51 protein-coding genes and 1 pseudogene (1 of these 52 running past the window's edge) are annotated in these 55,842 nt (G+C 71.9%); 17 read left to right on the top strand and 35 right to left on the bottom strand.

Features of this window, described 5'->3' with window-relative positions:
• Nucleotides 1–32 precede the first annotated feature (32 nt).
• Complete coding sequence (locus ACQPY0_RS04720; RefSeq protein ID WP_432985184.1) at nt 33–1,034, top strand: GNAT family N-acetyltransferase; 1,002 nt, start codon at nt 33–35, stop codon at nt 1,032–1,034.
• 106 nt (nt 1,035–1,140) lie between these two features.
• Here the strand turns inward: ACQPY0_RS04720 and ACQPY0_RS04715 are convergent, their stop codons facing one another.
• The 3 genes from ACQPY0_RS04715 to ACQPY0_RS04705 all read right to left on the bottom strand — a co-directional run bounded on the left by ACQPY0_RS04715 (nt 1,141) and on the right by ACQPY0_RS04705 (nt 7,063).
• Complete coding sequence (locus ACQPY0_RS04715; protein ID WP_432985181.1) at nt 1,141–2,055, bottom strand: DUF3152 domain-containing protein; 915 nt, start codon at nt 2,053–2,055, stop codon at nt 1,141–1,143.
• A gap of 122 nt (nt 2,056–2,177) precedes the next feature.
• Nucleotides 2,178–4,259 (bottom strand): ThuA domain-containing protein, encoded by a 2,082-nt coding sequence (locus ACQPY0_RS04710; protein ID WP_432985178.1) that lies wholly within the window; start codon nt 4,257–4,259, stop codon nt 2,178–2,180.
• Complete coding sequence (locus ACQPY0_RS04705; protein WP_432985175.1) at nt 4,256–7,063, bottom strand: PQQ-dependent sugar dehydrogenase; 2,808 nt, start codon at nt 7,061–7,063, stop codon at nt 4,256–4,258. The genes ACQPY0_RS04710 and ACQPY0_RS04705 overlap by 4 nt, the downstream gene beginning before the upstream one ends.
• A 318-nt stretch (nt 7,064–7,381) precedes the next feature.
• Here ACQPY0_RS04705 and ACQPY0_RS04700 point away from each other — a divergent pair, with 318 nt between their 5' ends.
• Entirely contained in the window at nt 7,382–8,041 is a 660-nt protein-coding gene (locus tag ACQPY0_RS04700; protein ID WP_432985172.1) for a TetR/AcrR family transcriptional regulator, read from the top strand.
• Here the strand turns inward: ACQPY0_RS04700 and ACQPY0_RS04695 are convergent.
• The 11 genes from ACQPY0_RS04695 to ACQPY0_RS04645 form a co-directional block, all read right to left on the bottom strand.
• Nucleotides 8,038–8,952, bottom strand: coding sequence for an endo alpha-1,4 polygalactosaminidase (locus ACQPY0_RS04695; RefSeq protein WP_432985169.1), 915 nt, complete (start codon nt 8,950–8,952; stop codon nt 8,038–8,040). The genes ACQPY0_RS04700 and ACQPY0_RS04695 overlap by 4 nt on opposite strands.
• Entirely contained in the window at nt 8,949–9,575 is a 627-nt protein-coding gene (locus ACQPY0_RS04690; RefSeq protein WP_432985166.1) for a spherulation-specific family 4 protein, read from the bottom strand. Before ACQPY0_RS04690 ends, ACQPY0_RS04695 begins: the two co-directional genes overlap by 4 nt.
• Entirely contained in the window at nt 9,572–11,014 is a 1,443-nt protein-coding gene (locus ACQPY0_RS04685; RefSeq protein WP_432985163.1) for a hypothetical protein, read from the bottom strand. The genes ACQPY0_RS04690 and ACQPY0_RS04685 overlap by 4 nt, the downstream gene beginning before the upstream one ends.
• On the bottom strand, nt 11,011–12,441 hold the full coding sequence (pelF, locus tag ACQPY0_RS04680) for a GT4 family glycosyltransferase PelF (RefSeq protein ID WP_432985160.1): 1,431 nt from the start codon (nt 12,439–12,441) through the stop codon (nt 11,011–11,013). The genes ACQPY0_RS04685 and pelF overlap by 4 nt, the downstream gene beginning before the upstream one ends.
• Before the next feature lie 11 nt (nt 12,442–12,452).
• Nucleotides 12,453–14,480: a hypothetical protein gene (locus tag ACQPY0_RS04675; RefSeq protein ID WP_432985157.1), complete on the bottom strand. Its 2,028-nt coding sequence runs from the start codon at nt 14,478–14,480 to the stop codon at nt 12,453–12,455.
• Between the two features lie 38 nt (nt 14,481–14,518).
• A complete protein-coding gene (galE, locus tag ACQPY0_RS04670; RefSeq protein ID WP_432985154.1) occupies nt 14,519–15,481 on the bottom strand; it encodes a UDP-glucose 4-epimerase GalE in 963 nt (320 codons plus the stop codon).
• 377 nt (nt 15,482–15,858) lie between these two features.
• Nucleotides 15,859–16,839, bottom strand: a complete 981-nt coding sequence (hemB, locus tag ACQPY0_RS04665) for a porphobilinogen synthase (RefSeq protein ID WP_432985151.1) — start codon at nt 16,837–16,839, stop codon at nt 15,859–15,861.
• A gap of 16 nt (nt 16,840–16,855) precedes the next feature.
• Entirely contained in the window at nt 16,856–18,436 is a 1,581-nt protein-coding gene (locus ACQPY0_RS04660; RefSeq protein WP_432985148.1) for a uroporphyrinogen-III synthase, read from the bottom strand.
• Nucleotides 18,420–19,310 carry a hydroxymethylbilane synthase gene (gene hemC, locus ACQPY0_RS04655; RefSeq protein ID WP_432995009.1) on the bottom strand — a complete coding sequence of 297 codons (891 nt, stop codon included), beginning with the start codon at nt 19,308–19,310 and terminating at the stop codon, nt 18,420–18,422. Before hemC ends, ACQPY0_RS04660 begins: the two co-directional genes overlap by 17 nt.
• 35 nt (nt 19,311–19,345) lie before the next feature.
• A complete protein-coding gene (locus ACQPY0_RS04650) occupies nt 19,346–20,644 on the bottom strand; it encodes a glutamyl-tRNA reductase (protein WP_432985145.1) in 1,299 nt (432 codons plus the stop codon).
• Nucleotides 20,645–20,729: 85 nt separating this feature from the next.
• Nucleotides 20,730–21,485 carry a redox-sensing transcriptional repressor Rex gene (locus tag ACQPY0_RS04645; protein ID WP_432985142.1) on the bottom strand — a complete coding sequence of 252 codons (756 nt, stop codon included), beginning with the start codon at nt 21,483–21,485 and terminating at the stop codon, nt 20,730–20,732.
• Between the two features lie 465 nt (nt 21,486–21,950).
• Between ACQPY0_RS04645 and ACQPY0_RS04640 the strand changes: the two genes are divergently transcribed.
• Nucleotides 21,951–23,255, top strand: a complete 1,305-nt coding sequence (locus tag ACQPY0_RS04640; RefSeq protein ID WP_432985139.1) for a sensor histidine kinase — start codon at nt 21,951–21,953, stop codon at nt 23,253–23,255.
• A 67-nt stretch (nt 23,256–23,322) separates the two neighbouring features.
• Entirely contained in the window at nt 23,323–23,967 is a 645-nt protein-coding gene (locus ACQPY0_RS04635) for a response regulator (protein WP_432985136.1), read from the top strand.
• Here ACQPY0_RS04635 and ACQPY0_RS04630 read toward each other — a convergent pair.
• The 3 genes from ACQPY0_RS04630 to ACQPY0_RS04620 are packed head-to-tail and all read right to left on the bottom strand — an operon-like array spanning nt 23,956 to nt 26,347.
• Complete coding sequence (locus ACQPY0_RS04630; protein ID WP_432985133.1) at nt 23,956–24,585, bottom strand: HAD family hydrolase; 630 nt, start codon at nt 24,583–24,585, stop codon at nt 23,956–23,958. The genes ACQPY0_RS04635 and ACQPY0_RS04630 overlap by 12 nt on opposite strands.
• Nucleotides 24,582–24,827: a glutaredoxin family protein gene (locus ACQPY0_RS04625; RefSeq protein ID WP_432985130.1), complete on the bottom strand. Its 246-nt coding sequence runs from the start codon at nt 24,825–24,827 to the stop codon at nt 24,582–24,584. The genes ACQPY0_RS04630 and ACQPY0_RS04625 overlap by 4 nt, the downstream gene beginning before the upstream one ends.
• Nucleotides 24,824–26,347, bottom strand: a complete 1,524-nt coding sequence (locus tag ACQPY0_RS04620; RefSeq protein ID WP_432985127.1) for an AMP-binding protein — start codon at nt 26,345–26,347, stop codon at nt 24,824–24,826. The genes ACQPY0_RS04625 and ACQPY0_RS04620 overlap by 4 nt, the downstream gene beginning before the upstream one ends.
• Nucleotides 26,348–26,927: 580 nt before the next feature.
• Between ACQPY0_RS04620 and ACQPY0_RS04615 the strand changes: the two genes are divergently transcribed.
• From ACQPY0_RS04615 to ACQPY0_RS04605, 3 genes and pseudogenes are all read left to right on the top strand, one after another.
• Nucleotides 26,928–27,788: a sigma-70 family RNA polymerase sigma factor gene (locus ACQPY0_RS04615; protein ID WP_432995007.1), complete on the top strand. Its 861-nt coding sequence runs from the start codon at nt 26,928–26,930 to the stop codon at nt 27,786–27,788.
• Between the two features lie 160 nt (nt 27,789–27,948).
• Nucleotides 27,949–28,824: pseudogene (locus ACQPY0_RS04610) on the top strand (DUF5667 domain-containing protein); the annotation flags it as partial.
• A 580-nt stretch (nt 28,825–29,404) separates the two neighbouring features.
• Nucleotides 29,405–30,187, top strand: a complete 783-nt coding sequence (locus ACQPY0_RS04605; protein ID WP_432995005.1) for an HAD family hydrolase — start codon at nt 29,405–29,407, stop codon at nt 30,185–30,187.
• Nucleotides 30,188–30,844: 657 nt separating this feature from the next.
• On the opposite strand, the gene ACQPY0_RS04600 is transcribed toward ACQPY0_RS04605, so the two are convergent.
• The 6 genes from ACQPY0_RS04600 to ACQPY0_RS04575 form a co-directional block, all read right to left on the bottom strand.
• Nucleotides 30,845–31,705 (bottom strand): lysophospholipid acyltransferase family protein, encoded by an 861-nt coding sequence (locus ACQPY0_RS04600; protein WP_432985124.1) that lies wholly within the window; start codon nt 31,703–31,705, stop codon nt 30,845–30,847.
• Nucleotides 31,698–32,771, bottom strand: a complete 1,074-nt coding sequence (locus tag ACQPY0_RS04595; RefSeq protein ID WP_432985121.1) for an NAD-dependent epimerase/dehydratase family protein — start codon at nt 32,769–32,771, stop codon at nt 31,698–31,700. Before ACQPY0_RS04595 ends, ACQPY0_RS04600 begins: the two co-directional genes overlap by 8 nt.
• Nucleotides 32,772–32,861: 90 nt before the next feature.
• Entirely contained in the window at nt 32,862–32,963 is a 102-nt protein-coding gene (locus ACQPY0_RS04590) for a 30S ribosomal protein bS22 (protein ID WP_007465623.1), read from the bottom strand.
• Nucleotides 32,964–33,092: 129 nt separating this feature from the next.
• Nucleotides 33,093–33,308 (bottom strand): helix-turn-helix domain-containing protein, encoded by a 216-nt coding sequence (locus ACQPY0_RS04585; RefSeq protein ID WP_033363444.1) that lies wholly within the window; start codon nt 33,306–33,308, stop codon nt 33,093–33,095.
• Nucleotides 33,309–33,508: 200 nt separating this feature from the next.
• Nucleotides 33,509–34,930 carry a basic secretory protein-like protein gene (locus ACQPY0_RS04580; protein WP_432995003.1) on the bottom strand — a complete coding sequence of 474 codons (1,422 nt, stop codon included), beginning with the start codon at nt 34,928–34,930 and terminating at the stop codon, nt 33,509–33,511.
• A 99-nt stretch (nt 34,931–35,029) separates the two neighbouring features.
• Nucleotides 35,030–35,950 (bottom strand): proline dehydrogenase family protein, encoded by a 921-nt coding sequence (locus ACQPY0_RS04575; RefSeq protein ID WP_432985118.1) that lies wholly within the window; start codon nt 35,948–35,950, stop codon nt 35,030–35,032.
• A 78-nt stretch (nt 35,951–36,028) separates the two neighbouring features.
• On the opposite strand from ACQPY0_RS04575, the gene ACQPY0_RS04570 reads away from it, so the two are divergent.
• Nucleotides 36,029–36,610, top strand: a complete 582-nt coding sequence (locus ACQPY0_RS04570; protein WP_432985115.1) for a CGNR zinc finger domain-containing protein — start codon at nt 36,029–36,031, stop codon at nt 36,608–36,610.
• Nucleotides 36,611–36,799: 189 nt separating this feature from the next.
• On the top strand, nt 36,800–37,000 hold the full coding sequence (locus ACQPY0_RS04565; protein WP_432985112.1) for a cold-shock protein: 201 nt from the start codon (nt 36,800–36,802) through the stop codon (nt 36,998–37,000).
• Between the two features lie 1,674 nt (nt 37,001–38,674).
• On the opposite strand, the gene ACQPY0_RS04560 is transcribed toward ACQPY0_RS04565, so the two are convergent.
• Together ACQPY0_RS04560 and ACQPY0_RS04555 are read right to left on the bottom strand one after the other, a co-directional pair.
• Nucleotides 38,675–39,478, bottom strand: coding sequence for a sugar phosphate isomerase/epimerase family protein (locus tag ACQPY0_RS04560; protein WP_432985109.1), 804 nt, complete (start codon nt 39,476–39,478; stop codon nt 38,675–38,677).
• Nucleotides 39,479–39,518: 40 nt separating this feature from the next.
• Nucleotides 39,519–40,448 carry a Ppx/GppA phosphatase family protein gene (locus ACQPY0_RS04555; RefSeq protein ID WP_432985106.1) on the bottom strand — a complete coding sequence of 310 codons (930 nt, stop codon included), beginning with the start codon at nt 40,446–40,448 and terminating at the stop codon, nt 39,519–39,521.
• 61 nt (nt 40,449–40,509) lie between these two features.
• On the opposite strand from ACQPY0_RS04555, the gene ACQPY0_RS04550 reads away from it, so the two are divergent.
• Nucleotides 40,510–41,349: a hypothetical protein gene (locus tag ACQPY0_RS04550; protein ID WP_432985103.1), complete on the top strand. Its 840-nt coding sequence runs from the start codon at nt 40,510–40,512 to the stop codon at nt 41,347–41,349.
• On the opposite strand, the gene ACQPY0_RS04545 is transcribed toward ACQPY0_RS04550, so the two are convergent.
• On the bottom strand, nt 41,320–41,547 hold the full coding sequence (locus ACQPY0_RS04545) for a hypothetical protein (protein WP_432985100.1): 228 nt from the start codon (nt 41,545–41,547) through the stop codon (nt 41,320–41,322). The two genes, ACQPY0_RS04550 and ACQPY0_RS04545, sit on opposite strands and share 30 nt — an antisense overlap.
• Before the next feature lie 79 nt (nt 41,548–41,626).
• Here ACQPY0_RS04545 and ACQPY0_RS04540 point away from each other — a divergent pair, with 79 nt between their 5' ends.
• Nucleotides 41,627–42,259 (top strand): PilZ domain-containing protein, encoded by a 633-nt coding sequence (locus ACQPY0_RS04540; RefSeq protein ID WP_432985097.1) that lies wholly within the window; start codon nt 41,627–41,629, stop codon nt 42,257–42,259.
• Nucleotides 42,260–42,264: 5 nt separating this feature from the next.
• On the opposite strand, the gene ACQPY0_RS04535 is transcribed toward ACQPY0_RS04540, so the two are convergent.
• Nucleotides 42,265–42,948, bottom strand: a complete 684-nt coding sequence (locus ACQPY0_RS04535) for a response regulator transcription factor (protein ID WP_345123903.1) — start codon at nt 42,946–42,948, stop codon at nt 42,265–42,267.
• A 77-nt stretch (nt 42,949–43,025) separates the two neighbouring features.
• Complete coding sequence (locus tag ACQPY0_RS04530; protein ID WP_432995001.1) at nt 43,026–44,084, bottom strand: ATP-binding protein; 1,059 nt, start codon at nt 44,082–44,084, stop codon at nt 43,026–43,028.
• A 194-nt stretch (nt 44,085–44,278) separates the two neighbouring features.
• Between ACQPY0_RS04530 and phoU the strand changes: the two genes are divergently transcribed.
• Nucleotides 44,279–44,935 (top strand): phosphate signaling complex protein PhoU, encoded by a 657-nt coding sequence (gene phoU / locus ACQPY0_RS04525; RefSeq protein WP_432985093.1) that lies wholly within the window; start codon nt 44,279–44,281, stop codon nt 44,933–44,935.
• 52 nt (nt 44,936–44,987) lie between these two features.
• Here phoU and ACQPY0_RS04520 read toward each other — a convergent pair whose 3' ends face one another.
• The gene (locus ACQPY0_RS04520) at nt 44,988–45,740 is read right to left on the bottom strand and encodes a phosphoglyceromutase (protein ID WP_432985090.1); all 753 of its coding nucleotides are present in this window, start codon (nt 45,738–45,740) and stop codon (nt 44,988–44,990) included.
• A 294-nt stretch (nt 45,741–46,034) separates the two neighbouring features.
• Here ACQPY0_RS04520 and ACQPY0_RS04515 point away from each other — a divergent pair, with 294 nt between their 5' ends.
• Both ACQPY0_RS04515 and ACQPY0_RS04510 read left to right on the top strand, forming a co-directional pair.
• Nucleotides 46,035–47,264, top strand: a complete 1,230-nt coding sequence (locus ACQPY0_RS04515) for an MFS transporter (protein ID WP_432985088.1) — start codon at nt 46,035–46,037, stop codon at nt 47,262–47,264.
• Between the two features lie 33 nt (nt 47,265–47,297).
• Complete coding sequence (locus tag ACQPY0_RS04510; RefSeq protein ID WP_432985085.1) at nt 47,298–47,627, top strand: STAS domain-containing protein; 330 nt, start codon at nt 47,298–47,300, stop codon at nt 47,625–47,627.
• A gap of 18 nt (nt 47,628–47,645) precedes the next feature.
• Here the strand turns inward: ACQPY0_RS04510 and ACQPY0_RS04505 are convergent, their stop codons facing one another.
• The 4 genes from ACQPY0_RS04505 to mshA form a co-directional block, all read right to left on the bottom strand.
• Nucleotides 47,646–48,653, bottom strand: a complete 1,008-nt coding sequence (locus ACQPY0_RS04505) for an alpha/beta hydrolase family protein (RefSeq protein ID WP_432985082.1) — start codon at nt 48,651–48,653, stop codon at nt 47,646–47,648.
• Nucleotides 48,654–48,988: 335 nt separating this feature from the next.
• On the bottom strand, nt 48,989–50,464 hold the full coding sequence (locus ACQPY0_RS04500; RefSeq protein WP_432985080.1) for an ArnT family glycosyltransferase: 1,476 nt from the start codon (nt 50,462–50,464) through the stop codon (nt 48,989–48,991).
• A 15-nt stretch (nt 50,465–50,479) separates the two neighbouring features.
• On the bottom strand, nt 50,480–50,977 hold the full coding sequence (locus ACQPY0_RS04495; RefSeq protein WP_432985077.1) for a YbjN domain-containing protein: 498 nt from the start codon (nt 50,975–50,977) through the stop codon (nt 50,480–50,482).
• Complete coding sequence (gene mshA / locus ACQPY0_RS04490) at nt 50,974–52,275, bottom strand: D-inositol-3-phosphate glycosyltransferase (protein ID WP_432985074.1); 1,302 nt, start codon at nt 52,273–52,275, stop codon at nt 50,974–50,976. Before mshA ends, ACQPY0_RS04495 begins: the two co-directional genes overlap by 4 nt.
• A 125-nt stretch (nt 52,276–52,400) precedes the next feature.
• Between mshA and ACQPY0_RS04485 the strand changes: the two genes are divergently transcribed.
• Entirely contained in the window at nt 52,401–53,168 is a 768-nt protein-coding gene (locus ACQPY0_RS04485; RefSeq protein ID WP_432985071.1) for an SDR family oxidoreductase, read from the top strand.
• Complete coding sequence (locus ACQPY0_RS04480) at nt 53,165–53,911, top strand: class I SAM-dependent methyltransferase (protein ID WP_432985068.1); 747 nt, start codon at nt 53,165–53,167, stop codon at nt 53,909–53,911. Before ACQPY0_RS04485 ends, ACQPY0_RS04480 begins: the two co-directional genes overlap by 4 nt.
• On the opposite strand, the gene ACQPY0_RS04475 is transcribed toward ACQPY0_RS04480, so the two are convergent.
• Nucleotides 53,908–54,942: a UDP-N-acetylmuramate dehydrogenase gene (locus tag ACQPY0_RS04475; RefSeq protein ID WP_432985065.1), complete on the bottom strand. Its 1,035-nt coding sequence runs from the start codon at nt 54,940–54,942 to the stop codon at nt 53,908–53,910. The two genes, ACQPY0_RS04480 and ACQPY0_RS04475, sit on opposite strands and share 4 nt — an antisense overlap.
• A gap of 36 nt (nt 54,943–54,978) precedes the next feature.
• On the opposite strand from ACQPY0_RS04475, the gene ACQPY0_RS04470 reads away from it, so the two are divergent.
• Nucleotides 54,979–55,734: a maleylpyruvate isomerase family mycothiol-dependent enzyme gene (locus ACQPY0_RS04470; RefSeq protein ID WP_432985062.1), complete on the top strand. Its 756-nt coding sequence runs from the start codon at nt 54,979–54,981 to the stop codon at nt 55,732–55,734.
• On the opposite strand, the gene ACQPY0_RS04465 is transcribed toward ACQPY0_RS04470, so the two are convergent.
• A protein-coding gene (locus ACQPY0_RS04465) for an EI24 domain-containing protein (RefSeq protein ID WP_432985059.1) crosses the window boundary here: on the bottom strand, nt 55,731–55,842 show its final stretch. 683 nt of this gene lie beyond the right edge of the window; only the last 112 of its 795 coding nucleotides appear in the window; its start codon lies beyond the right edge, outside the window — the gene reads right to left on this strand; it ends in the stop codon at nt 55,731–55,733. The genes ACQPY0_RS04470 and ACQPY0_RS04465 overlap by 4 nt on opposite strands.

The raw sequence follows: 55,842 nt of genomic DNA, 5'->3' as shown, positions 1-55,842 counted from the left end.
CGCTCAGCCACAAACAGGGGCAGGCTTAGGGCGTGAAGGTGCGCGAGTGGGACCCGGGGACCGCGCCCGCGGCCGAGATCGAGACGGTGCTGCGGGCACTCAACGACATCGTGACGTTCGATGTGCCCGAGGACCCGCCGTGGCGCGAAACGATGTTCCGGGAGTATCTCGCCGTCACCATGCCCGGCGAGCGGCGCACGTCGTGGCTGGCCACCAGCGACGGCGGGGAGATCCTCGGGCACGCCAGCCTGCTCGCGCTGGAGGACATCGGGGTGCTGGAGCTGTCGGTGGTGCCTGGCGCCCGCCGCGGCAAGGTCGGCACCGCCCTGCTGGCCGCCGTCGCGCGCCGCGCCGCCGAGGAGGGCTTCGAGTCCGTCGGCGTCGAGGTCATCGGCGGCACCCCGGCCGTACAATTCTTCGAGGCCCAGGGCTTCGAGTGCGCCTTCATCGAGATGCGCAACCTGCTGGACCTGACCGGCGTCGACTGGCTGCGGCTGGGCGAGATGGCGGCCGGGATCGGGGCCGGCTACCGCATCGAGTACTACCCCGGCGGCCCACCCCCCGAGCTCTACGCCAGCTACGCGGCGGCCAAGGAGGCGGCCCGGGCGGCCGTGGTCGATGACCTGGAGCTGCGCCCGAGCTCGTACGATGCCGAACGCCTCGCCGCCAGCCTGCGCACCCTGCACGCGCGCGGCCTGAAGCCGTACATCGTCCTGGCCGTCCACGAGCCGTCCGAGACGATCGCGGGCCTGACCGAGGTGGTCGTGCCGGCCCAGCGCCCGACCCGCGCGGACCAGTACGACACGATCGAGGTCCCAACCCACCGCGGCTACGGCATCAGCCGCGCGATCAAGGCCCGGATGCTGTTCGAACTGCGCGCGGCCGAGCCGCACCTGATCGACGTGCAGACGTGGAACGCGCTGGAGAACGAGCCGCTGCTGCAGGTCAACGCCGAACTCGGCTTCAAGCCGGACCGCGAGTGGCGCGAATACGAGGCCGACGTGATCGACCTGCTCCGCCGCCTCAAGGGCTGAGGCGCCCCGCCGGGCCCCCCGCGTCTCAGGGCCAGGGGCCTGCCTGCCCGCAGGTCCCGGCCCGCAGGCCCTCGTAAGATTGGTTACGGGCCGGAGTTTTGGCTGGTCAGCTTGGTAGCTTGGGGCCCTGGACGAAGGTGCCGTCCTCGGTGAAGGGGAAGGCGTTGGGCTTGCAGCCGTTCAGGGCGATCGTCTGGGTCTGCATCAACGGGGCGACCTGGCCCGAACCGGGGCACTTCATGTGGTCGAAGCCCAGGAAGTGGCCCATCTCGTGCAGGACCGTCATCGCGTGGAAGTCGGTGCTCGCCGGGAAGCCGTCGATGCCCTTGAGCCAGCGGCGCAGGTTGAGCAGGATCACCTTGCCGTAGCGGCACGAGTAGATGCCCTGAGTGGAGACCCCTTGGGCCTTGCAGAGCTTGTCGACCGTGCCCGGCGTGGCCAGGCGGAGGGTCACGTTGTAGTCGGAGCCCTTCACGCGCTGGAACTTCCAGCTCGCGCCGCTGATCCCGTTGGGGGCGTAGGTCACCGGGTGCGCGGCGGACATCGTCCAGCCCAGCGGGGCGGCGATCACGCGGTCCACCTCGGTGGCCAGGGATTCGGTGGTCCAGACCGGGTTGTTACCCCACAGGATGCCGTTCTCCAGCTCCACGCGATATCTCACCAGCGTCCCGGCGTCCGGCGACCCCACGACGCCGGTTTCGCCGTCGGCCGCCGAGAACGTGCCGCTGGCAAGGGCGGGCACGCCGTCGTTGGTGTTCACCGGCTTGGCACCGCCGGTGTCGCCGCCCGGGTTGACCTTCTTGACCGTGGCGGACGGCTTGGCGCTCGGCTTCTTCGACGCCGACGGGGCCGGGGCGAGCTCGCCCTCGCCCTCCAGTTGGCCGACCGGGAACGGGTCACCGCTCGACGGTGCGTCGAGCGCCGCGTCCGGCGGCGGCGACGACTCCGCGTTGGTCCCGCAGCCGGCCAGACCGGCCAGCAGCGCAACCGTCAGCAGCCGGACCATCCGTGTCCTCAGCACCCGGCCGAGCCTAGGGGAAGTTCGCAAGCGGCGCTGCCCCTGGTCGAATCCGTCACTGTAAGCAACGCGTCGGTGGGGACCGTACGTCTCCTTCCAGTCCCCACCGCGCAGCGATTCGAGCGTTACGCCGGAAGCGTCCACTTCTGGGCGCTGGTGCCGTTGCAGGTGTACAGCTGCACGACCGTCCCGTCGGCCGAGGCTCCGCCGGCGACGTCGAGGCACTTGCCCGACTGCGGGTTGCGCAGCGAGCCGTCGGCCTGGGCCGCCCAGTTCTGGGCGCCCGAGCCGTTGCACGTCCACAGCTGGATCTTGGTGCCGTCGGCGGTGCCGCCGCCGGCGACGTCCAGGCATTTGCCCAGCGCCCGCAGCGTCTGGCCCGCGACCGTCCAGCTCTGGGCGCCGGTGCCGTTGCAGGTGTACAGCTGGATCTGCGTCCCGTCCGCCGTGCCGGCCGAGCGCACGTCGAGGCACTTGCCGGCCAGGCCGCGCACGGGGCCGGCGACCGTCGCCGGCGGCGTCTTCGCGAACGTGAAGTCGTCGACGTCGAACAGGCCGGTGCCGGTCCCGGTGAAGGTCAGGTAGACGTTCGCGGTGCCGGCCGGCACGCCGGTCAGCGCGGTGCTGACGTCGGCGTAGGTGTCCCAGCTGCCGGTGTTCGGGACGTTGACCGTGCCCAGGATCGGGCCGGTCGTCGAGCCGGTGCGGACCTGGATCTGCCCGCCGGGGCCGCCGGAGACGACCCGCGCGCGGAACTGGGTCGCCCCGCCGATGTTCAGCCCGCTGTACGCCGCCCAGTCCCCCGGCTCGATGTAGCCGAGCGTCTGGCCGTTGTGGGCGCCGGCCTTGGTGTACGGCTGCACGCCCGAAGCCGACGAGAACGTCTCGGCCTGCTGGACCAGATCACCCGAGGCGTCCCGGATCCGGATGCTGCGGAAGGACACCTGGTCGCCGGTGCCGTGGTTCTGGATGCCGACGTACCCGTCGAGGTTGCGGGCCGGGTCGGTGTTGGTGAAGTCGTTGATCAGCGAGCCGTTGAGGTACACCCGGATCCGCTGGCCCTCGACCAGGATTTCGTAGGTGTTCCACGCGCCGGGCGGGTTGAGCGCGGCGTCCCGCGCGGCGATGTCGGCGGACTGGAAGTTGTAGATCGCGCCGGTGGTGTGCTCGGGCGTGTCGGTGGCGTCGATCTGGATCTCGTACCCCTGGTTGATGGCGATGCTGGGGTCGTTGCCCGGGTTCGGGAAGCCGACGTACACGCCCGAGTTGCTGTCGCCGGTGATGCGGAAGTCGGCCTTGAGCGAGTATGACGTGCCGAACTGCTTCGCGCTGTACCAGAACAGCCCGAGACCGCCGGTGGAGCTCAGGGTGGCGTCGGCGTTGGTGAAGCCGCCCGGGCCGGCCTGGGACCAGCCGGTGGTCGAGCCGTTGTACAGCGGGGTGTAGCCGGTCTCGGGCCGGCAGTCGGCCTGGGCGCGCCTGGCCGCGTACCGGATGCCGCCGAGCAGCTCGCCCCGGAAGTTGCCGTCGGCGTACGACTCCTGGGTGTGCCCGAAGCCGGTGTAGAAGGAGCGTCCGGCGTCGATCGTCTTGCACCAGGTGATCGGGTGGTCGGCGCCCATCGTGCCGCCGGAGTAGGACGACTCGTCGAGCGTGGCCAGCACGTGTGCGCTCGCCCGTGGATTGGTTTGATAGTTGTACAGCTCGTCGGTGCGAGTCCACACCTGTGGCAGATGTGACGTGGCCGGGTTCGCGCGATCCTCGGTGCGCGAGTTGACCGGCTGGATCGCCGGGTGGCCGGCGAACCAGGCCCCGACCAGCTGGCCGTAGAAGGGCCAGGTGTACTCGGTGTCGGCGGCCGCGTGGACGCCGACGTATCCGCCGCCGCCGCGGATGTAGGACTCGAACGCGGCCTGCTGCGTGTCGTCGAGGACGTCGCCGGTGGTGCTCATGAACACGACGGCCTCGTACTGCGCCAGGTTCGCGGTCGTGAACGCGGTCGCGTCCTCGGTGGCGGTCACGGTGAAGTTGTTCGCCGCGCCCAGGTCCCGGACGGCCTGGATGCCGGCCGGGATCGAGTCGTGGCGGAAGCCCGCGGTCTTGGAGAAGACCAGGACGTCGTACGGCGCGTCCGCGGCCGATGCCGGGGCCGCGACCAGGGTGCCCGCCGCCACCAGCAGCGCGGCGGCCAAAAGCGTCCTTCTCATGGCATGGTCCACTTCTGCGCGTTGGTGCCGTTGCAGGTGTACAGCTGCAGCGGCGTGCTGTCGGCGGAGTTGGCGCCGGTCACGTCCAGGCACTTGCCGGACTGCGGGTTCTTCAGCGACCCGTCGGCCTGCGCGACCCAGTTCTGCGCGCCGGTGCCGTTGCACGTCCACAGCTGCACCTTGGTGCCGTCCGCGGTCGCGCCGCCGGAGATGTCCACGCACTTGCCAAAGACCTTGAGCTGCTGGCCGGCGACGACGACCACCTGGGCGCCGGTGCCGTTGCAGGTGTACAGCTGCGTCTGGGTGCCGTCGGCGCTCGCCGCCCCGCGCGCGTCGAGGCACTTGCCGGCGAGGCCCTTGACCGGGCCGACGCCGTTGCCGCCGACGCCGGTGGTGAACGTGAAGCTGTCCACGTCGAACAGCGCCGCCGTGGTGTTGCCGGAGAAGGTCAGGTACAGACTCGTCGTCCCGGCGGGCGCGTTGGTGATCGGGCCGCCGACGGTCGTGAACGTCTCCCACGAGCCGGTCGCGGGGACCGTCGCCGAGCCGATGACCGTGCCGGTCGGCGAGCCGGCGCGCAGTTGCAGTGTGCCGCCCGCGCCGCCGGAGGAGACCCGCGCGACGAACGACGTGGCATTGTCGATCTTGTACGGCTCGAAGCCGATCCAGTCACCGTTGTTGATGTTGCCGACGGTCTTGCCGCCCTCGGCCACCGTCTTCACGATCTGGTCGACGCCGGAGGACGTCTTGTAGAACTCGGCCTGGCGGTAGCGAGGCGCCATGATGCTCTGCGCGTGGACGGTCAGGCCGCCCTTGTCGGTGTACTGCGCGTCGAAGATCGGGAAGATGTTCGACGCCGAGTCGTGCTCACCGTCGACGGGGATGTTGATCGTGCCGGCGCAGCCGGTCTGTGACGTGATCGCGTGCGCGTGCTGGTCGTGGCCGAGCACGTAGGTCATCGTCACCTTGCCGCAGTCGATCGCCCCGTCCTCGGGGTCGGTGACCGTCACGCTCCACGGCACGGAGTCGCCGAACGAGACGAGCCGGCCCGGGGCCGGGCCGGCGATGGTCACCGTCGGCGCGGTGTTGCCGACGCTGACGGTGACGTTCGCGGTGCCGATCGCACCCTGCGGGTCCTTGACCGTGAGCGTCGCGGAGTAGGTGCCGTTGGCGGAGTACGTGTGTGCCGGGTTCGCCGCGGTGGAGGCGGTGCCGTCGCCGAACGTCCAGTTGTAGGTCAGCGTGCCGCCCTCGGGGTCGCTGGAGCCGGCCGAGGAGAACGTCACGGTCAGCGGGGCCGCGCCCGAGGTGGGGTTGGCCGCGGCCACGGCGGTCGGGGCGCGGTTGCCGCCGGCGCCGACGTAGTCGTAGCGGTACAGCGCCGAGTTGATGTCCCCGTTGAAGTAGCCGGTGCCGTAGTCCAGGACGTAGAGCGAGCCGTCGGGGCCGAACTGCATGTCCATGACCTGCTTGCCGTTCCACGGGAAGTTGTCGATCGCCCCCGGCGACCCGTCCGCGTTGATGTTGATCGGCTTGATCCAGCCGCGGCCGAACTCGCCGGCGAAGAACATGCCGTCGAGGGACTGGGGGAACTTCGTGGTGGACGGGTTGTTCGCGTCGTAGTGGTACACCGGGCCGCCCATCGGCGACTCGGATCCGCGGCCGAACTCGGGCGGGCTGCCGGCATCGCCGCCGTATCGGATCCAGGCCGGCTTGGCGGGCGGCAACGTTGACTGGCCGGTGTTGCGGAACGAGTTGTTGGCCGGCCCGCCGGCGCAGTTGTACTTGGGGCCGGTCGAGTTGCTGGCGAAGTTCCACTCGTTGTACGTCTCGGTGCTGGTGTTGGCGCCCGTGCAGTACGGCCAGCCGTAGTTGCCAGGACCCGTGATCCGGTTGAACTCGACCTGCCCGGACGGGCCGCGGTTAGGGTCCGTGCTGCCTGCGTCGGGGCCGTAGTCACCGACGTAGACGGTGCCGGTGGCCTTGTCGACGGTCATGCGGTACGGGTTGCGGAAGCCCATCGCGTAGATCTCGGGGCGCGTGTTCGCCGTGCCGGGGGCGAAGAGGTTGCCGGCCGGGATCGAGTACGTGCCGTTGGCGTTGACCTTGATGCGCAGAATCTTGCCGCGCAGGTCGTTGGTGTTGCCGGCCGAGCGCTGCGCGTCGTAGGCCGGGTTGCGGTCGGTCCGCTCGTCGAGCGGCGAGTAGCCGGCCGAGTCGAACGGGTTGGAGTCGTCGCCCGTCGACAGATACAGGTTGCCTTGCGCGTCGAAGTCGATGTCGCCGCCGACATGGCAACACATGCCACGGTTGGCCGGCACGTCGAGTATGTCAACCTTGCTGGACACGTTGACTGAGTAATCAACGTTGAGCGTGAAGCGTGACAACCGGTTGACTCCGGTCCACGTTGCCCACGTCGCGTCGTTGCCCGTTGCGGGAGCGTCGCCAGATGGCGTGCTCAGCGGCGGGGCGTAATACAGGTAGATGTACCGGTTGCTGGCGAAGTCCGGGTCCGCCGCTACGCCGTGCAGGCCCTCCTCGTCGTGCGTGTAGACCGGAATGTTCGCGATGACCGTCGTCGTGCCGCTCGCGTCGGTGCGCCGCAGGGTGCCGTTGCGCGCGGTGTGCAGCACGGACCGGTCGGGCAGCACGGAGATCGTCAGCGGCTCGCCGACCTCGGGCTCGCCCTTCGCGAGGGTCACCTGCTGGAAGTCGGCGGCGTTGATGGCCGCGGCCGCGGGGGTGGCGGCCCCGACGGCGACGGTGGTGAGGCTCGCGGAGGCGAGCACGAGGGCGGCACTCATCGTCCGCCATCGATGATATGAGGGTCGGAGGTTCACGGTGTCCCTTCCTGACGTTGGATGTGCCAGGCAGGGCGCGCGCCGCCGCGCCGGATGCCGTACGCGCCGAGGGGGCCCTCACCGCACCCGGAGCCGACCCGGATACATTGATGAAACCCCCTGGTGTCGTGGAGGACACACTAGGGGCTTTAGTTACGGCTGTCCATACTTTCAGTCTTCGATGCCACAACTTTTGCTCAACCGGCCAAAAGGCCGGGGCGGTGACGGACCCCGCCGAACGAGACCGCAAGCTTGAGCAAGCGACGCGAATATGCTGTCGCCATGGGGGCTCAGGGGACGTTGCGGAGGGACGCCGAGCGCAACCGTCGGCAGTTGGTGGAGACCGCGAAGATCGTGTTCGCCGAGCGCGGCCTGGAGGCCCCGCTGGACGAGATCGCCCGCCGCGCCAAGGTCGGCAACGCCACGCTGTACCGCCGCTTCCCGAGCCGGGGCCGCCTGGTCGCCGCGGTGTTCGAGGGCACGCTGCGGGAGGTCCTGGCCGCCACCGAGCGGGCGCTGGCGGTCGAGGACCCGTGGACCGCGTTCGCCGAGCACCTGACGTTCCTGTGCGAGGTCCAGGCCGGCAACCGCGCCTTCGCCGACCTGCTGATCGCGAGCGTCTCGGGCGTGCCGGAGCTGGAGGACCTCCGCGGCCGCGCGTTCCGGGGCCTGACCGCCCTGATCGACCGCGCCCGCGCGGCCGGCGTGCTGCGCCCCGACTTCCAGCACGAGGACGTGGTCCCGGTCCTGATGGCCAACGCGGGCCTGGTCGAGCGCACGGTGGCCAGCGCCCCGACGGCCTGGCGCCGCCAGCTGGGCTACACCCTGGCCGGCCTGCGCGCCCCGGCCCCGGCCCCGGCCGAGCCGGCCCCGGACCGCGTGGGCATCCTGCGCGCCATGCACGCCCTCGCCGAGCGCAACGGCCTCACCGAGCCGGATTAGCAGCTCTCACGCCACGCGTCGAGGTCCAGTTTCTTCTTCATCGACGAGAAGCGCAGGGCCTTCGTCTTGGCGCAGAACGAGCCCGCCGAGCCGTCGTACTCGACGTGGAAGACCGGCTTGCCCGCGTTCGTGAACACCTTGAGCGTGTCGCACTCGTCGTAGCGGGCGCACTCCTCGTTGACCGCGAAGTCGAACGCCGGGGCCAGCGCCGCCGCCTGCTCGACGTCGTTCTTCAGGCCCACGCCCAGCCCGGTGCGGTGCGCGAGATCGGCCACGCGGCGGTTGAAGGTCAGCTGGTCATCGGCGGTGAGGGGGAAGCCGCTGCCGTTGCGGTAACCGTCCACATTGTCCGGTTCGACGGCGTCGAAGCCCTTGTCCTTGCAGGTCTTGAAGCGGGCGGCCAGCAGCGGCTCCAGGACGTCCCAGCGGCGGATGTCCAGCCACTTCTCCCCCGGCCAGCCGTCCAGCCCCTTGCCCCGCACCGACTCCGGAAAATTCTTGGCGTCGGCGCGGAAGTCCTCGTGCGCGCCCACGTTGACGTAGCAGATGACGTGCCGGCCGGCCGACTTCAACGCCGCCACGTCGGCGGCCGAGGTGTTGGCACCGTCCACGTCGTACACCTCGGCAGTGACCGATTTGTCCAACGTACCCGTCAGCTGCCACTGCCACGTCATGCCCACCGCCGGCTTCCACCAACCCGGCGCGGCACTGGATGAGGCGGACGGAGACGCGGACGCCGAGCCGAGACCGTCCGCATAGGACGGTCCCGCGCCGCCGGTGGACGGGCCGTGCGAGCCGGCGCCGCCGACGTCCCGGCCACGCCGGTCGCCGCCGCCGGTGCAGGCCGCCGAGTACAGGACGGTCAGCGCGACCAGGGACAGCAGCAGGGCGCGCAGCCGGCGGGAGGTCACCGGGCGGCCGCCCGCGCCCGCAGGGAGCTGGGAACGCCGCGATACGGCAGCGGCGCCGCCAGGTCCGTCACCAGGCCGTGGCCGGCGCGGGAGAGCAGCAGCGCGCTCGCCTCGCCCAGCCGCGCCGCGGGCACGCCGTAGACGAGGTGCGCGGCGTTGGGCCAGTCCCGGCCGGTGAACGGCAGCGCGGCGTAGGACTCCCAGGGCCCCTCGAACGTGCACACCACGTCGGCCAGGGCCGCGTACCCGGGCAGGCAGCGGGTGCCGGGGTTGAGCACGACCGAGCCGCGCACGGCCCGCACGACCTGGGTGACGTAGGCGAGCCCGGCGGCGTCGGCGGGGACCTGGTCGAAGAAGATCCCGCCGACCGGGTAACGCGACCAGCCCACGATGTCGCACCACACCTCGCCGTTGGCGCGCCGGCCGTAGCCGAGGTCGACGTACCCGAGCATCCGCACGCCGGCCTCGTGCAGGCGCGCGGTCGCGGCGGCGTAGGTCTCGTCGCGGCCCGCGCCGGGTCCGTTGTGGACGTTGACGATCGTCCAGCAGGCGCCCCCGCGGGGCAGGGCGTCCCACGCCTCGGGGTCGGTCAGCGGGTGGACGTACAGCGGAAGCAGCATCATTCTCGGTAACTCTCCGGATCGCGCAGGATGAGCGCCGCGACGGCGAGGCCGGGCAGTCCGGCACCGAGCAGGGTCGCGACGGCGAGGGTTTCGGCGAAGGTGGGCGCCACGTGCACCAGGGCGGGCGCCCAGTGCCCGACGCCCGCGACAAGCAGGGTCGGCCACCACACGACGATCGCGGCGGTGCCGGCGCGGCCGTGCGAGGCGAGCACCAGGCACAGCGCGTAGACGCCCATGAGCAGCACCGCCGCGGCGAAGGACTGCCCGGTGCGCAGCAGCCCGAACCAGACCGCCCCCGCGATCGCGGCGCCGGCGAGCACGGGCACGGCGAGCACCGCGACCGTACCGGCGCTGATCCGCCCGAGCCGGCGGTCGAACGCGAAGCGGTCGGCGAGGTCCGCCCGGGCGGCGGCGATCCGGCGCTGGTGCCACACGAGGGTCAGCTCCATCAGCGGTACCCCGAGCAGCAGCGGCACCGCCTCGACGGGCACCCGGTGCGGGGCGATGCCGTCGAGCGCGACGCTGCGCAGCAGGGCGGCCTGGCCCGCGCCGACGAGGCCGTACAGCGCCGCACAGCCCATGTCGTGCCGCCACGACCGCCACCGCCGCCGGGTCGGCCGGCGCGCCTGGCGTTCGCCCAGCACCGGCCGATACGCCACCGCGACGAGCACGGCGACGCAGCCCAGGAGCACAACGACGCTGAGGCCGTACCGTAGCCCTGCCGTCGCCAGCCAGCACGGTGCGACGGCCCCGATGACGGCCCGCTCCCGGTTGGTCACGAGGGTGACCGCGGCGACGGCGAACAGCGCGAGCTGGACGGCGGCCACGACGTAGGCCCGCTCCCCCGTGCCGATCAGCGCCAGGCTCCACAGCGCCGCGAGCGCCAGGAAGCCGGTGCCGAGCAGCCGGGCGGCGGCGGTGCGGCCGCGCTCGGACAGGGCCCGGTAGCCCAGGTACGACAGCGCCTGGCCGCCGCCCCAGCCCAGCAGGAGCGTGCCCGTGGTGGCGATGCGCGGCACACCGTCCACCTCGGACGCCGCGCCGACGCCGATCGCCAGCGGCGTCAGGTAGATGAGCGCGCGCATCAAGGTGTCGGCGACGACCTTGGCCGTGCCCGGGCCCTCCGGCGGGACCGGCCTGATCTGCTGGGTGTCGGCGCGGTCGAGGGTACGGGCGACGACCCGGCCGGCGAGGGCGAAGACCGACGGGGCGCCGTACTCGCGGTCGGCGACCCGGTCGTTGATGCCGTTCGCCTCGAGGATGGCCGCGATCTCGTCGATGTCGACGGCGCCGAGGCAGTCCTCGCGCATCCTGTCGGCGAGCGCGGCGACGGGGTCGGTGGCCACGCGGCCGACGTAGCGCAGCGGCTCCGGCCGGTCCAGCTCGCTCGGCCGCGCCCGCCGCTGGGCGGGAACGACGACGAGCGAATCACCGCTCATGCCGGCACCAGGGTCGCCGGGGAGCCGGCGAGGGAGCGGTAGCGGGCTCGGTACGCGGACACGCAACGGTCCAATGTGTACTCCGCCAGCGCCCGCCGCCGTCCGCTGTGGCCGATCGTCGCCCGGAACTGGGCGGAGGAGAGGAAGGCCACGCACGCGGCGGCGAACGCGGCCGGGTCGCGCGGCGGCACCACCAGGCCCGCGTTGCCGACGGCCTCGGCGACGCCGCCGACGTCGGTGCTCACCGTCGGCCGGCCGCACATCATGGCCTCCAGGACGGTGTACGGCATGCCCTCCGAGATGCTCGACAGGGCCGCGACCTGCCCGACGGCGAACGCCTCCCGGCTGGAGGCGCACGGCCCGGCCCACGTGACGGCGTCGGTCAGGCCGAGCGTGGCGGCCACGGCGCGGCAGTCGGCGGCGTAGGACTCGTTGCCCTCGGGGACCGGCCCGGCCAGGTGCAGGCGGGCGTCGGGGATCGACTCGCGCATGATGGCCAGGGCGCGGATCAGCGTCTCGAGGTCCTTGAGCGGGTCGATGCGCCCGACCCACGAGATGACGGGCTCGCCGGGCTCCTCGGTCAGCGGCGGGAAGCGCTCGGGGTCCACGCCGTTGCCGATGACGATCAGCTTGGCCGGGTCGGCGCCGTGGCGCACCGCCCAGCGGGCGTTGAAGCCGCTGACCGGGGTGACCAGGTCCGCCTCCCAGTAGGACAGGCGGGCCAGGGCGCGGTGGAAGCGCAGCAGGGCCGTCTTGACGCCCGGGGACTGGACGCCGGCGGCGAGGTAGCGCTCGCGCAGGTACACCCCGTGCTCCGTCATGAGGAACGGCACGCCCAGGCGCCACTTCGCGGCCAGGGCGACCATCGAGGAGAGGCCGTTGGCGTTGGCGTGCACCAGGTCGGCGTCCTGCGGCAGCGGGGCGGTGAGCGGGCGAAGGGCGTGCTCCAGCAGTACCGCCGCCTCGTCAGCATCCCGCAGGGTGAGCCGCGGCAGGCGGATCCCGTCGCCTGCGGCCCGCGCCCAGGCGTCCAGCAGGATGTCGGCCAGGCCGGCGCCCGCCAGCGGGTGCCGGCCGGCACGCCGGCCGAAGCGGGTCCGGCCGACCGCGATGTCGGCGAGGGCCCGCAGACCCTCGCCGAAGAGGACCAGGTCCGCCGGCGAGTCGCCGAGCATGCCGCGGCACAGCAGGCCCGCCGCGCGCTCGGCACGGGCGCGGGCCGGGCGGGCCGGGCCCCAGACCGGCACCGCGCGCAGCGACCGGACGTTGCCGGGCAGCGGGATCGCGGGCCGGTCGGGCTCGGTGCCGACGATGGCGACCAGGTCCCACTCCACTTCGGACAGTCCGCGCACCAGCTGGTCGCACCAGGTGCTCACGCCGCCGGTGGCGTAGGGGTAGGTGCCTTCGTTGACGAGGACGACGCGCACGGCGGGCCTGCTCAGCCCGCGACGCGCAGCTGCTGCTGGCCGCCCTTGGCGACGGAGCGCCACGCGGAGCGCTCGCCGCCGTAGGCCTCGCCGAACGCGCCGCCGCCGACCTCGAGGCCGAGCAGGGACGCGGTGACGAGCTTGGTGCCGTTGGGCATCGTCAGCGGTACGTCCACGGCGGCGCCCTTGTTGGTGACGGTGACCTTCCCGCCGAGCAGGTACGCCTCCACCGAGCGGCTCTTCGACGCCGCGCTCCAGGCCGCCTGGCGCTTGTTCTGCAGCGCGGTCTCGGCGAACCTCGGGTTCAGCACGGGCGTGGCGGTCGTGAAGGTGTTGCGGTAGCGCTCGAGCACGCCGTCCAGGACCGGGTACAGGATGCGGTCCTCGGCGAGGTTGGACTGGTGCGCGTAGTGCGGGGCGGGGTTCGCCGAGACGACGTGGTCGTAGGCGATGCGGGTCTCCATCGGCACGATGTACTTGGCGAACCCGTTGGAGCCCAGGGGCGCGATGCAGGCGGAGAGCGGGTTGTTCTCGCAGATGCCGCTGCCGCCGTTCGCCCGGCTGGTGTATAGCCAGTTATACTCGTCGATCTCCTCGGCGACGGTGGCGACGTTGTAGTAGATGTTCATCGGGAACCGGGGCACCGTGGTGGCGTTGCCGGCGGCCCGCGCGGTCTGCTCGCGCGAGGCGTCCGAGGCGACGTACTTGATCCCGTTGGCGTTCAGCGCCGGCGCCAGGTTCGGGTTGTCGGCCGGCATCTGCGGCAGCGCCTTGAGGCCCGAGTGCTCGCCGGTGACCAGCTCGCTCGCGTCGATGGTGATGCCCTTCGACCTCGCCCAGTCGACGTTGTTCTTGATCTGCGCGGAGATGTCGGCCTGCGAGACCCACTGCGTCTGGCCCGAGGCGTTCGGGGCGCACTTCCACGGGATGACCGTGAAGTCCTGGACGCAGCCGAGGTACGGGTGCTCGTACGTGTGGTTGATGAAGCGGAACTGCCCCTTGTTCGCCACGACCGCCGCGGTCAGCGGGTCGCCCGCGCCGGCCTCGGCACTGCCGCCGCCGTTGAAGACGACGTCGAGCTTGACCCCGCGCGCCTTCTGCCACGCGACGAGCGCGTGCACGTCGTCCTTCGTCATCCGGATCGGCGTGTTGTACGGCTGGATCGTCGGGTCCCGCCGCGGGTTGCAGTCGTCGCCGACGGTGCAGTTGTGCACGGTGTCCCAGCGGTCGTCGGGCAGCAGGACGTCGTCGATGTGGACGCTGAAGGAGTTGCGCGTGTAGCCCAGGTGCACGCCGCGGGTGAGCCAGGTGATCAGGCCGTGCCCGAGCTCCATGGCGTGGGTCTGGTACCGGTTCGCCGCGAGCGTCACCACCAGTTCCTCGCGGCCGTCGTGGGCGTAGACGCCCATCAGCGAGCCGGTCGTGCCGCCGCCGGGCCGGGCGCCGGTCACCAGCGGGGTGAAGGTGGCCCCGGCCGGGGCGGCGGCGGTGCCGAGATAGCCGTAGGACTCCGACGTGGCCGGGTCACGGTCGTCGATCGGCACGGCGCCCTTGAGGTAGCCGAACCCGTTCGCCTTACCGGCGGCGGTCACCTGCATCGTGGTGCCGTCCAGGACGCCGCTCCAGGCGTTGGTGAGCCCGACGCCGGCGCCGGCGAACGTGTACGCGTCGATCTGGCGGATCTTGAACTCCCGCTCGAAGCCGGCCAGCGCCGCGGCCTCGGCGCCGGTGACCGAGCCCTCGTTGGGCACGATGACGCCCTGGTACTTGGCCCGGCGCACGCCGCCCACGGTGTCGGCGAGGTAGGCCGGGGTGATCGCCGGGCGGCCGGCGGCGGCCAGGCCGAGGGTGTCGTAGGGCACGCCCTCGCGGTCGAGCTGGGCGCGGAGCGTGTCGATGCCGGTGCTGCCGTCGTCGAGTACGAGCACCCGCAGGTCGATGCGCTGCTCGGTGCCGGTCGCGGCGAGCGCGGGCTGGGCGAGGGCGATGCCGGCCAGGCCCAGCAGGGCCAGGGCGCCGGCGACGATCCGGGACTTCAAAGTGCTGTGCTCCTTCAAGGGGGTCGGGCGGGAAGGAATCAGGCGGCTTTGGCGACTTCGGCGATCGAGCTGGTGACGATCGACTGCAGGCCGTGGCGGGCCTGCCAGCCGAGGCGGGATCGGATGCGGACGGGGCTCGCGACGACGGACGCGGGGTCGCCGGGCCGGCGCGGGGCGGCGTCGAAGAGCAGCGGGCGGCCGGTCGCGCGGGCGACGGCGGCGATCATCTGCAGCACCGAGGCGCCCTCACCGCGGCCGACGTTGAGCACCTCGTCGTGCAGCTCCCCCTCGGCCAGGGCGAGCGCGGCGCGCACGTGCGCGTCGGCGATGTCGGCGACGTGCACGTAGTCGCGGACCGCGGTGCCGTCCGGGGTCGGGTAGTCGGTGCCGTAGACGGTGGCCGGGATGCCCAGCGCGGCCGCGCGCAGCAAGCGCGGGACGAGGTTGGTGCCGCCCTCGTCGCGCAGCTGGGGTGCGGCGGCGCCGGCGACGTTGAAGTATCGCAGCGCGCCCCAGCGAAACCCGGCACCGGCCGCGGCGTCGCGCAGCATCCACTCGCCGATGAGCTTGGTCCGGCCGTACGCGTTCGCGGGCTCCGCCGGGTCCTCCTCGCGCACCGGCGAGCGGCGGGGCGTGCCGTAGACGGCGGCGCTGGAGGAGAACAGCACCCGGCGGGTTCCGCTCGCGGCGACGGCCGCGAGCACGCAGCGCAGGCCGTCGAGGTTGTCCTGGTAGTACCGCAGGGGGTGCGCGGTCGACTCGGCGACGTCCTTGCGCGCGGCGAGGTGGATGACCCCGCCGGGCCGGTGGCGGCGGAAGACCTCCCGCACGGCCGCCGCGTCGCGCACGTCGGCCCGCACCAGCGGCACTCCGAACGGCACCCGCGCGGCGCGCCCGGTGGACAGGTCGTCGACGACGACGCTCTCGATGCCCGACTCACTGAGGGCGGTGACGACGTGCGCGCCGATGTATCCGGCGCCTCCGGTGACGAGCCATCTCACGAAGGGGGCAACGAGGGCGGAACGCACCCAATCGGGCAACTGTCGTTTTCCTGACAGTCGGCCGGGGCCCGGAAATCACCTTCCCGATGCCGTAACCAGGCCCATGACCTGCACGAACAATTCTGCGGCGAAGGTGGCGGGGAAATCGCCGCGACACGCCCAAAATGCCCGAATTGTGCGACTCGACTGACGACGGCCCGCACGGCCACGTCGTCCGGGCGTCAGTCCGCACGCAGGATTATGGCGATCTCGCACGGTCGAGCCGTCTCACGGGCGCATCAGCAGGCGACTGCACGCCGGCGGGAGTTCGGCGCGCCGCGGCTGGGCGGACAGACTCCGGTCCGGCCCTCTTTCGACGGCCGGACCGGATGAGCGGATTACAGGCGGCGCAGCAGGCGAGCCGCGTCGCTCGCCCAGTAGGTCAGGATCAGCTGAGCGCCGGCCCGGCGAATCGAGGTGAGCGTCTCCAGGATGACCCGCTCCCGGTCCAGCCAGCCGTTGGCCACGGCCGCCTCGACCATCGCGTACTCCCCGGAGACCTGGTAGGCCGCCACCGGCACGTCGACCATCTCGGCGACGCGGGTGAGCACGTCGAGGTACGGCAGCGCGGGCTTGACCATGACCATGTCCGCGCCCTCCTCGACGTCGAGGGCGACCTCGCGCAGGGCCTCGCGCAGGTTCGCGGGGTCCTGCTGGTAGGTCTTGCGGTCGCCGTCGAGCTCGGACTCGACCGCCTCGCGGAACGGGCCGTAGAAGGCGCTGGCGTACTTGACCGCGTAGGCCAGCAGCGCCACGTCGGTGTAGCCGGCCCGGTCCAGCGCGCTGCGCACGACGCCGACCTGGCCGTCCATCATCCCGGACGGGCCCAGCACGTGGGCGCCGGCCTCGGCCTGGGCGAGGGCCATCAGCTCGTACTGCCGCAGCGTCGCGTCGTTGTCGACCGAGCCGTCCGCGGCGAGCACGCCGCAGTGCCCGTGCGAGGTGAACTCGTCCAGGCACAGGTCGCCCATGACCACGATCGTGTCGCCGACCTCGGAGATCACGTCACGGATGGCGACGTTGAGGATCCCGTCGGGGTCGATGCCCCCGGAGCCGGTCTCGTCGCGGGTCTCGGGCACACCGAAGAGCATCAGGCCGCCGACGCCCTCGGCGACCGCCTCGGCCGCGGCCTTGCGCAGCGATTCGCGAGAGTGCTGCACCACACCGGGCAGGGAGCTGATCGGCCGCGGCTCGGTCAGCCCCTCCTTCACGAACATGGGCAGGATCAGGTTGGACGGCTGCACGTGCGTCTCCGCCACGAGCCGGCGCATCGCGGGGGTGCGACGCAGCCGGCGCGGCCGGACCTCGGGAAAACCCATCGGGAGTGACCCCCTACTAACGGAACCTCAGGGCGGTGGGGCCCTGCACCTTGGAGCCGCGGCGCTGCTTCGCGGGCATCGCGGCGAGCTTCTCGCGCAGCTCCACAGCGTAGCCCGCCAGGGCCTCGACCAGGTCGGAGACGGAGGCGTGCGGCGGCTGCACGTCGACGCGCAGGCCGAACTCGACGGCGGTGTCCGCCGTCTTCGGCCCGATCACCGCGACGACCGTGCGGGCGTGCGGCTTGCCGGCGATGCCGACCAGGTTGCGCACGGTGGACGACGACGTGAACAGCACCGCGTCGAAGCCGCCGGACTTGATCGCGTCGCGGATGTCGGCCGGCGGCGGCGCGGCGCGGACCGTGCGGTACGCCGTGACGTCGTCGACCTCCCACCCGAGCTCGGTGAGCCCGGCGGCGAGCGTCTCGGTGGCGATGTCGGCGCGGGGCAGCAGCACCCGCCCGACCGGGTCGAGCACCTCGTCGTGCGGGGAGAATTCGGCCAGCAGGCCCTCGGAGGACTGCTCGCCGGCCGGCACCAGCTCGGGCACGATGCCGAAGCCGCGCACCGCCTCGGCGGTGGCCTCGCCGATGCAGGCGACCTTGACGCCGCCGAAGTGGCGGGCGTCCAGGCCGTGCTCGGCGAACTTCTCCCACACCGCGCGCACGGCGTTGACGGAGGTGAAGACGGTCCAGGCGTAGCGACCGTCGACCAGGCCCTTGATCGCCCGCTCCATCTGCGCCGGGGTCCGCGGGGGCTCGACGGCGATCGTCGGCACCTCGCACGGGATCGCGCCGTAGGCCCGCAGGCGCTCGCTCATCGCGCCGGCCTGCTCCTTCGTGCGCGGGACGAGGACCTTCCAGCCGTAGAGCGGGCGGTTCTCCCACCAGCCGAGCTTCTCGCGCTGGGCCACGCCCGCGCCCAGGCAGAGCACCACGCGGCCGGCGAAGCCGAGCGCGGCGGCGACCATGCTGTCGACGCTGGAGGCCGAGCTGTACTGCGTCTCGCCCGTGCCGTCCCCGGTGATCGAGACCGGCGTGGCCGGGTCGACCCCGGCGGCCAGCAGCCCGTCGCGGACGGCGGCGAGGTCGCCCGCGTCGACGGCGAGCGCGGAGGAGCCGCGGGCCACGGCGGCGGTGATGGACTCGAAGTCGACGGACTGCACGTCGTCGACGTCGGCGGTCACGCGTACGCCGGGCAGCGGCACGCCCGCGTAGGTGGCCACGCCGGCGGCCTGGCCGATGCCGGGCACGACCTCGAACGGCACCGCGGTGCGGGCGACGGCCTGCACCTCCTTGAGCACCGTCTCGTGGGCCAGCGGGTCGCCGCCGACGAGGTGGACGGCGCGCAGGCCGGAGCGGGCCGCGGACAGCAGCACCTTGGCGACGTCGCCAGGGGCGCCCTCGGCCGGGCTGAACTGGCACTCGGGGTCGGCCTCGGCGCGGATCGCGACGAGCAGCGGCTCGGGAACATTGCGGTCGTGGACGACGTGGTCGGCGGTCACCAGCGCCTCATGGGCGCGGCGCGTCAACAGGCCGGGGTCGCCGGGGCCGGCCCCGACGAAGGCGATCCGGCCGGTGCCCTTACGGGTGCGGGTCATGCTGCACTCCCAGTGCGTTGTCGGCGCCTTCTTCGCGTAGGTCGCGGGCCAGGGCTCGGCCCACCTCCGCGGCGTCGGCGAGCGTTCCGGTGCGCGAGAGCCGGAGGGCGAAGCCGCCGTCCGGGCTGAACACCGCACCGCGCAGATAGATCTCTGGCCCCTCGTCGCCCTCGGCGACCTCGGCCAGTGCCGCGATCGGGGCGGAGCAACCCGCCTCGAGCTCGGCCAACAGCGCCCGCTCGGCGGTGACCGCCGCGCGGGTGTATTCGTCGTCGAGCGCTGCGAGAACCTCGCGCAGCTCGGCATCGTCCTCACGGCACTCGACCGCGAGCGCGCCCTGAGCGGGGGCGGGCAGCATCAGCAGCGGATCGAGCACCTCGGTCGCCTCGGCTCCGCGCCCGAGCCGCGACAGCCCGGCGTGCGCGAGCACGATCGCGTCGAACTCGCCCTCGGCCAGCTTGCGCAGACGCGTGTCGACATTCCCTCTCAACGGTACCGCGGTCAGGCGTCGCCCCAGCGCGTTGATCTGCGCGATGCGCCGCAGCGCCCCGGTGCCGATCTTCGCGTCGTCGGGCAGCTCGTTGAGCGTGAGCCCGCCCCGGGCGACCAGCGCGTCGCGCGGGTCCTCGCGGCTGGGCACCGCGGCCACGACGAGGCCTTCGGCGGGCCCGGTCGGCAGGTCCTTGTAGGAGTGGACGGCGAAGTCGATCTCCTTGTTCAGCAGCGCGTCGCGAAGGGCGGAGACGAACACGCCCACGCCGAGCTGCTGGATCGGCGCGCTGGAGCGGTCGCCGGGCGTGACGATCTCGACGAGGTCCACGTCGCGGCCGGTGCGCTCACGCACGGCGTCGGCGACGGTCGTCGATTGCGCCATCGCCAGGGCGCTGCCCCGGGTTCCGAGCCGAAGCGTCACGGGTGCACCTCTCCTGCCGCGGCCGGGTTGATGTCGGTGGTGGGGACCTGCAGGTCGAACAGCTCACGCAGCGCCTGAGCATAAGCCTCGCCACCCGGAGAGGCCGCCAGTTGCCGCACGCGAACGGTCGGCTGGTGCAGCAGACGCTGGACGATCCGGTGAATGGTGTGGGAGACCTCGGCCCGCGTGTCGTCGCCGAGCTCCGGGCAGCGCTGGGCGAGCCGGCGCAGCTCGGCCTCGACGACCTCGTCGGCCCGGGCCCGCAGCGCGGCCACCGTCGGGGCCACGTCGGCGCCGCGCAGCCAGGTCAGGAACGCCTCGACCTCGGCGGCGACGATGTCCTCGCCGGCCCGCTCCTCCGCCTCGGCGGTGGTGGACAGCGACTCCGACAGCAGCTCGATGTCGACGAGCGTGACGCTGGGCAGGTCGCGCACGGCGGGCGCCACGTCCCGCGGCAGCGCCAGGTCGAGCACCAGAAGGTCGTGGCCGGCGCCCGCGAGCAGCGGCGCGTCGAGCACCGGCTCCGGCGACGCGGTCGCGCTCACGACCACGTCGACGCGCTCGAGCAGGGACGGCAGCTCGGCGAAGGGGACGGCCTCGGCGCCGTGCAGCTCGGCCAGGCGTTCGGCCCGGGCGTGGCTGCGGTTGGTGACGTAGAGCGGCCCGGCGCCGACGCGGCGCAGGGTCGCCAGGGACAGCGCGCCCATGGCACCGGCCCCGATGACGAGCGCGGGGCGCCCCTCGACCGGCGCGGTGGCGCCCTGCCCGTAGGCGAGGGCGGCGCTGACCACGCTCTGGCCGGCGCGGTCGATCTCGGTCTCGGCGTGCACCCGCTTGCCGACCCGCAGGGCCTGCTGCAGCAGCTCGTGCAGGAGGCGACCGGCGGTGCCCTGGTCACCGGCGACGCCGTAGGCATCGCGCAGCTGGCCGAGGATCTGCGACTCGCCGACGACCATCGAGTCGAGGCCGGCGGCGACGCGGAAGGCGTGGCGGACCGCGTCGGCCTCGTAGTGCACGTAGAGCTGCGGGGCCAGCTCGCCCATGGGCAGACCGGCCCGGGCGGCGAGCAGCCCGCCGACGTCGGCGAGGCCGCCGTGGAACGCGGTGACGGCGGCGTAGACCTCCACCCGGTTGCAGGTGGACAGCACCACGGCCTCGTCGACGTAGTCCAGGCCGACCAGCTCGGCGAGCACGTCCGGCATCTCGCCGCCGCCCAGCGTGACCCGCTCCAGCAGCGGAACCCCGGCGGTGCGGTGTGAAAGACCCACGACCAGCAGGTTTACGTTTCCGCTCACGACGACACCTCCGCTTCGCTGCGGTGCCGCCATGAGGTAGAGCTGAGCTTCTGGTTCGCGGCCTCTACGCTCCGCTTCGAACCGCTCACGACCCGACCGCCTCCCCGCCGAGCCGGTTGGCCCGTTGTAGGTCCTGACCGACGAGTCCCGGATTCTGCACCGCCGGCAGAGCTGTGAGGGCCGACTTGCGGTGCTCGTGGAAGGACAGGATCTGCAACTCGATGGCCAGATCGACCTTACGCACGTCGACGCCGTCGGGGACGTTCAAGACGCAGGGTGCGAAGTTGAGGACACTCGTCACGCCGGCGGCCACGAGCCGGTCGGCCACGTGCTGCGCCGCGTGGGCGGGCGTGGCGATCACCGCGATCGAGATCGACTCCTGCTTGACGACCTCGGGCAGATCGTCGATGTGCCGCACGGCCAGGCCGCTGATCTGCTCGCCGATGCGAGCGAGGTCGGCGTCGAAGAGCGCGGCGATGCGGAAGCCGCGGTTGCCGAAGCCCGCGTAGCCCGCGAGGGCGTGACCGAGATTACCCACGCCGACGAGCGCCACGGCCCGCCGGTGGGTGAGGCCGAGCACTTGCTCGATCTGGTCGATCAGCAGCGAGACGTCGTAGCCGACGCCCCGGGTGCCGGTGCGGCCCAGATGGGACAGGTCCTTGCGGAGCTTGGCGGAGTTGACGCCCGCGGCCGCGGCCAGACCCTCCGAGGAGATCGTGTCGTGCCCTTCCTCAGCGAGGTGGTGCAGGGCGCGTAGATACTCCGGAAGCCTGGCGACGGTCGCCTCCGGCAGGTCCGGAAAGTCCGGTCCGTCCGTTGGGCCGGTGCGCTGCTGGCTCATGAGTCTCCGAGACGACGACGGTTTACGAGGCCACTGGCAGAGGTTGGCGCCGAGTCCGGCCCGGTGCGGCTTCGCGATATCGGCCCGGATCAGGCGGTCACAGCCCGTGCTAGCGGTGTTCGTCGTTGCACCAGAGTAGGCGCTTGTGAAGCCGTGCACAAATCGCGATCTTGAAGACTCCGCGTCCACCACGTAGAGGTCAGCGCCCGCCCGCACAGGTCGCGCACGCGAGAAAAGCCCCCGCGGCACCTGGTGCCCCCCTTCTCCGACGCGGCCGGCCGCGGGCGGGCGCTGTGGCCAGTATCATCGCAATACCGACATTTGCCGCACCCGACACGCCAGCCATCAGCGCGTTCCACGTATTACGTAGTGAGCCTACACGTATTCCCAGTAGGGCTGCCCCTACCATCAAGTGGCTGGACGGCGGGATGGGAGGCGGAGGTCGCGATGCCTAGCGTCAATGACATGACCACGACCATCACCCCGCTCGGCCCGGGCCGTGTCTCCCGCATCTTCCGCCAGCTGGGCATCGACACGCAGTACGTGCTGCTGGGGTTCCCCCTCGCCGTCATCACGCTGGTGCTGTGCATCACCGGCTTCTCGGTCGGCTTGGGCCTCGCGGTGCTCGTGGTCGGCTTCCCGCTCCTGTTCGCGACGGTCTTCCAGGCCCGCGGCTTCGCGACGCTGGAGCGCGCCCGGATCGGCCCGGTGCTGCGCACGCACCTGCCGCACCCGTACTACAAGCGCGCCGAGCCCGGTGCCGGCTTCTGGCGGCGCACGTTCGTCCCGCTCACCGACGGCCAGTCGTGGCTGGACCTGGTCCACGGCGTGTTCCGGCTCATCCCCAGCACGATCGCCTTCGTGTTCGTGGTGACCTGGTGGGCCGGGGCGCTGGGCGGGCTGACCACCGTGCTGTGGGACTGGTCGATCCCCCGCCCGCCGGACAACCAGGACCTTCCGGAGCTGCTCGGCCTCGGCAGCGGCACCGAGCTGCGCGTGCTGCTCCACACCGGCATCGGCGCCGTCTTCGCCCTCACCCTGATCCCGGTCGTGCGCGGCGTCGCCCTGCTGGAGGCGCTGTTCGCCCGGGCCCTGCTCAGCGGCGTCAGCGAGCTGCGCGAGCGGGTCGCCGAGGCCGAGCGCAGCCGGGACCGGGCCCGTGCGCAGACCACCGCCGCGGTCTCGGCCGAGGCGAGCGCCCTGCGCCGGCTGGAGCGCGACATCCACGACGGCCCGCAGCAGCGCCTGGTCCGCCTGGCCATGGACCTGGGCCGGGCCGACCTGCAGTTCGACCACGACCCGACAGCGGCCCGCGCCACGCTCGCCGAGGCGCTCGCCCAGACCCGGGAGACCCTGGAGGAGCTGCGGGCCCTCTCGCGCGGCATCGCCCCGCCGATCCTGGTGGACCGGGGGCTGCGCGCGGCGCTGACCGCCCTGGCCGCCCGCTCGATCGTCCCGGTCGACATGGACCTGCCGGAGGTCGGGCGGCTCGCGGCCAACATCGAGACGACCGCCTACTTCGTGGTCGCCGAAGCGCTGACCAACGTGGCCAAGCACAGCCACGCGTCGGAGTGCAAGGTGACGCTGCAGCGCTCGGCGTACGGGATGCTGGTCACGATCGAGGACGACGGCGTGGGCGGCGCGAGCCTGGCCAAGGGCCACGGCCTGACGGGGCTGTCGGACCGCGTGCGGGCCGCGGGCGGCGAGCTGACCGTCACCAGCCCCCTGGACGCCGGGACCAAGCTCGTGGCGATCCTGCCGATAACCTAGGGCATCGCCGGCCTGGAAAGCGCCGCCTGGAAAGCCGCGCGCCGTGCGCGTTCCCTATCATCGGCGGGTGCGCGTAGTCGTTGCGGATGATGCGGTCCTGCTGCGCGAGGGCCTGGTGCGCCTGCTCAGCGAGAGCGGTCACGAGGTCCTCGCCGCCGTCGGGGACGGCCCAAGCCTGGTCAAGGCGGTCGTCGAACACCGGCCCGACGTCGCCATCGTCGACGTGCGCATGCCGCCCTCGCACACCGACGAGGGGCTGCGCGCCGCGGTCGAGGCCCGGTCCCGGGTGCCGCGCACGCCGATCCTGGTGCTCTCGCAGTACGTCGAGGTCTCCTACGCCGACGACCTGCTGGCGGACCGGGCGGGCGCGGTGGGGTATCTGCTGAAGGACCGCGTCTCCGAAGTCGCCGAGTTCCTCGACGCGATGCAGCGGGTCGCCGGCGGCGCCACCGTCCTGGACCCCGAGGTCGTCGGCCAGCTGCTGGTCCGCCGCCGGCGCGACGACCCGCTGCGCAGCCTCACCCCGCGCGAGCGCGAGGTGCTCGGGCTGATGGCGGAGGGCCGCTCGAACACCGCGATCGCCCGCAAGCTCGTCGTCACCGACGGCGCGGTCGAGAAGCACGTCAAGAACATCTTCACCAAGCTCGACCTGCCGCCGGACGACGAGCAGCACCGCCGGGTGCTGGCGGTGCTCGCCTACCTACAGAGCTAAGTCGATCGCCTCCAGCAGGGAGTAGGCGACCGGCAGCCCGGTCGCCCGCAGCAGGGCGGTCTCGGTGAAGCCGCCCGCGTAGAGCACCGCCGAGGCGCCCACCGCGCGCGCCGCGTCGCCGTCGTCGACCGAGTCGCCGATCAGCACCGTGTCCGCGGGGTCGAGCTCCAGCGCCCGCAGGTGACGCTCCAGGAACTCCGCCTTGCGGTGGCCGCCGACCGTGCCCGGCAGGCCGTCGACGCGGACCAGGCGGGCGGTGAGGCCGTGCCGCTCGACCTCGACCAGCAGTTCGTCGTGGAAGAACATGGACAGCAGGGACTGGCTGCCGGGCCACTTCGCCATGGCCTCCAGCGCGTCCGGGGCCAGCCGCACCTCGGCCATCCGCTGCCGGTAGGCGTTGTGGAACGCGTCGTCGAGCAGCTGGAACTCGACCTGGTCGACCGGGCGCTCGAGCACGTGCGCGTAGTAGTCCAGGATCGGCCGGCGGAAGTCGCGGCGGTGCTCGTCGGCGGTGATGACCGGGCCGCCGACGGTGGCCAGGCAGACGTTGGTGGCGTCGACGACGAGCTTGAGGTCGTCGAGGAGGGTCCCGTTCCAGTCCCAAACCAGGTGCTTCACCCGGGTGAGGATAGCCGCAGATCGCGCAGCAGCCGGTCCTCCTCGACCCGCCAGTAACCGTGCTCCCTGCCGTCGAGCAGCAGCACGGGGATGCGGAAGCCGTACTCCTCCTCGAGCTCGTCGTCGCCCTCGATGTCCACCTCGGTGAAGCCCTCACCGGTGGCGGCCTCGACCCGGGCCAGGACCGCCTTGGCGTCCTCGCACAGGTGGCAGCCGGGGCGCGTGTAGAGCGTGAGCCTCATCGCAGTACACCCTTACGGATCTTGCCCGTCGCCGAGTGCGGCAGCTGCGCCACGAACTCGACGGCGGTGGGGCATTTGAACCGGGCCAGGTTACGCTCGCAGTGCGCGATCAGCTCCTCGGCCGTGACCTGGGAGCCGGGGACCCGCACGACCAGGGCCTTGACGGTCTGGCCGGTGTAGGGATGCGGCACGCCGAGCGCGGCCGCCTCCACCACGGACCCGTGCGCGGCCAGCACGCTCTCGACCTCGTGCGGATACACGTTGAAGCCGCTGACGAGGATGAGCTCCCCGAGGCGGTCGACGATGAACAGGTCGCCGTCCTCGTCGGCGTAGGCGACGTCGCCGGTCGCCCACCACCCGTCCGGGCCCGGGCCGTCGGCGGCGCCGGGCCAGTACCCCCGGAAGAGGTTCTCGCCGCGGACCACGATCTCGCCGGGGTCGCGGGTGCCGTCGTCCTCGTCCTCCTGCACGTCCTCGCCGCCGGCGTCGACCAGCCGCAGCCCGACGCCGGGGATCGGCCGGCCGATCGAGCCCGGCTTGATCGCCGGGGCGGCCAGCGTGCTGGTGACCACCGGCGCCGCCTCGGTCAGGCCATATCCCTGGTGTACCGCGTGCCCGGTCGCCTCCGCGAAGCGCCGCTCGGCCGCCGGGTCCAGCGGGGAGGCGCCGCACACCGCCAGGCGCACCCCGGACCAGGCCCGGGCCAGCCGCTCCCCCATGAGCGACCAGGCGACGTACATCGGCGGCACGCCGACCACGCCGGTCACCCCGTGCCGCTCGATCGCCTCCAGCGAGTCGGCCGGGTCGAAGCGCTCCACCAGCACCCCGCAGGCGCCGTGGAACGCGACCGCGCCGAGGCCGGAGTTGAGCCCGTACGCGTGGAAGAGCGGCACCGCCAGCAGCAGTACGTCGTCGGGGGTCACCGGTGCCGGCTCGATGCGGGCGAGCTGCTCATGGTTGGCCAGCAGCGCGCGGTGCGGCAGCATGGCGCCCTTCGGCGCGCCGGCGGTGCCGGAGGTGTAGAGCAGCACCGCGAGGTCCTCGCTCCCGCCGGCCGCGGGGGCCTGTGAGATCGGCGCAGGGCCGCTGAGTAATCCGCCGAGGCTACTTCCGAGCCGGTACCGCACAGCCGGTGCCGAATCCCCGAGCGCCTCGAGCACCGGGCCGGTCGCCACGATCACGGCCGCGCCGGAGTCGGCGACCGTGTGGGCGAGCTCGCGGGTGGTGTACGCGGGGTTGACCGGCACCGCGACCAGCCCGGCGCGCAGCACCCCGAAAAAGACGGCGGCGAACTCGGGCACGTTGGGCAGCGCGATCACCACGCGCGGGCGGCCGTGCTCGTCCGCGGGCAGGCCGAGCGCGCCCAGTCCGGCGGCCACGGCGTCCACCTGCCGGTCCAGCTCGGCCCAGGTGAGCTCGGCGTCGTGCGACCGCAGGGCGGGGCAGGCGCCGCGGGCGGCGGCGGCGCGCCTGACGACGTCGGCGAAGTTGACGGCGGCCGGAATCGAAACGTCCTGCACGGTCGCCGAGTCTTGCACAGCGCCCGGCGGGTCATCGAGACCCGAGGGTGGGGAGGCGGTCTCGGAAATATCACCCGTCACCTATCACCCGGTCCCATGGCATCGTGCGTGCGACATGGCGAGGGCTCGATGTGGGACTCGCCGGCGGTCCGATGCGATCAACCGTGAGAGGCCCGACACGCCGACTGAGTAAAGGAACACCCGATCGTGTGCAAGAACCGTGAGATCCCGCCGCACCCACGCGGCGTTTACGTCCCATTTCGCCGGTTTAGCGGTGTGTCGTACGGCGTGTCGAGGCGAAGTGACGGACAACATGTGCGCCGATCGCACACAGATCCATGGGATGAATGTGCCCTCACGCCAAGAGCCGCCCACACGCGGGTGACGCCGGACCTATTATCACCGAAGTCGACTCACCCCATTTGTTGCGAGTTGACACCCCTCACCCCGAGGAGGCCGAAGTGCCCGTGATCGCGCCGAATAAGCCATATCTTGCGGCTTGTGACGCATGAGCGGTTACCAGCACGTGTTCGACGCTGAACACGCACTCGCCGGTGGGCTGACGATGCTGCGCGACTCGATGCGCGACATGTTCGCCACGGTGATCCGCGGTGAAGGAGGCAGCGTGCCGCGCACGCGCGGGCGCCCCCACACCAACGAGGCGCCGGCCCGGTCGGGCCCGAACTCCAGACCCAACGCCGGGCTGAACGGCAAGCCCTCGGGCGCCGGAGCCGGCGCCGGGCTGCTGGGCGAGGACACCGTGCCGATCCCGACCGACGTACGCGGCGGCGGCACGGACACGCTGACCGACACCGGTCCGCGCGAGCCCGTACCGCCGCAGCCGGCTCCCCAGCCGACCCGGCCCGACCGGGGCGACCCGGCCTCGGAGGTCTGGGCGCTCATCGAGCGGGCCCAGGCGGGCGACGGTGCGGCATTCGGGCTCCTCTACGACCGCTACTTCGACACGGTCTTCCGTTTCGTGTACTTCCGGGTCGGTAACCGCCAGCTCGCCGAGGACCTGACCGCCGACACGTTCCTGCGCGCGCTCAAGCGCATCGGCAGCTTCACGTGGCAGGGTCGCGACCTCGGTGCCTGGCTGGTCACCATCGCCCGCAACCTTGTCGCTGACCACTTCAAGTCCGGCCGGTACCGGCTGGAGGTCACCACCGGCGACGTGCTCGACGCCGACCGCCCCGACCGGGGGCCGGAGGGCAGCCCCGAGGCGGCCGTGATCGACCACATCACCAACGTTGACCTGCTCAAGGCCGTCAAACAGCTCAACCCCGAGCAGCAGGAGTGCATCGTGCTGCGGTTCCTGCACGGCTTCTCCGTCGCGGAGACCGCGCAGACCATGAACAAGAACGAGGGAGCCATCAAAGCGTTGCAGTACCGTGCGGTACGCGCGCTCGCCCGGCTGCTGCCCGACGGATTCCAGCCGTGATCGCTGCCACCTTCGGTTACAGTGCCCCCACGGGCGCCGTAACCAGCCTCCGCCCTGCACCGTTGGTCCTGATGCGACCGTCGGCATGGCGCACGGCGGACGCGGTGGCACACCATCCCGCTGCCCTTCCGCGCCTGAGTGACGCGATCAGCGAAGGGGGGTGCCTCAGGTGATTGGCTCCGTCTTCCACCGTCGACGGGCTGAGCGGTTCGCTCAGCTCCTCGACGAGGCCACAGGGGCCCGACGACACCACACGAGGACCACGCTCGACGAATCCCTCACCGACCTGGTGTCGGTCGGCCAGCGGCTCGGTGAGCTGCCGGTCCGGGTGGAGGCGCAGCAGGAGTTCCGCGACGGTCTGCGGGCCACGCTCATGGCCACGATCGAGCGCGAGGGCATCGGGGCGACCGCCAAGGCGCCCGAGCCCGAGCCGACCCGCCGGTTGGGCCTGCAGTCCCTGCGCCGACCGGCGGGCAGCCGCCCGGCCGTCAGTCGCCGGACCCGCACCCGCGGGGCCATCGTCGTCGGCCTCGCCGCCGGCACCCTGGCTCTGTCCGGCATGTCGGCCGCGAGCGGGGACGCCATCCCCGGCGACGCGCTCTACTCCGTCAAGCGCTCCACCGAGAAGGCCCAGCTGGCCCTGGCCGGTTCGGACATCAGCCGCGGTCAGCTGTACCTCGAATTCGCCCGCACCCGCCTCGACGAGGCACAGGCGGTCAAGGACCCGGCCGGGCTCTCCTCGGTGCTCGACGACATGGACAGCGAGACCCTCGAGGGCGTCCGGCTCCTCACGGCCACCGCGGTCGCCCGCAAGGACACCGCGGCCCTGGACGCGATCGACGGCTTCGTGACCAACCAGCGCGGCGCCGCGGAGAAACTCCAGACCGCGGCGACCGGCGACGCCCGCACCCGCGCGAGCAAGTCGGTCACCCTGCTCGAGGAGATCGACCGCCGCTCCAAGGCCCTCCGGCCGCTGCTCAAGTGTGGCTCCAGCGCGGTGACCGCGCCGGACTCGCTCGGGCCGGTGCCGGTGAGCAACGCGTGCCGCACGACGGACAAGCAGGGCGGCAACTCCGGCTCGCAGCAACAGCAGCCGGCCACGCCGAACAACCCGAGCCAGACCGGCAAGGACGCGCACGCCCCCTCCACCGGCCCGTCCGGTGCCGCGGTGAACTCCACGGCCCCCGAGTCGGCGCCGGCCGACCCGGTCGTCGGCGAGCCCACCCCGGCCCCGACGAAGTCGCAAAAGGGTGGCCTGCTCGACTGGCTGCTGCACTGATTCGACCCAGCGACATGTTCGCGACATGCCAGGGCCCGGTGACCTTCACCGGGCCCTGTTGCTGTTCGGTGCCCGGTACCGTTGGCTCGGTTTCATCGCGTTGGCTCGTCCCGTCGCGCGGGCGCGCTCCATCGCGTTTGATGGTTTCGTCGTGTTGGCTCGTTTCATCGCCGAGGGGAGACTGCAAGTGCCGATCCGACCCTCCGCTCTCCGGCGCCGCAGGCCGAGCGGTCGCATCGTCGTCTCCGCGGAGGGCTGGGCCGCCGCCGAGGTCGAGGCCGCCCTGGAGATCCGCTCCGACCCGTCCGCAGCCGCCTTCTTCGACGTCGACAACACGATGATGCAGGGCGCGTCGATCTACTACTTCGCCCGCGGCCTGGCCAAGCGGAAGTACTTCACCAGCCGCGACCTGGTCCGCTTCGCCTACCAGCAGGCCCGCTTCCGCCTCCTGGCCTCCGAGCACGCCGGCACCGTCTCCAGCGCCAAGTCCACCGCGCTCGCGTTCATCGCCGGCTGGAAGGTCGATGAGATGGAGCGCCTCTGCGAGGAGATCTTCGACGAGCTCATGGCCGACCGCATCTGGTCCGGCACCCTGGCCCTGGCGCAGCTGCACATCGACGCCGGCCAGCGCGTGTGGCTGGTGACCGCCGCCCCGGTGGAGCTCGGCCGGATCATCGCCGCCCGCCTGGGCCTGACGGGCGCGATCGGCACCGTGGCCGAGATCTCCGACGGGGTCTACACCGGCCGCCTGGTCGGCGACCTCATGCACGGCCCCGAGAAGGCCTCCGCGATCACGACCCTGGCCCTGGCGGAGGGCCTGGACCTGTCACGCTGCGCCGCGTACAGCGACTCGATCAACGACGCCCCGATGCTCTCGACCGTCGGCTACGCGGTGGCGGTCAACCCGGACGCGTCACTGCGCCGCGAGGCCCGCAAGCGCGGCTGGGAGATCCGCGACTTCCGCACCGGCCGCAAGGCGGCGAAGATCGCGATCCCCGCGGCCCTGGCCACGGGCGTGCTGATCGGCGGCGCGGCGACGTTCGCCGCGATGCGCAAACGCCGCCGCCGTATCCCGGCGCAGACCCCGCCACCGGCCGGCCCCAACTCCCCGACGACCTGAACCTTCAATCCACGCCCTGCCCGCGGCCGGCGGTCACTGGTTCGGACCTGTTGCCCGACCTGCGACCGCGCCGGCCGCATCACCTTGTCACCGAGCAGCGATCAGTCCGCCATAACGGACAGATCCGAAATTTCGCCATAAGAGAGACCAGCAGTTGGTCAAGGTCACGCCTCGTCGCGGCGGGCGCCTCACCCCTGGACCTGCCGCGCCGCAGGCGCACGGCGGGCGTCGGTCGCTCTGAGGCGTGTTTCAGAGCCGTGTCGCAGGCCTTGGCTAACGGCCATGTGGCTCTAAGATGAAGTTTGTCTATCAGGGCCGTAAGGGCGCCGCATCGGCGTTCGTGTCCGGCGGCCGCAGCGCAGCACCAGCGTCGAGTGCCGGTGGGTGCCCTCGACAACCCCGGCGGGACCGCGCCGGAACGACGAGGTGCACGAGCCGGACTGTTGCGCAACGGCCACGCACCACGCGGGCAGCTACGAAACAGACGTTGGTCGGCACCTGGTGGGGAGATCGGGAGTTGGGGCCGGAGCAAAGAGGGGGCCGGCACCGCGGGTGGCCGGCCCGGCCCGGACCCAGCGCGACGGAGGCACAACGCGTGAAGGACACGGCGCCGACCGAGCGGGGGCGGTCGGAGGCGCGGCGAGAGGCCGGGGAAGCTCAGGCGGAGAAGGCGTCCGGGCGGCGGTCCAGCAGCTTGTAGAGCGTCTGCTGGATCGTCTCGCGGACCTGGTCGGCCAGGTTGAACACGACCATCGGGTCGTCGGCCGAGTCCGTGAAGTCCTCGGTCGGGATCGGCTCGCCGAACTCGATCAGCCACTTGCTCGGCAGCGGGACCATGCCCAGCGGGCCCAGCCACGGGAACATGGGGGTGACCGGGAAGTACGGTGCGCCCAGCAGGCGGGCCAGCGGGCGGATGTTGCCGATCATCGGATAGATCTCCTCGGCGCCGACGATGGAGACCGGGATGATCGGCTTGCCGGTGCGCAGGGCGGCCGAGACGAAGCCGCCGCGGCCGAAGCGCTGCAGCTTGTACCGCTCGGCGAAGGGCTTGCCGATGCCCTTGAAGCCCTCCGGGAACACCCCGACGAGCTCGCCCTCGGCCAGGAGGCGTTCGGCGTCGGGGTTGCAGGCCAGCGTGGCACCGGACTTGCGGGCCACCTCCGACAGGAACGGCATGCGGAAGACCAGGTCGGCGCCGAGCAGGCGCAGGTGACGCCGGGCGTCGGTCTCGTCGTGGACGGCGACCGAGAGCATCAGGGCGTCGAGCGCGAACGTGCCGGAGTGGTTGGCGACCACCAGGGCGGCGCTCTCCTTCGGCACGTGCTCGGTGCCGAAGACCTCGGTGCGGAACCACTGCTTGTACAGGGGCCGTAGCAGGGGCAGGAACACGCCGTCGGTGAGGTGCCGGTCGAAGCCGAAGCCGTCGATCTCGTAGTCGCCGGTCAGGCGCTCGCGGAGAAAGGCCAGCGCGCCGGCGACCCGATCATCCCAAACGTCGGGGAGACTCGGGTCAGTCATCGCCACTCTCCAACGCGGCGCGGGCCGCTCGGGTCCTGCGGAAGCCGTCGAGCAACGCCTGCTCGACAGAGCGAATCGTATCCGCGCGCAGCAGCTCGTTGGCGCGGCGGCTCCGGACGAACTCGGCGAACGCCTCAGCAGTGGTACGCGGGGCGATGCCGAACTCGCGGATCAGCTTCGAGGTGTCGACGACCCGGCCGTGTACGAACAGGTCGAGCTGGTCCAGGGACACCCCGGCGCGGCCGAGGCCGGCCAGGGCGTTCAGGCCGGGCTCGAGGACCGGCATGGTGACGCGGCCCGCGCGGCGGACGGCCTGCGAGAGCGTCAGCGTGCCGGCGCCGGCCACGTTGAACGTGCCCGGGTGATTCTCGGTCACGGACCGCGTCAGCACCTCGAACGCGTCGTCGACGTGCAGGAACTGCAGGCGCGGGTCGCGGCCGAGGACCGTGGGGACGACGGGCTGGGCGAAGTACCTCGTCAGCCGTGTGTCAACCGCGGAGCCGATGAACGGTGCGAACCGCAGCACGGTCGCGGCCACGTCGGGGCGCCGGCGCCGGAAGCCCCGGACGTAACCCTCGATGTCCAGCACGTCCTTGGCGAACCCGCCTCGGGGCACCTCGCGCGGCTCAGTGTCCTCGGTGAAGATCGCCGGGTCACGGAAGGACGCCCCGTAGGCCGCCGTGGAGGAGCGCACGATCAGCTTGCGCAGCCGGTGGGCCTGCTGGCAGGCGGCCAGCAGCTGCATGGAGCCGATGACGTTGAGCTCCTTCATCGCCGCGCGGCCGCCGTGCTGGTCGGTCGCCGTGGCCACGGCAAGGTGGGCCACCGCCTCGACGCGGGCGTCGACCATCACCCGCAGCACCCCCGGGGTGCGCAGGTCGATCTGCTGCACGTCGATCTTGGGGCCGGCGGCCGACAGCACCTCGGCCAGCTCGCCGGCGGGTGCGGTCGCATCGACGGCGACGACGCGGTCGATGCGCGGGTCGGCGGCGAGCCGGGCGGCCAGATGGGCGCCGAGATACCGGCTCACCCCGGTCACCAGGACGACGCTGGGCGACGCGGTCACGCGGCTCCGATCACAGCAAAGAGCACAGCGGAGCGCGGTTTCGCCACCCGGCCTGGGTGCAGACCGGCCGCCGGGTGACGAGCCTGAACGCTACTTGCCGAGACGACGACGCTGGACGCGGGTCTTGCGCAGCAGCTTGCGGTGCTTCTTCTTGGCCATTCGCTTGCGGCGCTTCTTGACCACCGAGCCCATACGAGCATCTCCTCGATACAGCGGAACGCGTGCCATCGCTGGCACGCCGAAGACATGGTTAGCCGTTCAAGGGTAGCCGTACCGCCGCTGGATCGGAAAACGCCCCCGGCAAGCCGCACCAAAGAAGGGCTACGCAGTCTCGCGGAAGGCTTCACGCAGGTACGCGTCGACCGCATGCTCAGGAACCCGGAACGACCGCCCGACACGAACGGCGGTGAGATCACCGGCGTGGACCAGGCGGTACACGGTCATCTTTGACACCCGCATCAGGGTGGCCACCTCGGCGACGGTCAGGAACCTGACCTCGCCCAACCGGCCTTCGGTGGTGTGTGGCGTGCTCGACATCGCGACCTCCGACCAGCGCGCTCGCCTATGCGCCCGGCCCGGCAGCCCCGGATCGAGCGCTACTCAATCAGCGTGTTACCAGTACGGTAACGGTACGCCTGTGACTTGCACCCCAGGATCGTCGGAATCTTTCCCGGATACTTGATCACTGCGTCCGCGCCGCGATCACCGCATCGAGGCGTCGGCGAGCACTCGAGGCCTCAGCCGTGGCCCCGCACGGCCCGTGCGCAGTCGGCCTCGACGTCGTCCCAGGTCACGCCGAACGCCTTCGGGGCCGCGTCGCTCAGCGCCAGGCCCTGGCGGGCGGCGTAGTCGAAGAACTCGAGCAGCTTGTCCTCGCCGTAGCGGTCGGCGATGCGCTGCAGGGAGAGGTACGCCACGCCGTAGCGGCCGCTCACGTCCGCGGTGCTCGAGTCCGCGGGCGGGTCGTCGAGCGCGATCTCGCCCTTCCAGTGCCCGCTGCGCACGTAGGTGCGCACGTCCCCCACGCCGTCGAAGGGCTTTCCGCTGCCCTTCACGCGGACGTACTCCGCGATGCCCTCGACCAGCCACCAGGTGTGCTCGTACGCCTTCTCCACCCCGGCCAGCGTCACGACGTGCGTGAACTCGTGGCGCAGCACGTCGAGGGTCTGCTTGGTGTCCACCCGCGCCGCGTTGAGCACGATCTCCGTCACGCTCGCGGTGAGTGGCAGCGCGAAGCCCGCCACCCAGGCCTCCTGGCGCAGGCCGTACCACGACGACCACTCGTCGGGGCCGGCCAGGTAGACGACGTAGCGCGCGGGCGGGCCACCCCAGCGGGCGAAGGTGTCGGTGAGCGCGGCGGCCCGCTCCGCGGCGGGGAGCATGGAGGGCAGGCGGGAGGCGTACTTCGCCGTCGTCGACATCACCACCCGGTCCCCGACCACGGTGCGCAGTTCGCTGACCTCGAACGGCCGCGGCCCGAGATACTTGGCGGTGCCGAACTCCAGCAGCGTGACCGACTTGCCGGCGACGCTCCACTTGGTGGTGGCCTCCAGGGTCAGGGGTTCACAGGTGTCGACGACGAAGCAGTACTTCACGAGCACGGTCGCCGTCGCGGTGCCGCCCGCCTGCGCGGCCCGCCCCTGCACGGCCGGCTGCCAGACCTTGACCTGCAACTGACGCAGTGACCCGAACCGGCGCGCGAGGTTCTCCCGCAGCCCGGTCGCCGACGGGTCGACGGCGCGCAGGAAGCCGTCCTCGTCGCCGCCGAGCAGGGCGGCCGCCTGGTCCTGCAGGGCCTGGCGGATCCGTCCGTCGACGGTGCCGGGTGCGGCGTTCTGGGTCGCGCCCGGGGCACCCGGCCGGCCGGACCGGGCGTCCGGCCGCCCGGCCCCGTCGTGGCCCGCGGCGCCGAAAAGATCCTGGCCGGAGACGATGGCCGAGCGCTCGTAGCGCGCCGCGGCGAAGGCGATCGCGCCGGCCGGGGCGAGGAGCACGACGGCGAGAGCGGTGAACAACACCGCACGGAGGACCGTGCCGCTGCCGGGTCTTCCGGGGCTTTCCTTGAAGCGGTGCCGGGCCGGGCCGCGCTGGTGGGGAATGGCGGCGTGGCCCACGGTGACGTCCCTGACGTCCGCGTGCGGCCCTCCATCCCCAACCATCACTGCCGGACCGTACGTGAACCGGTCAAGGTGCCGCGTCGACCGTACGGACGAGAAGCCGTTTCCTCCCGGGTTGTCCGGCGTTGGCGCCGGCGGCCCTCAGCCCCGCGAGCGCAGGGCCCTGGCCAGGAAACCGACGTTGGCGGGGCGCTCGGCGAGGCGGCGCATCATGTACGCGTACGACTGCGTGCCGTAGGGAAGATAGACCCGCACGGTGTAGCCCAGCCGGGCGAGGCGCAGCTGCTCGTCGGGGCGCACGCCGTAGAGCATCTGGAACTCGAACTCGTCGGGGCTGCGCTCGAACCACTTCGCCCGGTCCTCGCCGATGGCGATCAGGCGGGGGTCGTGGGTGGCGATCATCGGGTAGCCGCCGCCGGACATGAGCACGTTGAGGCAGCGCACGTACGACTTGTCGACGTCGAGGCGGGTCTGGTACGCCACCGACTCCGGCTCCTTGTAGGCACCCTTGCACAGCCGGACCCGGGAGCCCTCGACGGCGAGCTCGCGGCAGTCGGCCTCGGTGCGGCGCAGGTAGGCCTGCACCACCGCCCCGGTGGTCGGAAACTCCCCGCGCAGCCGGGCGAGCACCTCCAGCGTCGAGTCGGTGGTGGTGTGGTCCTCCGCGTCCAGGGTCACCGTCGTGCCGGACTCGCTGGCCTTGGCGCAGATCGCGCGGGCGTGCTCGTAGGCGATCTTCTCGTCGAAGACCTGGCCGAGCGCGGAGAGCTTGAGGCTCACCTCGGCCGCCGGGGTCAGCTCGGCGGCGTGCAGGGCGTCGAGGAGCTTGAGGTACTCATCGCGGGTCGCCTCGGCCTGGTGGGGGTTGGTGGTGTCCTCCCCCAGATAGTCGATCGTGACGGCGAGACCGTCCGCGGCCAGCTCGCGGGTGCGCTGTAGCGCGTCGTCCGCGTGCTCCCCGGCGATGAAGCGACGCACGATGCTGCGGCTGACCGGGGCGGTTTCAACGAGCCGCTCGACCCGGTGGGAGCGGGCGGCGGCAAGGATGACCGATCTGAGCATGAGCCGAGCGTAGACAGAACCGGAGACCTCCGGTGACGCCTGGTCGCCAGTGTGGCATTTCTTGACTACCTTGGTCGGGTGGACTTCGACGCGTATGCGCGGACCGCCGTCGACATCGTCAACGCGCCGCTCGAAAGCATGCAAGACCTCGTCGCTCTCTTCGGCGAGGACAGTTGGCAGACCGCCGAGGCGACGGAGCGCGACCTGGTCGCCTTCCGGCGCGCCCGCAAGCGGCTACGGGAGGTGTTCGAGCACGGCTCCTCGGGCCGGGACATCGCCGCGGTCGCGGAGCTCAACGCCCTCCTCGAGGCGTATCCCATGCAGCCGCGCATCTCCGGCCACGACACCCACGACTGGCACATGCACGTGACCGGCCGCGGCTCGTCGGTCAGCTCGGAGCTGCTGGCCGGCGCGGCCTGGGGCCTGGCGGTGTGGCTGTGCGAGCACGGCAGCACCCGCTTCGGCGTGTGCGCCGACGAGCGCTGCGGCAACGTCTACCTGGACACGTCCTCGAACTGCTGCCGCCGCTTCTGCTCGGAGCGCTGCGCCACCCGCTCCCATGTCGCGGCCCATCGCGCCCGCAAGCGCGCCGCGGAGACGAGCGCCCCAGCGCCGGGGGTGGTCGTGGACGACTCCGATCGGGCGGTCGTGACCGCGTAACTACTGGAAACCACTCCGGCGCCGGTAACTTCGGCATATCTTGCGTCATGTGGTTCGCTTTACCGTGCGTCCGATAAGTCGGACACGCGGGGTTGGGCGATGCGGTGCCGCCCCCTGCGCCTTTGGGGGCGGCCCCCGACACCGGGTACGTCACCGGATCACAACGCCCTACGAAGGAGAAACAGCACCATGGCCCAGGGAACCGTGAAGTGGTTCAATGCTGAGAAGGGCTTCGGCTTCATCAGCGTCGACGGCGGCAGCGACGTCTTCGTCCACTTCTCCGCGATCCAGACGGACGGTTATCGCACACTGGACGAGAACCAGCGCGTCGAGTTCGAGATCAAGCAGGGCCCCAAGGGCCCGCAGGCCGAGTCCGTCCGCAAGATCTGACACCGACTTAGCACGGCCCCGGCCCGCGCCACTCCCGCGGCCGGGGCCGGCGCGCATCTGGCCCCAGGCGCCTCCCACGACAGCCCAACGCCGTGACCGTAGACGGCCCCCGCTCGCTCCACCGGGGCGCGGCGATCGACCGCAGGCCGGTCGGCAGTGGTGGCTCCCACCGGCGGAACCATGCCATCCGACGCCCGCACCGCGACCACTCACACGCCTGAGACGAGGCCGCCACGCACTCGACGGTTGCGTCCGCCGGCAATTGGCCGCAGACCTGCTGGCCAGATGGCCACTCGTGGCACCGGAACTGGGCCCATCCGACGCCCGTACCGCAACCTGCGCCAACCGGCGACAGACCGAGACCACGGCCAGGGCGAGACCATCGCACTCGGCGGTTGCGGCTCCCGGCCACAGGCTCGTCGGCATCGGTGACCACCCGCACCGCCGGAACCGCGCCATCCGACGCCCCACACCGCGACCGGCGACGACCACCGACAGCCCAAGGCCACGGCCACTCACACTGCTGGGGCGAGGCCATCGCGCGCCCGGCCGCACGGCTGCTAGCCGCAAACCTACAGGTCAGGTGCCACCAACATCGCCGGAACCCTGCCCAACCGACGCCCGCACCGCGACCAGCGCCAACCAGCGACAGACCGAGACCACGGCCACTCGCACCGCTGGGGCGAGGCCATCACGCGCCCGGCCGCACGGCTGCTGACCGCAGACCTGCAGGCCAGGTGCCACCAACATCGCCGGAACCCTGCCCAACCGACGCCCGCACCGCGACCTGCGCCAACCGGCGACAGACCGAGACCACGGCCAAGGCGAGACCATCGCACTCGGCGGTTGCAGCTCCCGGCCACAGGCTCGTCGGCATCGGTGACCACCCGCACCGCCGAAAGCGCGCCATCAACGCCCCACACCACGACCAGCGACGACCACCGACAGCCCAAGACCACGGCCACTCACACTGCCGGGGCGAGGCCATCGCCCGCCCGGCCGCACGGCTGCTGGCCGCAAACCTGCAGGTCAGGTGCCACCAAACATCGCCGGAACCCTGCCCAACCGACGCCCCGCACCGCGACCAGCGCCGACCGGCGACAGACCGAGATCACGGCCATCCACACCGCCACAACCGCGCCATCCGGCTCTCCGCACCCGCGACCCGCGACCCGCGCCCCGAGACCGCGGCCACTCGCACCGCTGGTCGCCAGGCCATCACGGACTCGACGGTGCGGCCACCGGCCGTAGGCCTGCCGATGACGCCCGAACCGGATTATTCGCCTGTCGGGCGGATAATCCGATATGCGGAGCATGTCGGATTATCCGGAATGAGGACGCGGATCGCGATTTCGACTCAAGGGCACCGCAATGGCGCCGGGCCAGGCCGGGGTGAACGCCGGCCGCCAGCAGCCATGCGCCCGGCGGTGGGCAGGGCCGAGGCGCAACCCGGCTCCGACGGCCGATCAACGCCGACGCGCACTGGCGAGCATGTCCAGCGACTCCACGGAGCAGGGCGACATTTCGGACAAGTCCGGATTACCCAAGCCGGCGGGGGCAAGCAAGCCGGACGCGGGTGAGGCGGACTCGGAAGAGCCAGCGGTCCGCTGACGGCGTTGGCGGGGCAGCGGGAACGTCCTCGTCCGGGCTGTGTTCGCCGTGGCGGCGGGACGGTCAGGCGACCGGGGACGGGGTGGCCAGGTGCTGGCGGGCGAAGCGTAGCGCCTCGGCCAGGTCAGCCTCGCGTTCGGAGCGGCTTCCCGCCTTGCGCGTGCCCACCTCGACCGCCACGGAGCCGGTGAAGCCGCGGGACTCCAGCGAGGCCAGCAGCTGCGCGCACGGCATGTTGCCCCGGCCCGGGACCAGGTGCTCGTCGCGGCCCTTGCCCGTGCCGTCGCCCAGATGCACGTGGGCCAGGTTGCCGGCCATGGTGTCGGCCAGCGCGATCGCGTCCGTCCGGGAGGCGGCGCAGTGCGACAGGTCCAGCGTGTACGCGTCGAAGCCGGTCAGGGTCGGGTCCCAGCCGGGGGCGTAGGGCACGAACTCGCGGCCCACGCCGCGCAGCGGGAACATGTTCTCCACGGCGAAGCGGATGCCGGGATGCTGCCGGCCGAGGCGCAGCAGGCCGGACTGGAAGGTCCGGGCGTAGTCGCGCTGCCAGGCGAAGGGCGGGTGGACGACCACCACGTCGGCGCCCAGGGTCTCGGCCAGCTCGGCGGCGCGGCGAAGGCGCTCCCACGGGTCGGGGCTCCACACACGCTGGGTGACCATGAGGCACGGCGCGTGCACGGAGCGGACCGCTACGCCGTAGTGGCGGGACAGGCCGACCAGCGCGCCCGCGTCCTGGCTCACCGCGTCGGACCAGACCATGACCTCGACGCCGTCGTAGCCGAGCGCGGCGGCCATCTCGAAGCCCGCCGCGGTCGGCTCGGGGAAGACGGACGAGGTGGACAACAGGACCGGAACTTGGCGACTCACACCACCAGGCTAGCCCGAGTCAGGTAGCGTCTCCTGTCGATCAACTGGACTCCAACACTTCCAAACGGCGAAGAATCACCCCTTCACGCAGGGCCCAGGGGCAGATCTCGACCTCGTCGATGCCCAGCGTGCGCATCGTCACCTCGGCCACCACAGCGCCGGCCAGGATCTGGTGCGCGCGGCCGGGGCTGACGCCGTCAATCTCGGCCAGGGCCGAGCTGGGCATGCGCCGGATGAAGGACAGGACCTGGTGCAGGCCGACGCGGGTCAGGCGCCGGGGCACGCGGGGGCCGGCGCTGGACGGGGCGGCCCCGGCCAGGCGGGCCAGGGTGCGGAACGTCTTCGAGGTGGCGACCGGGCGGTCCCATCCGGAGGCGACCAGGCGCGTGGCGGCCCGGCCGACCTCCGCCTCGGCGTATTCGCACAGCGCCTCCACCGACGTCACGGTCGGCGGGTCGCCGTGCAGTCGCTCGCGGGTCAGGCGCCCGACGCCGAGCGGCACCGAGAGCGCCACGTCCGGCTCCTCGTCGATCCCCGCGGCGAGCTCGAGCGACCCGCCGCCGATGTCCATGATCAGCAGGCGCCCGGCCGACCAGCCGAACCAGCGGCGCACGGCCAGGAAGGTCATGATCGCCTCGGCCTCGCCGGAGAGGACCTGCAGGTCGACGCCGGTCTCCTCGCGGACGCGCTGGAGCACGCGGGCGGAGTTCTTCGCGTCGCGGACCGCGGAGGTGGCGAAGGCGAGCAGGTCGTCGGTCGCCAGCCGGTCGGCCGCGTCGCGGGCCTGGGCGACGGCGGCGACGAGGCTGTCGGCGCCGGCCTTGCTGAGCTGGCCGTCCTTGCTGATGCGCTCGGCCAGGCGCAGCTCGGCCTTCTGGGAGTGGGCCGGCCACGGGTGCGCGCCGTGGTGGGCGTCGACCAGCAGGAGGTGGACGGTGTTGGAACCCACGTCGAGCACGCCAAGTCGCATGGTCAAACCGTATAGGCGTGGAGTTTCGAACACGTCCACAGAACGGCGTACGCTTCGTCGAATGGACATCCACGTCGAGGTAGACCTCGAGGACGTCGAGGACGACCCGCGCAGTCTCGAGGTCGATCTCGACTATCCGCGCGAGTGGCTCGAGTTCCCCGACCCGGCCGACGAGGACCACCTGATCCGCGCCGACCTGACGTGGCTGCTGTCCAACTGGACGTGTGTCTACGGCAACGGCTGCCACGGCATCATCGAGGGCCGCGCCGACGAGGGCTGCTGCTCGCACGGCGCCTTCTTCACCGACGACGACGATCAGCAGCGCGTGCGCGCCGCGGCGAAGAAGCTCAAGCCCGAGCACTGGCAGTATTACCGCCGGGGCTTCAAGCGATACACGGAAGCCGACACGATCGACGGCGAGAGCAAAGCCCTGCGCACCGCCACCCGCCCCGGCGGCGGGTGCGTGTTCCAGAACGACCCGGACTTCCCGGGCGGCGGTGGGTGCGCGCTGCACGGGCAGGCGCTGCGCGATGGGGTACACCCTCTGGAGTACAAGCCCGACGTCTGCTGGCAGCTGCCGGTCCGCCGCGACCAGGACTGGCGCAAGCGCCCCGACGGCACCAAGGTGCTCGTGTCCACGCTGGGCGAGTTCGACCGGCGGGGCTGGGGCGAGGGCGGCCACGACCTGCACTGGTGGTGCACCTCGTCACCGGAGGCGCACGTGGGGGCGAAGCGGCTCTACCAGGAGTACGAGCCGGAGCTGACGGCACTGATCGGCAAGCCGGCCTACGCGCGCCTGGCCGAGTTGTGCGCGGCCCGGGCCGAGCAGGGGCTGATCGCCGAGCACCCGGCCACCACGAGCGCGCGGGCCCTAAAGCTCATCCCCATTCGACCCGTCTGAGCCGGAGCTGGACCGGGAGCGGCGGGCGCGCGCCACGAGGGAGTAGCCCACCGCCATCAGCGACAGGCCGATCAGGATGCTGGGCAGCAGGCGCGGCCAGCCGTTGCGGGCGAATGCCGTGTATGCCGAGCTCACCGCCAGCAGCAGGCCGACGATCAGCATGAGCATGCCGGCCGGGCCGGTGTTGAAGCTGCGCACCGGGCAAGACGCTACGGCAGTTCGGGATGTTGTGCGGCACAGTCCTCAAGTCTTGCCCGGGTGAGCCGAAGGTGCCTGCGTGACGACCCTGCCCGCGATCAACGCGCTGGTCGACGTGGTGCTGATGGACGGCGAGGCCTATCAGTCCCGCGTCGAGGACACCAGCGGCAAACACCTGACCGTGGCCGCCCCGTTCGGCCTGCATCAGGCCGAGATGCCCGAAGTCGGCGCGTCCATGGAGCTGGCGTGGGTGGCGGGCGACCGGCGGCAGGCCGTGGACGTGCGGCTCGTGAATCTCAGCCGGGAGCAGCCGCCGCGCTGGTCGCTGGAGGCGGTCGGCTCGATCCGCCTGCAGACGCGGCGCAACTACGTGCGGGGCGGGGGCGGCGAGGCGGTCGAGGTGACGCGCGGCGGCTCGACGTACGAGGGCCGGGTCATCGATCTTTCCGAGGGCGGCGTGCGCTGCCGGATGCCGGAGGACCGCTTCGAGCGCGACGACCGGGTCGACGTGAAGGTGTTCCTGGAGCACGAGACGCTCACGATGAGCGGCAGCGTCCTGTTCGTCCGCCGGGATCCCGACACCGCCACCTACGACGTGATCATCACGTATGAGACCAGCGAGCTCGTCGGCCGCGCGATCCGCGGTTACGTCCTGCGCCGCGAGATGGAGGAGCGCAGGCGCAACCGCGAATCGGTGGCGAATGCCGGATGAGCGGCTTACGGCTCGAACTTGTAGCCGAGGCCGCGGACCGTGACGATGTAGCGCGGCGCCGACGGCTCGGGCTCGATCTTCGAACGCAGCCGCTTGACGTGCACGTCGAGGGTCTTGGTGTCGCCGACGTAGTCCGCGCCCCAGACGCGGTCGATCAGCTGGCCGCGGGTGAGCACCCGGCCCGCGTTGCGCAGCAGCAGTTCGAGCAGCTCGAACTCCTTGAGCGGCAGCTGTACGGCATCGCCGGCGACCGTCACCACGTGCCGGTCGACATCCATGCGGACCGGGCCGGCCGAGAGCGTCGGCGGGGCGAGCTCGCCGACCGCGTCGACCTGGCGGCGCAGCACCGCGCGGATGCGGGCGACCAGCTCGCGGGGCGAGTAGGGCTTGGTGACGTAGTCGTCGGCCCCGATCTCCAGGCCGACCACCTTGTCGATCTCGCTGTCCCGCGCCGTGATCATGATGATCGGGACGTTGGACTTCTGCCGCATCTGCCGGCACACCTCGGTGCCCGACATCTCGGGAAGCATCAGGTCGAGCAGGACGATGTCCGCGCCCGTGCGGTCGAACTCGGTGAGAGCCTCGGTGCCGGTCGCCGCGATGGAGACCTCGAAGCCCTCGCGACGGAGCATGTACGACAACGGGTCCGAGATCGACTCTTCGTCCTCGACCACGAGTACGCGCGCCAACGTGCTGTCCTTTCGTAGCTGCCGGGGGACCGCGCTGCGCTGCGAACCGCGGGTTGGAGGTTGCTGTTGCGTAACGATCATGGGGCCCCTCCGATCTCAACTGACGACGGTAGCGTCAACGCGGCCTCCGTCGGACGCGAAGGCAGCCGCAACGTGAACGTCGAGCCAACTCCGACAGTGCTGGTCACCGTGACCCGGCCCCCGTGGTTGGTCGAGATGTGCTTGACGATCGCGAGACCCAGCCCGGTGCCGCCGGTGGCCCGGGAGCGCGCCCGATCGGCGCGGTAGAACCGCTCGAAGATCCGGTCGATGTCGCGGGGCTCGATGCCGATGCCCTGGTCGGCCACGGCGATCTCGACGTAGCCGTTGTCCTCGCTGGTGGTCACGGTGACCGTCGTCTGCTCGGGCGAGTACGCGATCGCGTTCTCCACGAGGTTGATCACGGCGGTGACGAGCTGGTTCTCGTTGCCGTAGACGGTCAGCCCCCGCGCACCCCGGAAGCGCAGCTCGATCTCCTTCGCCGAGGCCGGGGTCTTGGCCCGGTCGAGCACCTCGGCGGTGATCTTGTCGACGTCGACCGGCTCCGGCTCGGGCAGCGGCTCCGCGCCCTGCAGCCGGGAGAGTTCCAGCAGCTCCGAGACGAGCCGGCCGAGCCGCGACGACTCGTGCTTGATCCGCTCGGCGAACCGGATCGCGGCGGCGGGGTCCTTGTCGGTCGCGTCCAGCAGCGCCTCGGCGAGCAGCTGCAGCGCCCCGACGGGGGTCTTGAGCTCGTGACTCACGTTGGCGACGAAGTCGCGCCGGACGCGGGCGACCCGGTGCGCCTCGGTGACGTCGGCCGCCTCGATCGCGACCCGGCCCTCGTCCAGCGCGACCGCGCGGACGTTGACCCCGAGCGGCTCACCGTGGGTGAGGCGGGGCAGGTCGAGCTCGACGACGCGGGTGATGCCGGTGCGCCGGACCTGGCCGGCGAGCGTGCGCACGATCGTGTGCGCCTCCTCGGTGGACGCCCCCCCGCTGCCGGTCCGCTGCCGGACGAGGCCCATCTCCCGTGCGGCCGCGTTGGCGAGCACGGGCTTGTCGCCCTCATCGAGGACGAGCACCCCGACCTGCAGCGCGTCGAGGACGTCGGTCATCGCCGGGCCCCCGGTTTTCGACTGCCGGAACTTCCAATCCACGATCCGATGGTAGGAGACCGCGTAGTGCGCCCAGCGCGCACGGAGGCACGAATCGGGCTCATGTGGTCCAGTGTTCACCCTGCTGGCGGCCAGTGTTCATCGGACCGGACGGCTTCTGGCCCTACGGTGACGTACACAACGATGGGAGCAATATGCGCGACGAATATCGTGCCGATCTTCTGCAGGTCAACAAGCTGCTGGTCTGGATGGCTGACGCCGTCCGCTCGGCCATGAGCCGGGCGACGAACGCCCTGCTCAACGCCGACCAGACCGACGCCGAGGAGGTCATCGCCCGCGACGCCGAGGTCAACGCGCTCTACCGGCTCGTCGAGGACAAGGTGTACGACCTGTGCGCCCGCCAGGCCCCGGTCGCCTCCGATCTGCGGGTCGTGCTGACCGCCCTGCACCTCGCCGCCGACCTGGAGCGGATGGGCGACCTCGCCGACCATGTGGCCAAGACCGCGCTGCGCCGGCACCCCGCGCGGGCCGTGCCGGAGCCGCTGGTGGCGACGTTCGAGCAGATGGGCCGGATCGCGGACCGGATCGCCGGCAAGATCTCCAGCGCCATCTCCAACCTCGACGTGGTCGCCGCCGGCCAGCTCGACCGCGACGACGACGCGATGGACAAGCTGCACACCGACCTGTTCGGGATCATGTTCGGCCCGGGCTGGACCGAGGGCACCGAGGCCGCCGTCGACTCCGCGCTGCTCGGGCGCTTCTACGAGCGTTACGCCGACCACGCCGTCAACGCCGGCCGCCACGTGGTGTTCCTCGTCACGGGCGAGACGCTCGACACCCGCGGCGAGTAGACGCGACAAAGGGGGCGGGCCGCCGGCCCGCCCCCTTATGTCATGCGAAAACCTACCGGCCCTGGTTGGCCACCGCGGCGGCTGCTTCCTTGGCCGCCTCCGGGTCCAGATACGTGCCGCCGGCCGTGATCGGCTTGAGCTCGGCGTCGAGGTCGTAGCGCAGCGGGATGCCCGTCGGGATGTTGAGCTTGGCGATCGCCTCGTCGGAGATGCCGTCGAGGTGCTTGACGAGCGCGCGCAGCGAGTTGCCGTGCGCCGCGACCAGCACCGTCTTGCCGCCCAGCAGCTGGGGGACGATCTGGTCGTACCAGTACGGCAGCATCCGCGCCACGACGTCCTTGAGGCACTCCGTCTTCGGCCGCAGCTCCGGCGGCAGCGCCGCGTAGCGCGCGTCGCCCGCCTGCGAGAACTCGTCGTCGTCGGCGATGGGCGGCGGGGGCGTGTCGTAGGAGCGGCGCCAGAGCATGAACTGCTCCTCGCCGAACTCCTCCAGCGTCTGCTTCTTGTTCTTGCCCTGCAGGGCGCCGTAGTGCCGCTCGTTGAGCCGCCAGCTGCGCTGGACCGGGATCCAGTGCCGGTCGGCGGTGTGCAGGGCGATCTCGCTGGTGCGGATGGCACGGCGCAGCACTGACGTGTGCACCACATCCGGCAGGAGACCGGAATCACGGATCAGCTCGCCGCCCCGACGGGCCTCGGCCTCTCCCTGGGCGCTGAGGTCCACGTCGACCCAGCCGGTGAACAGGTTCTTGGCGTTCCACTCGCTCTCACCGTGCCGCAAGAGCACCAGTGTCCCGACTTCGCTCATTCGTCCTCCGCTTCGCTACGGCCGCCTGAGCCAGACCGTGCCGATGATGAGCGGCCCCTCCGCTTCGCTGCGGACCGCTCATGAACCCATCCTCCCGCACCGAATCCCTTCGACATCACACGGTCCCGGGTGTAAGGAGGCCGGGCCCAGCCAGTCATTACGGGGAAACGACGGCTGCCGAGCAACACCGCGCCGTGGCTCGGCCGCCTCGACGCCGGCCTCGCCGCCCTGGTCGAGGAAGGCCTGATTAAGATCCAACTGTAAGGGGTCCTAACAGAACTGGAGCTGACGCTCGTGCGCAACTGGTACCGGTCCACCATCGGCGGGCTCCCGGGGCTCTACTGGTACCTCTGGACCGGCATGCTGATCAATCGCATCGGCGGCTTCGTCGCGCTGGTCCTCTCCCTCTACCTCACCGCCGACCGGCACCTGACCATCCCCGTGGCGGGCCTGGTGGTGGGCGCCTACGGCGTCGGGGGCGTCGCGGGTGTACTGCTGGGAGGCGTCCTGGCCGATCGGTGGGGCCGCCGCCCGACCCTGCTGCTCGCGCACTTCGGCGCCGTGGTGGTGCTCTGCGGCCTGATCTTCGCCCGGCCGATCCCGCTCATCGCCGTGCTCGCCGCGCTGCTCGGCGTCATGCACTCGATGCCGGGCCCGGCGTTCGTGGCGGCCATCGTCGACGTGACCCCGGCCGGCGATCGCAGCCGCGCGTTCAACCTGCAGTTCTGGGCGTTCAACCTGGGCATGGCGGTCGCGTCGGTCCTCGCCGGGGCGCTCGCCGAGGTGAGCTTCGCGCTGCTGTTCGCCGTGGACGCGAGCGGCACCCTGGTCACGGCCCTGCTGATCCTGTGGAAGGTGCACGAGACGCGCCCGGCCCGTCATCCGGTGGCGACCACGGCCCCGGGCGGGCTGCACACCGCGCTGACCGACCGCGCCTACATGCTGTTCGTCGGGCTGTCGCTGCTGCTGGCGGTGCTCAGCACGCAGACGTCGACGATCCTGCCGCTGGCCATCACCGGCGACGGGCTGCGGCCGTCGGTGTACGGCTCCGTGGTGGCGTACGCCGCCCTGCTCATCGTCGTCGGCCAGCTCTTCGTGCCCCGGCTCATCGGCCGCTGGCGCAAGGGCACCGCGCTCGCCGTCGCCAACGTCCTGCTCGGCCTGGGCTTCGCCGCCGTCTCCCTCGCCGACGGGGTGCTGGGCTACCTCGCCGCCGCGACGATCTGGACCGCCGGCTCGATGATCGCCGCCCCGCCGAACGCCGCGGTCATCGCCGAGCTGTCCCCGGAGGCGCTGCGGGGCCGCTACCAGAGCGTGTTCTACCTCACCTTCCCGGCCGCCGGCTTCATCGCGCCCGCGGCCGGCGGGGTGAGCCTTTCGTACCTCGGCGACTGGCACTGGGTCGTGTGCGGCGGGCTGGGCCTGCTCGCCGCGGCCGGACACCTGCTGATCCAGCCGGCCCGCGAACGCCGGGTGGCGACCGAGCTCAAGGCCGAAAGGTTTACGGTGCCCGTGGCCGGGTAGTCGCGACGCTCCCACCACGGCAGGAGGCGGCAGTTGGACGGCTACGGCTTGTCGGCGACGCTGGAGCCCGAGGCATCGGACACCGTCGTCATCCGGCTCGCGGGCGAGCTGGACCTGGCCACGCGGGAGCAGGTGACCGAGGCGGTCCAGGCGGTGTTGCCCGTGTTCCGCCCCGACGCCCTGGTCCTCGACCTCGCCGCGGTGACGGTGCTGGACTCGGCGGGGATCGGGGCGCTGGTCGGCTGCTGGAAGCTGGCGGCGGGGTTCGGGTGCACGCTGCGGCTGTGCAACCCCCGCCCGCTCGCCTACGCCCAGCTGGAGATCACCGGCCTGCTGGACGTCTTCGCCCTCCCCCGCAACTGAGCGTCGCCGGAGATGTCGTCACAGGGTGCCGTCGTACTTGGCGGCGCCGCTGGCCGTGCCGTCCGCGCGCAGGCGGGAGCGGGCCGCCGTGTCGCCGTAGAGGCCGTAGCGGAACAGGTCCAGCATCGATTTGCTCACCGCCGCCGCGGCCGGGGTCGTGCCCCACAGCGCCGCGCCGTGGTCGCCGCCGAGCAGGGTCAGGAGGCCCTTCGGCCACGCGCAGCTGTCGTAGAGCGATTTTCCGCTGCTGTACGGCACCGTCGCGTCGGCATCGCCGTGGATGAACAGCACCGGGGTCGCCGCGCCCGAGAACTTGCCGCCCATCGAGCCGCCCGCGACGATCACCGCGCCCTTGATCCGCCCGTCGCGGCCGGAGCCCGACAGCAGGCCCGCGGTCGTGTAGCCGCCCGCCGAGTGGCCGGCCGCGCCGACGTGGGCCGGGTCGAGGTGCCCGGCGAGCGGGGAGCCGGACTGGGCGTCGAGCTTGAGCACCTCGGTGATGACGGCCGAGGCGTCGGCGGGCTGGTTGGCCATGTCGTTCTGGTTGAACGGGTTCGCCTTGTCGTTGGTGAACGGGTAGGCGGGCGCGGCGACGACGAAGCCGGCGGCCGCGATCTTCTGGGTCACGCCGGAGTACCCCTCGGGCGAGCCGTGCAGGCCGTGGCTCCACAGGACGAGCGGGAAGCGACCGGCGGACTTCGGATACCACACCACGGTGCGCAGCGTCCGGCCCGCGCGCGTGACCGTGAACGTGGTGCTGGCCACCGTGAACGTCTGCGTCGGCGCCTTGCCCGAGTTCGCGGCCGGAGCCGTCGTCGTCGCCCGGGCCGCGGCGGTCGGGCTCGCCCCACCGGCGGCGGCCAGAGCGTCCGTTCCGGAGGCGTCCGCGAAACTTTCAGCGGAACTCTCGGCGGGTGACGCGGCGCCGGAAGCCTCGGCGGAGACGTCGGCCGCCCTGTCGCCACAGCCCGCGACTCCACCGAGCGCGGCCAGCAGAACAGCGGCCGTCAACAGACGCCTGCGCATGCGAGGAAATTACGGGCATCGAGCCCCGGCCGTCTTTACGCCCGCCTTAAGTTTCGCGGCGGAAAGAAGACCCGCACCGGCGGCAAGCGGGTGACGTGCACCCCCAGTCCACGACACCCGCTCTTACTGCGGCGCAGAAGGCCGCGCGTTGCCGCCGGTTGGCGGTGACACGCCCCGCCCGGACATGTCACCGCGAGTGGGCCTTTCGGCCCGAACACCCCCGTCGCTCCCCAACTTCAGGAATCGCCGGATCCGTCAACGACGGTACGCGGCCGTGGAATCGACCGACAAGTAAACGGGCTGTCGGCTCGCTCACACAACCGAAATAATCGAAGTCAATCGAAATGCTGGAACCTCGGCCAGAGGTCAGCCCAGCTGCCCAATGGATTCCGGCAGACGTACACCCGAGCCGTTTGCTCCTCGTTATCCACGCCGTAACCATTGTCGAGCGAAACTTTCCGCTCGCACGAGCCGAACACCCCCAGGCGGTCCGGGTTGCCCTGATAGACGAAGATCACGACGGTCGCGGACTCGGGCGGCGGGCCGAGGTACCAGAGCTCGTTCTGTCCACTGTAGACATCCGGCAGGCCGAGCGGCTTGCCGTAGCGGTCGAGCGAGCCCGCCTCGCCGTAGTTGCCCGTGAGCAGCACCGCACGGCCGCGGTCCTCGGGCGGCAGCGCGTCGTACACCCCCTTGACCTGCGCCACATAGCGGTGCCAGCCGATCTCGTCGGCGATGCCCTGGTTGATCGCCGGGATCGGGGTCCGGCCGATGACGCCGACCGGCAGCACGGGCAGCGACATGACGATCGCCACCCCGCAGTTGACGATCACGGCCGCGCCGAGCAGCCACCGGCGGGCGGCCCCCGCGGCGACCCAGCGCTCCGCCGCCACCGCACCGATCGCGAAGAGCCCGGCGAGCAGGCCCAAGCTGTAGTACGGCTGGCCGGCGACCGCGAACAGCAGCACCAGCATGAGCGGGTACGCGACCGCGAACGCGCGGATCGGGCGCAGCTCGGGCCGGCGCAGCAGCGTCACGATCCCGGCGACCCACACCGGGACGAAGAACGGGCCGAGCCAGGCCAGCTGCAGCGGCAGCAGCGTGATGCGCGCGTCGTCGCCCTTGTTCTCGGCGAGGGCGCCGGCCATCGAGAGCTGGGGAAAATCGTTCGCGATCTGGTACAGCAGGTTGGGCAGTCCCACCACGACGGCGATCCCGGCCCCGGCCCAAAGCCACGGCGACAGCAGCACCCGGCGCGGCCCGGCGATCAGCAGCCCGGCCGCGAAGGTCAGCAGGAGCAGGATCACCAGGTGCTTGTTGTACAGCGCCAGGCCGGCGAAGAGGCCGGCCCACAGGAAGGACCGTCGCGAATCGCGGAGCAGGGCGCGGATCAGGAACAGGATCACCAGCAACCACATGACCAGGTCCGGCGCGGCGGTGATGGTGATGTGCCCGGCCGTGAGCGGGAACGTGGTCAGCACCCCGGCCGCGGCCAGCGACTGGGCGAGCGCGCCGCCGCCGATCTCGCGGGCCACGAGCGCGAGCAGGATCGCCGCGCCCGCGATGAAGAGCAGCCCGGGAATCCGGATCGCCCACACGGTGTCCCCGAACAGCTCGACGCACGCGCGGATCATGAGCGGAGTGAACGGGGGCTGGTCGACGTAGCCCCATTTCGGGTGCGCTCCGACCATGCGGAAATACAGCTCGTCACGGTGGTAGTCGTATCGCGCGATGGTGAGCAGCAGCGCCAGCGCCGCCCCGCCGGCGATCGAGCCGACGGGCTTCCACGCCACCGGAGGTCTCGGGATCATACCCCGAGATCGTAGCTAAGCCGGTCGATTCACGAAGTCCGTGAACGCCCGGAGGTTGTCCAGGGGCTCGCCGCGCTTGACCCGCCACTGCCACTCGCGGCGGATCGCCGAGCCGAAGCCGATCTCCAGCATCGGGTCGAAGCTCTCGTCGGCGTACGTCAGCACCGCCCCCAGCAGCCGGTCGAGCTCCTCCTCGGTGACGGCGTGCAGCGGGAGCTTCCCCATGAGGTACACGTCGCCGGCCGTGTCGATGCTGAAGGCCACGCCGTACATGCGGGAGTTGCGCTGCAGCAGCCACTCCCAGAGGGCCTCGCGGTTCTCGTCGGGGTGGCGCATGACGAACGCCTCGACGCGCAGCGCGTGCTCGCCCACGATCAGGTTGCAGTTCGTCTTCTGCTTGTGGGTGCCGGGGAGGGTCACGACGTACGAGTGCTCCCCGGTCTTCTCCCACGCGATCTCGCGCTCGGCCGCGACCTTCTCGATGAGATCCGAGATGCCGGATTTATCGGTCATGCCGCCACCGCCTCCCGGTGGAACTCCAGCGCGCCGCGATACGCGGCCAGCAGGCCCCCGGCCGTATGGGCCCAGGAGAACTCGCGCGCGTGCCGCACCGCGCCCAGCGACAGCGCGGCCCGCCGGGCCGGCTCGGCCAGCAGCGGGCCGAGCACCGCCGCCCAGTCGGCCGGGTTGTGCGTGTCGACCAGCACCCCGGACACGCCGTCGCGGACCGCGGTCACCAGGCCGCCGACGGCCGCGGCGACGACCGGTGTGCCGCACGCCTGCGCCTCGAGCGCGACCAGCCCGAACGACTCGTTGTAGCTGGGCACCGCGACGACGTCCACCGCGCGGAACAGCTCGGCGAGCGCGTCGCGCGGCTGCGGGGGCAGGAACCGCACGATGTCGGCGATGCCGAGGCCCCGGGCGAGGTCCATGAGCGCCGTCGGCCGGTCCAGCCCGGAGCCGCTGGGGCCGCCGCAGATCACCACGAGCAGCTTCGGGTCCTGGGCGTGCAGCTTCGCCGCGGCGCGCAGCAGGACGTCGGGGGCCTTGAGCGGCTGGATGCGCCCGGCGAAGGCGACGATCCGGGCGTCGGCGGGCAGGCCGAAGCGCTCGCGGGCGGCGACCTTGCGGTGCGGGCGCGGCGCGAACCGGTCGAGGTCCACGCCGGGCGGGACCACGGTGACCTTGCGAGGGTCCGCGCGGTACAGCTCGATGAGGTCCTCGGCCTCGGCCGGGGTGTTGGCGACCAGGCCTTCGGCCGCGGCCACGACCTGCTCCTCGCCGATCACGCGGGCCATCGGCTCGGGCTTGTCCCCGTCGGCCAGCAGCTGGTTCTTGACCTTGGCGAGCGTGTGCGCGGTGTGCACCAGCGGCACGCCCCACCGGTCCTTGGCGAGCCAGCCGACCTGACCGGAGAGCCAGTAGTGGGAGTGCACGAGGTCGTACCACCCGTAGGGCCGGGCCGCCTCGGCGCGCAGCACCCCGCCGGTGAACGCGCACAGCTGGGCGGGCAGGTCCTCCTTCGCCAGCCCCTCGAACGGCCCGGCGACGACGTGGCGGACGAGCACGCCGGGGGCCATCTCGACCACGGGCGGCAGCTCGCTGTTCGTGGCGCGGGTGAAGATCTCGACCTCGACGCCCGCCCGCGCGAGCCGCTCGGCCACCTCGACGATGTACACGTTCATGCCGCCGGCGTCGCCGGTGCCCGGCTGGTCGAGCGGCGAGGTGTGTACTGAGAGGGTTGCGACGCGCCGCGGGAGGGTACGGCGGGACTGCGGGGTATGGCCGTGCAGCGAGTCGACCCGCGCCACGTCGTGCTCCTGTCTGTTGCCGACTGGTTACATCTTCCCAACCGTCCATGTTCCCTCGCCGACGGCCGTCTACCCACCGTTGCGTTGGTCACTGCGCCGCGGCCGACTTCGTGCAGGATGGCCACATGTCTACTCGTATCGCCGTCGTCACCGGCGCCTCCAGCGGCATCGGGGCCGCCACCGCCCGCCGGCTGGACGCCGAGGGCTTCCACGTCGTCGCCGTCGCCCGCCGGGAGGACCGGCTCAAGGACCTCGTCGGCTCGCTGCGCTCGGCGACCGCGGTCGTGGCCGACGTGACCTCCGACGCGTCCGTCGCCGACCTCGCCGGAGCGGTCGCGGCCCTGCGGGACGAGACGGACGGACTGGTCGAGCTGCTGGTCAACAACGCCGGCGGGGCGATCGGCGCCGAGCCGGTCGAGGACGCCGACCTCGCCGACTGGCAGTGGATGTTCGACGTCAACGTGCTCGGCACGGTCCGGGTGACCAAGGCGCTGCTACCGCTGCTGGAGCGGTCCCGCCGGGCCACCGTCGTCGTGCTGGGCTCGACCGCGGGGCTGATCGTGTACGAGGGCGGCGGTGGATACACGGCGGCCAAGCACGCCCAGACCGCGGTCGCCGAGACGCTGCGCCTGGAGCTCAACGGCCGCCCGATCCGGGTCGTGGAGATCGACCCCGGCATGGTGAAGACGGACGAGTTCGCGCTCAAGCGATACGAGGGCGACGGGGAGAAGGCCGCCGCGGTCTACGCCGGCGTCGCCGAGCCCCTGGTCGCCGACGACATCGCCGACTGCGTCGCCTGGGTCGCGACCCGCCCGCACCACGTCAACATCGACCGGCTCGTGGTCCGCCCGCTCGCCCAGGCCGCCCAGCACAAGGTCCACCGGGTGCTGTGAAGCCCGTCGGGTCGGTCACACGGGGCACCACCAACCCCAACCGCCTGCGCCGGGTCGACAACTGGATCGCCGCGACGCTCGGCGGGGTGCTCCGCCGGGCGCCGGACCCGCTGGTGGTCGACCTCGGCTACGGCGCCTCGCCGATCACCGCGATCGAGCTGCACGCCCGGCTCGGCGTCCCGGTCGTCGGCCTGGAGATCGACCCCGACCGGGTGGCCGCCGCCCGCCCCTTCGAGACGGACGGGCTGAGCTTCCGCCTGGGCGGCTTCGAGCTGGCCGGCCTGCGCCCGACGCTGGTGCGCGCCTTCAACGTCCTGCGGCAGTACGACGAGGCCGACGTCCCGGCCGCCTGGGCCGCGATGACCGCGACCGGCGCGCTGCTGGTCGAGGGCACCTGCGACGAGCTGGGCCGGCTCGCGTCCTGGGTGCTGGTCTCCCCCGCCGGCCCGCGCACGCTGACGCTGGCCAGCCGGCTGGCGACGCTCGACACACCGGGCACGCTGGCCGAGCGGCTGCCGAAGGCCCTCATCCACCACAACGTCCCCGGCGAACGCGTTCACGCCCTGCTGGCCGACCTCGACGCCGGTTGGCGCGCCGCGGCGCCCCTGTCCGTCTTCGGCCCGCGCCAACGCTGGCGCGCCGCCGTGGAGGCGGCTCGTTCGGCCGGGTGGCGAGTCCTGGATCGACCGGCGCGCTGGCGCCTCGGCGAAATCACCGTGCCCTACGCATCCGTCGCCCCCTAAAGCGCGCAGTTCACGAGAACCGGCTCCGGGTGCAGCGTCACGCCGAAGCGGGCCTCGACCCCGGCGCGGATCTCGCGGGCCAGGTCCAGCAATGCCTTCGTGGTGCCCGTGCCGCGGTTGGTCAGGGCGAGCGTGTGCTTGCCGGACAGGGCGACCCCCGCGGCCGGGTTGCCGTGGCCCTTGCCGAACCCGGCCCGCTCGATCAGCCACGCCGCGCTGAGCTTCACCGCGTCGCCGGCCGGCCACGACGGCGGGGTGCCGAACTCGGCGGCGAGCTGCCGGACCCGCTCGAAGTCGGCGGCCGGCACGACCGGGTTGGTGAAGAAGGAGCCCACGGAGTACGTGTCCGGGTCGGCCGGGTCGAGCACCATGCCCTTGCCGGCCCGCAGCTTCAGCACCGCCGAGCGGACCTCCTCCAGGGGCGCCGTCGCGCCCGGCTCGACCCCGAGGACCCGGGCCAGCTCGGCGTAGGCGATCGGGGTCGACTCGCCCGAGACCTTCAGGCGGAACGTGACCGACAGCACCACATGGCGGGCGTTGTGCTTGAAGATGCTCGTGCGGTACGCGAACCCGCACGCGGCCGCCGGAATCGTCACGACGTCGTCGCGCTCGCGGTCGTAGGCACGCACCTCGGTGATGGTCTCGGCGACCTCCTGCCCGTACGCCCCCACGTTCTGGATCGGCGTCGCGCCGGCCGAGCCCGGGATGCCCGACAGCGACTCGATGCCCGACCAGCCGCTCGACACGGCCGTCGCGACCGCCTCGTCCCACGGGTGCCCGGCGGCCACCGTCAGGGTGACCACGCCGTCGTGAATCTCGCTGCGCAGCCCGCGCCGGCGCAGCAGCACGACCGTGCCCGGGAACCCCTCGTCGGCGACGACGACATTGCTGCCCCCGGCGAGGATGAGCTGGTCGCCGCCCGATCTCAGGGCGGCGAGCGTCTCCTCCTCCGTGGTCGCCTCGATCAGGCGGCCGGCCGGGCCGCCGAGGCGCAGGGTCGTGAACGCGGCGAGCGTGGCGGGTTCAGGCACGGCACCAGAGTAAGCGTTGCCCTAATCTTGTTGCCTATGAGCAAGCCTCAGCTCACCAAGGACGTCTGGCTCGGCGCGCTGCGCACCGAGGGCGACGCGTTGCGCACCGCGCTTTCCGGCACGCCGCTCGACGCGCCGGTGCCGAGTTGTCCGGGTTGGAGCCTGGCGGACCTCGCGTGGCATCTGAGCCTGGTGTATTCGTATGTCACCGGCCACGTCTCCCGCGGCGTCCTCGACAAGCCGGAGGACCGCTCGACCGCCTCGCTGCCCGAGGGTGTCGACGCCGCGACGGCGTGGACGGACGCCTTCACCGAGCTCGTGGCGACCCTCGACGCCGTCGACCCGGAGCTGCCGGCCTGGAACTTCGCGCCCCAGGCGAAGAAGGCCGCGTTCTGGCACCGGCGCATGGCCCACGAGACGATGATCCACCGCTGGGACGCGCAGATGGCCGGTGGCCTGGCCGAGCCGATCGAGCCCCGCCTCGCCAGCGACAACGTCACCGAGGTCCTCGACACCTGGATCCCGTCCGGGCGCCGCAGCGGCCCGACCGACCGGGCCGGCATGATCGCGCTGCACGCGACCGACGTCGACCAGGTCTGGTATGTCCGGCTCCGCGGTGCCGGCATCGCGCTGCTGGACACCGACACGCTGCTCGACTCCGACGACCACCACGAGCGCGCGACGGCCAGCGGCAGCGCGAGCGACCTGGCCCTGGCGCTGTGGGGCCGCGTCCCGTTCGAGACCCTGCTGGTGACCGGCGACGCGACGCTGCTGCGGGGCCTGCTCGCCTAACGCACCGGGTCCGGGACTGGCCGGTCCTCGATGTTCAGCCCGAGCACCCGGCGGGTCATCAGCGTCGCACCGCTCACCGCGGCCGGCACCACGATGATCGCCGCGACC

This window comes from Dactylosporangium sp. CA-233914 (assembly GCF_050942935.1).
GTDB lineage: Bacteria > Actinomycetota > Actinomycetes > Mycobacteriales > Micromonosporaceae > Dactylosporangium.
The sequence above is the reverse complement of the archived record's forward strand: the minus strand, read 5'-3'. Positions and strand labels throughout refer to the sequence as shown.

Excerpts from the sequence above, each read along its gene's own strand:
- ACQPY0_RS04470 (WP_432985062.1), top strand. The coding sequence starts at position 54,979 with ATGAGCAAGCCTCAGCTCACCAAGGACGTCTGGCTCGGCGCGCTGCGC.
- ACQPY0_RS04645 (WP_432985142.1), bottom strand. The coding sequence starts at position 21,485 with ATGAGCCAGCAGCGCACCGGCCCAACGGACGGACCGGACTTTCCGGAC.
- ACQPY0_RS04700 (WP_432985172.1), top strand. The coding sequence starts at position 7,382 with ATGGGGGCTCAGGGGACGTTGCGGAGGGACGCCGAGCGCAACCGTCGG.
- ACQPY0_RS04605 (WP_432995005.1), top strand. The coding sequence starts at position 29,405 with ATGATGCAGGGCGCGTCGATCTACTACTTCGCCCGCGGCCTGGCCAAG.
- ACQPY0_RS04685 (WP_432985163.1), bottom strand. The coding sequence starts at position 11,014 with ATGAGCGGTGATTCGCTCGTCGTCGTTCCCGCCCAGCGGCGGGCGCGG.
- ACQPY0_RS04500 (WP_432985080.1), bottom strand. The coding sequence starts at position 50,464 with ATGATCCCGAGACCTCCGGTGGCGTGGAAGCCCGTCGGCTCGATCGCC.
- ACQPY0_RS04580 (WP_432995003.1), bottom strand. The coding sequence starts at position 34,930 with ATGGTTGGGGATGGAGGGCCGCACGCGGACGTCAGGGACGTCACCGTG.
- ACQPY0_RS04625 (WP_432985130.1), bottom strand. The coding sequence starts at position 24,827 with ATGAGGCTCACGCTCTACACGCGCCCCGGCTGCCACCTGTGCGAGGAC.
- ACQPY0_RS04520 (WP_432985090.1), bottom strand. The coding sequence starts at position 45,740 with ATGAGCGAAGTCGGGACACTGGTGCTCTTGCGGCACGGTGAGAGCGAG.
- ACQPY0_RS04615 (WP_432995007.1), top strand. The coding sequence starts at position 26,928 with ATGCGCGACATGTTCGCCACGGTGATCCGCGGTGAAGGAGGCAGCGTG.
- ACQPY0_RS04710 (WP_432985178.1), bottom strand. The coding sequence starts at position 4,259 with ATGAGAAGGACGCTTTTGGCCGCCGCGCTGCTGGTGGCGGCGGGCACC.
- ACQPY0_RS04705 (WP_432985175.1), bottom strand. The coding sequence starts at position 7,063 with ATGAGTGCCGCCCTCGTGCTCGCCTCCGCGAGCCTCACCACCGTCGCC.
- ACQPY0_RS04485 (WP_432985071.1), top strand. The coding sequence starts at position 52,401 with ATGTCTACTCGTATCGCCGTCGTCACCGGCGCCTCCAGCGGCATCGGG.
- phoU (WP_432985093.1), top strand. The coding sequence starts at position 44,279 with ATGCGCGACGAATATCGTGCCGATCTTCTGCAGGTCAACAAGCTGCTG.
- hemB (WP_432985151.1), bottom strand. The coding sequence starts at position 16,839 with ATGGGTTTTCCCGAGGTCCGGCCGCGCCGGCTGCGTCGCACCCCCGCG.
- ACQPY0_RS04565 (WP_432985112.1), top strand. The coding sequence starts at position 36,800 with ATGGCCCAGGGAACCGTGAAGTGGTTCAATGCTGAGAAGGGCTTCGGC.
- ACQPY0_RS04640 (WP_432985139.1), top strand. The coding sequence starts at position 21,951 with ATGACCACGACCATCACCCCGCTCGGCCCGGGCCGTGTCTCCCGCATC.
- ACQPY0_RS04530 (WP_432995001.1), bottom strand. The coding sequence starts at position 44,084 with ATGACCGACGTCCTCGACGCGCTGCAGGTCGGGGTGCTCGTCCTCGAT.
- ACQPY0_RS04600 (WP_432985124.1), bottom strand. The coding sequence starts at position 31,705 with ATGACTGACCCGAGTCTCCCCGACGTTTGGGATGATCGGGTCGCCGGC.
- hemC (WP_432995009.1), bottom strand. The coding sequence starts at position 19,310 with ATGGCGCAATCGACGACCGTCGCCGACGCCGTGCGTGAGCGCACCGGC.
- ACQPY0_RS04495 (WP_432985077.1), bottom strand. The coding sequence starts at position 50,977 with ATGACCGATAAATCCGGCATCTCGGATCTCATCGAGAAGGTCGCGGCC.
- ACQPY0_RS04690 (WP_432985166.1), bottom strand. The coding sequence starts at position 9,575 with ATGATGCTGCTTCCGCTGTACGTCCACCCGCTGACCGACCCCGAGGCG.
- ACQPY0_RS04585 (WP_033363444.1), bottom strand. The coding sequence starts at position 33,308 with ATGTCGAGCACGCCACACACCACCGAAGGCCGGTTGGGCGAGGTCAGG.
- ACQPY0_RS04660 (WP_432985148.1), bottom strand. The coding sequence starts at position 18,436 with ATGACCCGCACCCGTAAGGGCACCGGCCGGATCGCCTTCGTCGGGGCC.
- ACQPY0_RS04575 (WP_432985118.1), bottom strand. The coding sequence starts at position 35,950 with ATGCTCAGATCGGTCATCCTTGCCGCCGCCCGCTCCCACCGGGTCGAG.
- ACQPY0_RS04555 (WP_432985106.1), bottom strand. The coding sequence starts at position 40,448 with ATGCGACTTGGCGTGCTCGACGTGGGTTCCAACACCGTCCACCTCCTG.
- ACQPY0_RS04550 (WP_432985103.1), top strand. The coding sequence starts at position 40,510 with ATGGACATCCACGTCGAGGTAGACCTCGAGGACGTCGAGGACGACCCG.
- ACQPY0_RS04505 (WP_432985082.1), bottom strand. The coding sequence starts at position 48,653 with ATGCGCAGGCGTCTGTTGACGGCCGCTGTTCTGCTGGCCGCGCTCGGT.
- ACQPY0_RS04590 (WP_007465623.1), bottom strand. The coding sequence starts at position 32,963 with ATGGGCTCGGTGGTCAAGAAGCGCCGCAAGCGAATGGCCAAGAAGAAG.